At 68.4% G+C, this 44,570-nt stretch carries 45 protein-coding genes and 1 pseudogene; 16 read left to right on the top strand and 30 right to left on the bottom strand.

The features are described from left to right. Positions 1-1,198 (bottom strand): cbb3-type cytochrome c oxidase subunit I (locus tag MVA01S_RS08170; RefSeq protein WP_060941571.1); only part of this gene is annotated, 1,198 nt, incomplete at its 3' end. 196 nt (positions 1,199-1,394) lie between these two features. Here MVA01S_RS08170 and MVA01S_RS08165 point away from each other — a divergent pair. Continuing rightward, complete coding sequence (locus MVA01S_RS08165; RefSeq protein ID WP_003928731.1) at positions 1,395-2,540, top strand: iron-siderophore ABC transporter substrate-binding protein; 1,146 nt, start codon at positions 1,395-1,397, stop codon at positions 2,538-2,540. Between the two features lie 150 nt (positions 2,541-2,690). Next, entirely contained in the window at positions 2,691-3,737 is a 1,047-nt protein-coding gene (locus tag MVA01S_RS08160) for an NAD(P)-dependent alcohol dehydrogenase (protein WP_003928732.1), read from the top strand. Here the strand turns inward: MVA01S_RS08160 and MVA01S_RS08155 are convergent. Next, complete coding sequence (locus tag MVA01S_RS08155) at positions 3,734-4,075, bottom strand: DUF3349 domain-containing protein (RefSeq protein WP_003928733.1); 342 nt, start codon at positions 4,073-4,075, stop codon at positions 3,734-3,736. The genes MVA01S_RS08160 and MVA01S_RS08155 overlap by 4 nt on opposite strands. 179 nt (positions 4,076-4,254) lie before the next feature. Between MVA01S_RS08155 and MVA01S_RS08150 the strand changes: the two genes are divergently transcribed. Next, a complete protein-coding gene (locus tag MVA01S_RS08150) occupies positions 4,255-5,850 on the top strand; it encodes an APC family permease (RefSeq protein WP_003928734.1) in 1,596 nt (531 codons plus the stop codon). On the opposite strand, the gene MVA01S_RS08145 is transcribed toward MVA01S_RS08150, so the two are convergent. From MVA01S_RS08145 to MVA01S_RS08135, 3 genes are read right to left on the bottom strand one after another with little or no spacing between them, the layout of a single operon-like run. Further along, a complete protein-coding gene (locus MVA01S_RS08145) occupies positions 5,847-6,833 on the bottom strand; it encodes an FAD binding domain-containing protein (RefSeq protein ID WP_003928735.1) in 987 nt (328 codons plus the stop codon). The two genes, MVA01S_RS08150 and MVA01S_RS08145, sit on opposite strands and share 4 nt — an antisense overlap. Further along, positions 6,830-7,366 (bottom strand): (2Fe-2S)-binding protein, encoded by a 537-nt coding sequence (locus MVA01S_RS08140; RefSeq protein ID WP_003928736.1) that lies wholly within the window; start codon positions 7,364-7,366, stop codon positions 6,830-6,832. Before MVA01S_RS08140 ends, MVA01S_RS08145 begins: the two co-directional genes overlap by 4 nt. After that, on the bottom strand, positions 7,363-9,543 hold the full coding sequence (locus MVA01S_RS08135; RefSeq protein ID WP_003928737.1) for a xanthine dehydrogenase family protein molybdopterin-binding subunit: 2,181 nt from the start codon (positions 9,541-9,543) through the stop codon (positions 7,363-7,365). Before MVA01S_RS08135 ends, MVA01S_RS08140 begins: the two co-directional genes overlap by 4 nt. A gap of 151 nt (positions 9,544-9,694) precedes the next feature. On the opposite strand from MVA01S_RS08135, the gene MVA01S_RS08130 reads away from it, so the two are divergent. Beyond that, positions 9,695-10,348, top strand: coding sequence for a response regulator (locus MVA01S_RS08130; RefSeq protein ID WP_003928738.1), 654 nt, complete (start codon positions 9,695-9,697; stop codon positions 10,346-10,348). Here the strand turns inward: MVA01S_RS08130 and MVA01S_RS08125 are convergent. Next, positions 10,326-10,694, bottom strand: coding sequence for a response regulator (locus MVA01S_RS08125; protein WP_003928739.1), 369 nt, complete (start codon positions 10,692-10,694; stop codon positions 10,326-10,328). The genes MVA01S_RS08130 and MVA01S_RS08125 overlap by 23 nt on opposite strands. Before the next feature lie 72 nt (positions 10,695-10,766). Here MVA01S_RS08125 and MVA01S_RS08120 point away from each other — a divergent pair, with 72 nt between their 5' ends. Next, positions 10,767-12,956: a PAS domain S-box protein gene (locus MVA01S_RS08120; protein WP_237024362.1), complete on the top strand. Its 2,190-nt coding sequence runs from the start codon at positions 10,767-10,769 to the stop codon at positions 12,954-12,956. Between the two features lie 6 nt (positions 12,957-12,962). Here MVA01S_RS08120 and nrdF read toward each other — a convergent pair whose 3' ends face one another. From nrdF to MVA01S_RS08095, 5 genes are all read right to left on the bottom strand, one after another. After that, positions 12,963-13,925 (bottom strand): class 1b ribonucleoside-diphosphate reductase subunit beta, encoded by a 963-nt coding sequence (gene nrdF, locus MVA01S_RS08115; protein WP_003928742.1) that lies wholly within the window; start codon positions 13,923-13,925, stop codon positions 12,963-12,965. A gap of 208 nt (positions 13,926-14,133) precedes the next feature. Further along, positions 14,134-15,651: a flavin-containing monooxygenase gene (locus MVA01S_RS08110; protein ID WP_003928743.1), complete on the bottom strand. Its 1,518-nt coding sequence runs from the start codon at positions 15,649-15,651 to the stop codon at positions 14,134-14,136. A gap of 108 nt (positions 15,652-15,759) precedes the next feature. After that, a complete protein-coding gene (locus tag MVA01S_RS08105) occupies positions 15,760-17,325 on the bottom strand; it encodes an HD domain-containing phosphohydrolase (RefSeq protein ID WP_003928744.1) in 1,566 nt (521 codons plus the stop codon). 31 nt (positions 17,326-17,356) lie between these two features. Next, positions 17,357-18,103: a hypothetical protein gene (locus MVA01S_RS08100; protein ID WP_003928745.1), complete on the bottom strand. Its 747-nt coding sequence runs from the start codon at positions 18,101-18,103 to the stop codon at positions 17,357-17,359. 135 nt (positions 18,104-18,238) lie between these two features. Beyond that, complete coding sequence (locus MVA01S_RS08095) at positions 18,239-18,979, bottom strand: TetR/AcrR family transcriptional regulator (protein ID WP_003928746.1); 741 nt, start codon at positions 18,977-18,979, stop codon at positions 18,239-18,241. 107 nt (positions 18,980-19,086) lie between these two features. On the opposite strand from MVA01S_RS08095, the gene MVA01S_RS08090 reads away from it, so the two are divergent. Next, on the top strand, positions 19,087-20,268 hold the full coding sequence (locus MVA01S_RS08090) for an NAD(P)/FAD-dependent oxidoreductase (RefSeq protein ID WP_003928747.1): 1,182 nt from the start codon (positions 19,087-19,089) through the stop codon (positions 20,266-20,268). Positions 20,269-20,281: 13 nt separating this feature from the next. Next, on the top strand, positions 20,282-20,845 hold the full coding sequence (locus MVA01S_RS08085; protein WP_003928748.1) for a hypothetical protein: 564 nt from the start codon (positions 20,282-20,284) through the stop codon (positions 20,843-20,845). Between the two features lie 8 nt (positions 20,846-20,853). On the opposite strand, the gene MVA01S_RS31260 is transcribed toward MVA01S_RS08085, so the two are convergent. Together MVA01S_RS31260 and MVA01S_RS08080 are read right to left on the bottom strand one after the other, a co-directional pair. Then, a complete protein-coding gene (locus MVA01S_RS31260) occupies positions 20,854-21,006 on the bottom strand; it encodes an MFS transporter small subunit (protein ID WP_003928749.1) in 153 nt (50 codons plus the stop codon). Beyond that, positions 21,003-22,373: an OFA family MFS transporter gene (locus MVA01S_RS08080; protein WP_003928750.1), complete on the bottom strand. Its 1,371-nt coding sequence runs from the start codon at positions 22,371-22,373 to the stop codon at positions 21,003-21,005. Before MVA01S_RS08080 ends, MVA01S_RS31260 begins: the two co-directional genes overlap by 4 nt. 161 nt (positions 22,374-22,534) lie before the next feature. Here MVA01S_RS08080 and MVA01S_RS08075 point away from each other — a divergent pair, with 161 nt between their 5' ends. Continuing rightward, positions 22,535-22,951: a VOC family protein gene (locus MVA01S_RS08075; protein WP_003928751.1), complete on the top strand. Its 417-nt coding sequence runs from the start codon at positions 22,535-22,537 to the stop codon at positions 22,949-22,951. A 4-nt stretch (positions 22,952-22,955) separates the two neighbouring features. On the opposite strand, the gene MVA01S_RS08070 is transcribed toward MVA01S_RS08075, so the two are convergent. From MVA01S_RS08070 to MVA01S_RS08040, 7 genes are all read right to left on the bottom strand, one after another. Next, positions 22,956-23,300: a cupin domain-containing protein gene (locus MVA01S_RS08070; RefSeq protein ID WP_003928752.1), complete on the bottom strand. Its 345-nt coding sequence runs from the start codon at positions 23,298-23,300 to the stop codon at positions 22,956-22,958. Between the two features lie 25 nt (positions 23,301-23,325). Then, positions 23,326-24,000, bottom strand: a complete 675-nt coding sequence (locus MVA01S_RS08065) for a helix-turn-helix transcriptional regulator (RefSeq protein WP_040540078.1) — start codon at positions 23,998-24,000, stop codon at positions 23,326-23,328. A gap of 12 nt (positions 24,001-24,012) precedes the next feature. Next, complete coding sequence (locus MVA01S_RS08060; protein WP_003928754.1) at positions 24,013-24,813, bottom strand: class I SAM-dependent methyltransferase; 801 nt, start codon at positions 24,811-24,813, stop codon at positions 24,013-24,015. Continuing rightward, positions 24,806-25,588, bottom strand: coding sequence for an ABC transporter (locus MVA01S_RS08055; RefSeq protein ID WP_040540081.1), 783 nt, complete (start codon positions 25,586-25,588; stop codon positions 24,806-24,808). Before MVA01S_RS08055 ends, MVA01S_RS08060 begins: the two co-directional genes overlap by 8 nt. Beyond that, entirely contained in the window at positions 25,585-26,286 is a 702-nt protein-coding gene (locus tag MVA01S_RS08050) for an ABC transporter ATP-binding protein (protein WP_003928756.1), read from the bottom strand. The genes MVA01S_RS08055 and MVA01S_RS08050 overlap by 4 nt, the downstream gene beginning before the upstream one ends. Then, entirely contained in the window at positions 26,283-26,783 is a 501-nt protein-coding gene (locus tag MVA01S_RS08045; RefSeq protein WP_040540084.1) for an MTB12 C-terminal domain-containing protein, read from the bottom strand. The genes MVA01S_RS08050 and MVA01S_RS08045 overlap by 4 nt, the downstream gene beginning before the upstream one ends. Positions 26,784-26,890: 107 nt before the next feature. Then, on the bottom strand, positions 26,891-27,598 hold the full coding sequence (locus MVA01S_RS08040) for a LysR family substrate-binding domain-containing protein (protein ID WP_003928758.1): 708 nt from the start codon (positions 27,596-27,598) through the stop codon (positions 26,891-26,893). Between the two features lie 40 nt (positions 27,599-27,638). Between MVA01S_RS08040 and MVA01S_RS08035 the strand changes: the two genes are divergently transcribed. Continuing rightward, positions 27,639-28,025, top strand: a complete 387-nt coding sequence (locus MVA01S_RS08035) for a DUF5997 family protein (RefSeq protein WP_003928759.1) — start codon at positions 27,639-27,641, stop codon at positions 28,023-28,025. A gap of 87 nt (positions 28,026-28,112) precedes the next feature. Here the strand turns inward: MVA01S_RS08035 and nrdE are convergent, their stop codons facing one another. From nrdE to MVA01S_RS08015, 4 genes are all read right to left on the bottom strand, one after another. Continuing rightward, positions 28,113-30,281: a class 1b ribonucleoside-diphosphate reductase subunit alpha gene (gene nrdE, locus MVA01S_RS08030; RefSeq protein WP_081528961.1), complete on the bottom strand. Its 2,169-nt coding sequence runs from the start codon at positions 30,279-30,281 to the stop codon at positions 28,113-28,115. Beyond that, the gene (nrdI, locus tag MVA01S_RS08025; RefSeq protein WP_003928761.1) at positions 30,248-30,706 is read right to left on the bottom strand and encodes a class Ib ribonucleoside-diphosphate reductase assembly flavoprotein NrdI; all 459 of its coding nucleotides are present in this window, start codon (positions 30,704-30,706) and stop codon (positions 30,248-30,250) included. The genes nrdE and nrdI overlap by 34 nt, the downstream gene beginning before the upstream one ends. Before the next feature lie 74 nt (positions 30,707-30,780). Then, on the bottom strand, positions 30,781-31,035 hold the full coding sequence (locus MVA01S_RS08020) for a redoxin NrdH (protein ID WP_003928762.1): 255 nt from the start codon (positions 31,033-31,035) through the stop codon (positions 30,781-30,783). Between the two features lie 572 nt (positions 31,036-31,607). After that, the gene (locus MVA01S_RS08015; protein ID WP_060941569.1) at positions 31,608-32,159 is read right to left on the bottom strand and encodes an NAD(P)H-dependent oxidoreductase; all 552 of its coding nucleotides are present in this window, start codon (positions 32,157-32,159) and stop codon (positions 31,608-31,610) included. 88 nt (positions 32,160-32,247) lie between these two features. Between MVA01S_RS08015 and MVA01S_RS08010 the strand changes: the two genes are divergently transcribed. Genes MVA01S_RS08010 through MVA01S_RS07995 form a run of 4 tightly spaced genes read left to right on the top strand, consistent with a single transcriptional unit; the run spans position 32,248 to position 35,874 of the window. Further along, the gene (locus MVA01S_RS08010; protein WP_003928765.1) at positions 32,248-32,859 is read left to right on the top strand and encodes a TetR/AcrR family transcriptional regulator; all 612 of its coding nucleotides are present in this window, start codon (positions 32,248-32,250) and stop codon (positions 32,857-32,859) included. Beyond that, positions 32,856-33,938, top strand: a complete 1,083-nt coding sequence (locus MVA01S_RS08005; RefSeq protein ID WP_003928766.1) for a DNA polymerase IV — start codon at positions 32,856-32,858, stop codon at positions 33,936-33,938. The genes MVA01S_RS08010 and MVA01S_RS08005 overlap by 4 nt, the downstream gene beginning before the upstream one ends. A 10-nt stretch (positions 33,939-33,948) precedes the next feature. Beyond that, positions 33,949-34,671, top strand: a complete 723-nt coding sequence (locus MVA01S_RS08000; protein ID WP_040540192.1) for a GAF domain-containing protein — start codon at positions 33,949-33,951, stop codon at positions 34,669-34,671. A gap of 36 nt (positions 34,672-34,707) precedes the next feature. Beyond that, on the top strand, positions 34,708-35,874 hold the full coding sequence (locus MVA01S_RS07995; protein ID WP_003928768.1) for an AAA family ATPase: 1,167 nt from the start codon (positions 34,708-34,710) through the stop codon (positions 35,872-35,874). 4 nt (positions 35,875-35,878) lie between these two features. Here MVA01S_RS07995 and MVA01S_RS07990 read toward each other — a convergent pair whose 3' ends face one another. Next, positions 35,879-36,751, bottom strand: a complete 873-nt coding sequence (locus tag MVA01S_RS07990) for an SDR family oxidoreductase (RefSeq protein ID WP_003928769.1) — start codon at positions 36,749-36,751, stop codon at positions 35,879-35,881. Between the two features lie 49 nt (positions 36,752-36,800). Beyond that, the gene (locus tag MVA01S_RS07985; protein WP_003928770.1) at positions 36,801-37,439 is read right to left on the bottom strand and encodes a TetR/AcrR family transcriptional regulator; all 639 of its coding nucleotides are present in this window, start codon (positions 37,437-37,439) and stop codon (positions 36,801-36,803) included. Between the two features lie 77 nt (positions 37,440-37,516). On the opposite strand from MVA01S_RS07985, the gene MVA01S_RS07980 reads away from it, so the two are divergent. Beyond that, positions 37,517-39,049, top strand: coding sequence for a cytochrome P450 (locus MVA01S_RS07980; protein ID WP_051015203.1), 1,533 nt, complete (start codon positions 37,517-37,519; stop codon positions 39,047-39,049). A gap of 78 nt (positions 39,050-39,127) precedes the next feature. Here the strand turns inward: MVA01S_RS07980 and MVA01S_RS07975 are convergent, their stop codons facing one another. Next, positions 39,128-39,574 carry a 2-isopropylmalate synthase gene (locus MVA01S_RS07975; RefSeq protein WP_040540194.1) on the bottom strand — a complete coding sequence of 149 codons (447 nt, stop codon included), beginning with the start codon at positions 39,572-39,574 and terminating at the stop codon, positions 39,128-39,130. Between the two features lie 238 nt (positions 39,575-39,812). On the opposite strand from MVA01S_RS07975, the gene MVA01S_RS07970 reads away from it, so the two are divergent. Continuing rightward, positions 39,813-40,577: a sulfite exporter TauE/SafE family protein gene (locus MVA01S_RS07970; protein WP_003928773.1), complete on the top strand. Its 765-nt coding sequence runs from the start codon at positions 39,813-39,815 to the stop codon at positions 40,575-40,577. A 4-nt stretch (positions 40,578-40,581) separates the two neighbouring features. Here MVA01S_RS07970 and MVA01S_RS07965 read toward each other — a convergent pair whose 3' ends face one another. From MVA01S_RS07965 to MVA01S_RS07955, 3 genes are all read right to left on the bottom strand, one after another. Next, the gene (locus MVA01S_RS07965) at positions 40,582-41,634 is read right to left on the bottom strand and encodes a phosphotransferase family protein (RefSeq protein ID WP_003928774.1); all 1,053 of its coding nucleotides are present in this window, start codon (positions 41,632-41,634) and stop codon (positions 40,582-40,584) included. A 30-nt stretch (positions 41,635-41,664) separates the two neighbouring features. After that, positions 41,665-43,401 (bottom strand): ubiquinone-dependent pyruvate dehydrogenase, encoded by a 1,737-nt coding sequence (gene poxB / locus MVA01S_RS07960; protein WP_040540090.1) that lies wholly within the window; start codon positions 43,399-43,401, stop codon positions 41,665-41,667. Positions 43,402-43,484: 83 nt separating this feature from the next. Then, positions 43,485-44,252, bottom strand: coding sequence for an SDR family NAD(P)-dependent oxidoreductase (locus MVA01S_RS07955; RefSeq protein ID WP_003928776.1), 768 nt, complete (start codon positions 44,250-44,252; stop codon positions 43,485-43,487). Between the two features lie 114 nt (positions 44,253-44,366). Here MVA01S_RS07955 and MVA01S_RS07950 point away from each other — a divergent pair. Continuing rightward, a pseudogene (locus MVA01S_RS07950) lies at positions 44,367-44,570 on the top strand (molybdopterin-dependent oxidoreductase); the annotation flags it as partial.

Genomic DNA, 44,570 nt, shown 5'->3' with positions numbered 1-44,570 from the left:
AGTGGAAGTGCGCGATGACGAAGTAGCTGTCGGTGACGTGGAAGTCCAGCGGCGGGCTGGCCAGCAGGACGCCGGACAGGCCACCGAGCAGGAACGTCGCGATGAAGCCGATGGAGAACAGCATCGGTGTCTCGAACGTCAACTGGCCCTTCCACATCGTGCCGATCCAGTTGAAGAACTTGATACCGGTCGGCACCGCGATCAGGAACGTCATGAACGAGAAGAACGGCAGCAGGACCGCGCCGGTGGCGTACATGTGGTGTGCCCACACCGCGACCGACAGGGCCGCGATGCCCAGCGTGGCGTAGATCAGCGTGGTGTAACCGAAGATCGGCTTGCGGCTGAACACCGGGAAGATCTCACTGACGATGCCGAAGAACGGCAGCGCGATGATGTACACCTCGGGATGGCCGAAGAACCAGAACAGGTGCTGCCACAGCAGCACACCGCCGTTGGCCGGGTCGTAGACGTGCGCGCCGAGGTGGCGGTCGGCGGCCAGGCCGAGCAGCGCCGCGGTCAGCAGCGGGAAGGCCAGCAGCACCAGGATCGAGGTCACCAGGATGTTCCAGGTGAAGATCGGCATCCGGAACATGGTCATGCCCGGGGCGCGCATGCAGACCACGGTGGTGATCATGTTGACGCCACCGAGGATGGTGCCCAGACCACCGACGGCCAGCCCCATGATCCACAGGTCACCGCCCGCACCGGGTGAGTGGATGGCGTCGGTCAGCGGCGAGTACGCGGTCCAGCCGAAGTCGGCGGCGCCGCCGGGGGTGATGAAGCCACCCATGGCGATCAGCGCGCCGAACAGGAACAGCCAGAACGAGAACGCGTTCAGCCGCGGGAACGCGACGTCCGGGGCGCCGATCTGCAGCGGCAGCACCAGGTTGGCGAACCCGAACACGATGGGCGTCGCGTAGAACAGCAGCATCACCGTGCCGTGCATGGTGAACAGCTGGTTGAACTGCTCGTTGGACAGGAACTGCAGCCCGGGGGCGGCGAGCTCGGTCCGCATGAACAGCGCCATCAGGCCGCCGATCAGGAAGAACGCGAAGCACGCGACGCAGTACATGATGCCGATCAGCTTGTGATCGGTGGTGGTGATCAGTTTGTAGAGCAGGTTGCCCTTGGGTCCCAGTCGCGCCGGGAACGGCCGCCGTGCCTCGAGTTCGCCGATTGGGGGCGCTTCCGCTACCAACTGGTCCTCCAACCTTCCGTATTGCTGACCGGTAACACCGGATCGGACAGTCGGCGAGGCCGACGATCGGTATGAATCCTAGCTGCCCGAACTGACAGGGGTCGGGGTGGTCCTACAAACCGTCGTATTTGACCCCGCACCTATCTGGGGACAGACCCTGACCAGCTCGGTAACCGTTGGATGTTAACGTCGCCCCGTGCTGATCACGGGAGTGCGGGCAGGCCGCTGGGTCTCCCGGTCGGCGGGACTGACCGCCCTCGCCACCGCGGTCGTGGTGTTCACGCTCAACGGCTGCGGATCCTCCGGCGACGGGCCTGCCGCCGACGGCTCCGGCCCGGCGACGCCCACCACCAGCGTGACCCGGATCGCCAGCGCCGGCGTGCTCGGCAACGACCGCAGGCCCGACGAGTCCTGCGCGCCTGAACCGGCGCGCCTGGACGAGGGTCCGCCGGAGCGCGAGGTCCGCAACGCGACCGGCCACGGTGTCACTCCCCCGATTCCGGAGACCACACTGGTCCGGGCCGATCCCCAGCGCATCGTCGTGCTCTCGGGCGACCAGCTCGACGCTTTGTGCGCGCTGGGTCTGCAGTCGCGGATCGTGGCCGCCGCCCTCCCCGAGGGCTCCGACACGCAACCGGCCTACCTCGGCACCGTCATCCACGACCTGCCCGGCGCCGGAAGCCGCAGCGATCCCGACATCGACGCGATCCGGGCGGCCGAACCGGATCTGATCCTCGGTTCGGTGGCACTGACCCCGCAGGACCACCCCGAGCTCGCCGAGATCGCGCCCACCGTGTTCACCGGTCCCGGAGGAGCGGCGTGGAAGGACACGCTGCGCGCAGTCGGGGCCGCCACCGGCCGCGCGACTGCGGCCGACGAGGTGGTCGAGGAGTTCGACCGCGCCGCCGACCGGACCGGGCAGGACAACGACGCGACCCACTTCCAGGCGTCGGTGGTGCAGTTCACCGACACCACCATGCGGGTGTTCGGCCCCGACAGCTTCCCCGGCAGCGTGCTCGCCGACGTCGGAGTGGATCGGCCGGCCGCGCAGCGGTTCACCGACAAGCCCTTCGTGGAAGTGGGCATCTCCGACGAGGATCTCGGCGACGCACCGGACTTCTCGATCGCCGACGGCGACGTCCTCTATGTGTCGTTCGCCACGGCCGAGGCGCGTGAACGCGCCCCCGAGGTGCTCGGCAGCGACGCGTGGCGGCGACTGTCGGCCAACCGCGACGGCCGGGTGTTCGCGGTGAACAACGAGGTGTGGCAGACAGGCGGTAACGTCGTCGCCGCCCGCGGGATCCTCGCCGATCTGCGGTGGGTCAACGCCCCCATCAACTGACCGCACCGCCTCGGAGTCGGGACTAACCCGCCGGCAGAGGTCGTTGAACCCGATCAGGCGCATCGTCGCGACCTGTTCTCGGCGCGTCCGAACCCGCCGACATTTGCGAGACGCACTTTTATGCAGAAATCGAAGAGACAAGAGGTACAAATGACCACCGTTACCGCGTATGCGGCCACTTCCGCCGATGCCCCACTGACCCGGACGACCATCACGCGCCGTGATGTCGGACCGCACGACGTCGCGTTCGACATCCATTTCGCCGGCATCTGCCACTCCGACATCCACACCGTGCGCGGCGAGTGGGGTCAGGCCAACTATCCGGTGGTGCCCGGACATGAGATCGCCGGCATCGTCACCGAGATCGGTTCGCAGGTAACCAAGTTCACGGTCGGCGACCGCGTCGGCATCGGCTGTTTCGTCGATTCCTGCCGTGAGTGCGACGAATGCCGCGCCGGAAACGAGCAGTACTGCACCGGCAGCGGGATGGTCGGCACCTACAACGCCGTCGACCGTGACGGGCAGCCGACGCAGGGCGGCTACAGCGGCGCGATCGTCGTCGACGAGAACTATGTGCTGCGCATTCCCGACGCCATCGCACTGGACAAAGCCGCGCCGCTGCTGTGCGCGGGAATCACCACCTATTCGCCCCTGCGCCACTGGAATGCCGGTCCCGGCAAGAAGGTGGCGGTGATCGGTCTCGGTGGTCTCGGTCACCTCGGGGTCAAGATCGCGGCGGCGATGGGCGCCGAGGTGACCGTCCTCAGCCAGTCGCTGAAGAAGATGGAGGACGGTCTGCGACTCGGCGCCACCGCCTACCACGCCACCAGCGACCGCGACACCTTCAAGCAGCTGCGCGGCACGTTCGACCTGATCATCAACACCGTGTCGGCGAACCTGGACCTCGGGGACTACCTCAAGCTGCTCAAAGTGGACGGCACGCTCGTCGAACTCGGCATGCCCGAGCATCCGATGTCGGTGCCGGCCCCCGCGTTGATCGGAGGGCGGCGCAGCATCGCGGGCTCGATGATCGGTGGCATCGCCGAGACGCAGGAGATGCTGGACTTCTGCGCCGAGCACGACGTGACCCCCGAAATCGAGATCATTGCACCGGACTACATCAACGAGGCCTATGAGCGCGTGGTGGCCAGCGACGTCCGGTACCGGTTCGTCATCGACACCGCCGGACTGCGCTAGCCGTCCGTCCCGGGATCGCCGTCGCGGTGCTCGCCGGGCGACTGCCAGCCCGCGGCGGCGAGCTTGGCCGCCACCCGTGCGACATTCTCCGGTCCGGCGTCGTGATGGGTGACGTCTTTGATGAAGGCCGCGATCTCGTCGGCCTCGATCTGCTCTCCCCCGGCGTTCGGTGACCGTTCGTCGGTCAGCCGCGCGATCACCTCTCTGACCTGTTCCTCGGTCAGCGGGGTGGCGCGCAACAACGCCAGCAGCGGAACCCGATCGGGCCCTGGGACACCGCCCGGATAGCCGGCGCGCAGCCATTCCAGAACGGCGTGGAACAGGGATTTGCTCGTCACCGTTCCAGTGTCCTCCCCCACTCCCGGGGTCCGTCGCTGGGAGCGCGCTGAAGGCCGGCTGGGAGGCCTGTTAAGACTGCGTGACCCCGGTTGCCGGAGGGCCCCTCACAGTGCCACGCTCACCTCGGTTTGCACTGGCGCAGATCGCATCTGGGTGAGATCTGACGCAGGAGAACGCGATGGCCACTGAGTCCACTCCGTCGGCGCACGCCGTCGAACCCGTCGCGCCGGCGGGGCTGAAAAAGGGCGCGATCGGGATGGCCGCCGTGATCTTCATGGCGGTGGCCAACGCCGCGCCGATCACCGCGATGACCGGCAATGTCCCCATCGCAGTCGGATTCGGCAACGGTCTCGGCGCCCCTGCAGGGTTTCTCTTCGCGACGATCGCGCTGACCCTGTTCGCGCTCGGCTACGTGGCGATGGCCAGACACATCACCACCACCGGCGCCTTCTACGGTTTCATCTCCCACGGCCTTGGTCAGGTCTGGGGAATGGCCAGCGGTTTCCTGGCCACCTTCGCGTACGTGGTGTTCGAGGGTTCATTGATCGGCGGCTGCGCGTACTTCGCCAACGATGCCATGAAAACCATTGTGGGCGTGGATGTTCCGTGGCCACTGTTCGCCGTCGCGGCGATCGCGCTGATCGCCGCGTTGTGCCACTTCCACATCAGCCTGACCGCGGCGATCCTGGGTGTCACGCTGGTCTCGGAGGTGCTGATCCTGTTCGCGCTGGCGTTCACGGTGATCCTCGACGGAGGCGGGCCCGACGGTTTCATGCTGGACAAGACGGTATTGCTGCACAACGCTTTCACGAACCTGCCCGAGGGCGCGTTCGGCACCGCCGCGGCCACCGGTTCGATGGCGATCGGGCTGTTCTTCGCGTTCTGGTCGTGGGTCGGCTTCGAGACCACCGCGGTCTACGGCGAGGAGTCACGCAACCCCAAGAAGATCATCCCGCGGGCGACGCTGATCGCGGTGGTCGGACTCGGCCTGTTCTACACGTTCGTCTCGGCGATGGTGTTGGCGGGCAACGGCGCCAAGGTCTCGGTGGAGGCGTCGATCAGCGCGGCGCCACTGGACCTGTTCTTCAACCTGGTGCAGGCCAACCTCGGCGGTGTGTTGCTCGACGTCTACAAGATCCTGTTGGTCATCGGCTCGTTCGCGTGCGCGCTGGCCTTCCACAACGCCGCCTCGCGGTACCTGTTCGCGCTCAGCCGGGAGATCCCGTCGGCGGCCGTCAAATCCACGCTGGGCGCGGCGCATCCCCGGCACGGGTCGCCCTATCTCGCGTCTGCGGTGCAGAGCGTGATCACGTTGGTGATCGTGTTGCTGTTCTTCGGGTTCACCGCGGTGCAGGTGCCCGACGCCGACGGGGTGCCGGTGGACACCCCGGCGCTGGTCCCCTATACGAACATCTACGGTCTGCTCGCGCTGGTCGGCACCGCGGCGATCATGCTCGTCCAGGCGATCTGCTCGGTGGCCGTGGTGTGGTACTTCTGGGTGCGGAAAGCCCACCGCGGCAACGTGTTCACCACGCTGGTCTGCCCGCTGCTCGGCGCCGCCTCGATGGGGGCCGTGGTGTGGCTGCTGTGGGACAACCGGGCCTTCGCCGCCGGCTACGCCTCGAACTCGCTGGTGTTCAAGAGCGCGCCGTTGTTCATCGCCGGGGTGTTCCTCGCCGGCCTGCTCTACGCGCTCTGGCTTCGGCGGGCGCGTCCGCAGGTCTACGCCGAGATCGGACGCACCGTGATGGAGGACAGCCACGAGCGGGGCTAGCCCCGGCCGGCCGCCAGCGTGAGCGCACGCACGATTGCGTTCTTGGCCAACGGGACCTTGAACGCGTTGTGGCGCAGCGGCGAAGCACCGGCCAGCATCAGGTCGGCCACATGGCCGAAACTCTCCTCGGTGGGCCGGCGGCCGGCGAGCCGGGCTTCCGCGTCGGGCACCCGCCAGGGCCGGGCGGCCAGCCCGCCGAGCGCCACGGCGGCCGAGGCGATGACGTCACCGTCGAAGCGCAGGACCGCAGCCACCGACACCAGCGCGAACGCGTAGCTCTGCCGGTCGCGGACTTTCAGGTACCAAGAATGCGACGGTCCGGCCGTCGGCGGAAGTTCCACCGCGGTGATCAGTTCCGTCGGCCCGACGGTGTTGTCGACCTCAGGATTCGGGTCGGGAAGCACGAAGAATTCTGCGATCGGAATCGTCCGGGGACCCTGCGGGCCGGTCACGTGCACCACGGCATCCAGCGCCGCCAGCGCGACCGCCATGTCCGACGGATGGACCGCGACACAGGCCAGCTCGGTGCCGAACACCGCGTGCTCACGGTTGAGACCGTCCCGGGCGGCGCAGCCGGAACCGGGAATACGCTTGTTGCAGTGCTCGAACCCCGGGTCCATGAAGTACGGACACCTGGTGCGTTGCATCAGGTTTCCACCGACGGTCGCCATGTTGCGGATCTGGGCGGTCGCACCCGACAGGATCGCCTGGGACAGGACCGGATGGTCGACCCGCACCAGCCGATGATTGGCCGCGGCGGTGTTGGTCACCCCCGAGCCCAGCATCACGGCTCCACCCGGGGTGCGCCACACCGTGTCCAGGCCCAGCCTGCCGACGTCGACCAGTGAGGCCGGATTCTCCACCCCCGACTTCATCAGGTCGAGCAGGTTGGTTCCACCGGCATAGAAGCGGGCGCCGGGGGCCGAAGCCTGTTCCACCGCGTCCGCAACGGTGCCGGCCCTTCGGTAGCCGAACGTTCTCATGAGGCACCGTGCACAGCGGCGATCGCCGAGGCGATGTTCGCGTACGCCCCGCACCGGCAGATGTTGCCGGCCATCCGCTCGCGGATCTCGCCGTCGGACAGACGTTTCGGACCGTCGGCGACGTCGCCGATCTCGCCGGTGAACGACGCCGCGGACAGATCACCCCGCGCGTACTCGTTGAGCATCGCCCGTGCCGAGCAGAGCTGGCCCGAAGTGCAGTAGCCGCACTGGAATCCGTCGTGGTCGAGGAACGCCTGCTGCAGCGGGTCGAGTCGGTCGCCGTCGGCGAGTCCCTCCACCGTGCGCACCTCGGCGCCGTCGGCGGTCACCGCGAGGGTCAGGCAACTGAGCACACGCTCGCCGCCGACCTCGACGGTGCACGCCCCGCACAGTCCGTGGTCGCAGCCCTTTTTTGTGCCGGTCAGCTCCAGACGCTCCCGCAGCAGATCCAGTAGCGTCGAGCGCACGTCGGTCCGAACGCGCCGCGTCACCCCGTTGACGGTCAGTTCGATGTCATGCGTAGCCGGTGTCATGTCGGTCCTCCCATGCCGGTACCCCACGGTTGCAGTAGTGCCTCCAGCGTTATCGGCAGCTGGCGCAATCGTTTTCCGGTGGCGTGGAATATCGCGTTGGCGACGGCAGCGGCGGCGCCGCAAACGCCGATCTCACCGATGCCGCGCACCCCGATCGGATCGAGACCGTAGTCCGGGCTGTCGACGAAGCTGATGTCGAACACCGGCAGATCGGCGTGGGTCGGCACGTAGTACTCGCCGAGCGGCCGAGCGGTGTCCGGGTCGACCGGCACCTGCTCCATCAGCGCCATCCCGACGCCGAACAGGATGCCGCCCATCACCTGGTTGGTGGCCAGCTTCGGGTTGAGCACCCGGCCGCAGTCCATCACCGCCACCCACCGGATCACACTCGCCCGCCCGAGCTGTTCGTCGACCTCGACCTCACAGAAGTGGGCGCCGAAGGACTGCGAGACCGGCCCGGAATCCGGCGGTCCACCGCTGGAGGTGGTGAACGACAGCGCCGCGCTCCGCAGCGCGGCGTCGCCGGCCACCACCGGTGGCAGCGCGTCCGCCCGGCGTTTCCATTCCTGCGCCGCCTCGAACACCGCGGATCCGACGCTTGCGGTGGTCTGGGACGCCCCGCTGTAGGGGGCGTCGGGAAACGACGAATCGCCCGACTCGAACGTGATCCGGGACAGCGGCAGGCCGGTGGTGTCCGCGGCGAGCTGCGTCATGACCGTCCGCACTCCGGTGCCGATCTCATGGGTGGCCGCGCTGAACCGGACGCGGCCGTCGAGGCCGGTCTCCACCCGGCACGAGGCGGCCATCCTGCGGCCCGGGTAGGCGGCGGTGGCCATCCCCATTCCGACACGAGAGCCGTTGCGCTGCAATGACCGGGGTTGCGCCGGGCGACGGTTCCAGCCGAAGCGCCGGGCACCTTCGCCGTAGCAGTCGGCCAGGTGCGCGCCCGACCACGGGCGCCCGGTTGTCTGGTCCCGGTCGGTGGTGTTGTCCAGCCGCAGCGCCACCGGATCACGACCGAGCGAGTACGCGAGTTCGTCCATCGCCACCTCGAGGGCGAACAGCCCCGGCGACTCCCCCGGTCCCCGCATGAAGCATGGGGTGGGCTCGTGGATCCGGGCGACGGTGTGGCTCACCGCCAACCGTGGTGAGCGGTACAGGAATCGGGTGGACAGGCCGGCCGGTTCGCAGAAGTGCGCCACGGTGGAGGTCTCTGTCACGGTGTGGTGCTCGGTACTGGCGATGAGGCCGGCCGGATCGGCGATCAACGCGATCCGCTGCTCGGTGCGCGGACGGTGTCCGGTGGAGGTGTACATCTGGGCGCGCGTCAGAACGAGTTTGACCGGTCGGCTCACCGACCGGGCCGCCACCGCACAGAGCACCACATGCATCCACAGGAAGTTCTTGGCCCCGAACGCGCCGCCCACCAGGGGTGAGACGATGCGGACGCGGTCTTCGGGGATGCCCAGATACGCGGCCAGGACCTGTCGTTCGCCGGTGATCCAGCGGGTGCTGTCGTGCACGGTGAGATGGTCTCCGTCCCACTGCGCGACGGTGGCCGACAGTTCGATCGGGTAGTGGGTGTTCACGTTCGTGCGGTAGGTCTGGTCGACCTTGGTGCCGGCGGGTTCCTCGGTGGGGCCACGGAAGTCCTGCAGCTTCTCGTCGGCGAGCTTGACGAAATGATCAGGACGGTAAGAGCCGTGACGGATCCGGCCGTCGGCGTCCTCCGGCGCGCCCGGGTCGGCGAGCACGTCGGCGGCGCAGCGGCGAGCCCGTGAGGGCAGGTGGTCGAAGTGCATCAGTGAGGCGGCGTGCACCGCGTTCTCCGGCGAGTCGGCGACCACCAACGCCATGTGCTGGCCGACGTGTTGGACCGTGAGATCAGACAGCGGCGGGCGTCGTTCCATCGGCAGATCCCAGGTCAGGTCTTTCGGAAGTTCCTGTAGCGGTGGGCAGTTCAACGGTGTCAGCACATAGAGCACACCGGGGGCCGCATGAGCCCGCGCTGCGGCCGCGCGCACCGATTCCGCGGTGACCCGACCGTGCGGTATCTGGGCCTGCACCAGCGCTGCGTAGGTCACTGCTGAGCCGGTGTCGGCGGTGTAGCGGGCCTGGCCGGTGACCTTGGCCCTGCCCTCGACGCGATTGACGGGCTGACCGACGGAGGTGACCATGCCACCGAGCTTGGTCGAGGACGGTGGCGGAGTCGTCGACGCTGGCCGGACTCCTCGGGTACCGCTAGCACCCAATCCCGTCGTCCCGGTGGCAGATCACGGTCCCGGTGCGACAATGAGGCGCCATGTTCACGCGGGGGCCGGAGGACACATGAGCGCGCTGAAGGTTGTCGTCGCCGACGACGATGTGTTGTTGCGCGAAGGACTGGCCAGCCTTTTGGAGCGTTCCGGCTTCGAGATCGTCGGACAGGCCGGTGACGGCGTCACGCTGCTGGACATGGTCAGGGCGCAGAAACCGGAGCTGGTGCTCACCGACATCCGGATGCCGCCCACCCACACCAGCGAGGGTCTGGACGCCGCCCGGGTGATCCGCGAGGAGTCCCCTGAGGTCGGAATCGTGGTGCTCTCGGCCCACGTCGACGTCGACCATGCGATGGAACTGCTGGCCGGCGGCCAGTCCATCGGTTATCTGCTCAAGACCAGGGTCACCGATGTCTCCGATTTCATCGACACCTTGCAGCGGATCGCCAACGGCGCGTCCGTGGTCGACCCCGCCCTGGTGGCCGAGTTGGTGTCGGCCCGCAAGCGCGACGACCCGCTGGCCGCGCTCAGTACGCGCGAGCACGAGGTGCTGACCCTGATGGCCGAAGGCCTGTCGAACGCCGGGATCGGACGCAGGCTCTGGGTGACCGAGGGCACCGTGGAAAAGCACGTCCGCAGCATCCTGACCAAGCTGAACCTGCCCGAAACCGGCGACAACCACCGCCGGGTCCGCGCGGTGATCATGTACTTGGAGACCCGCTGACACGGTCGAGCAGCTCGCGGACCGCTCCTGGTGACAGGGTCAGTTTGGGCAGGAAGCCCAGCGCCGGGCTGGCGGCGATGAGGTCGGCGAAGTCCAGCTCGTCGTGGGTGGAGGTCAGGATCACGGGCACGCCGGACAGCTGTTCGGCGACGTCGAATCCGCTTTCGGCGCCGAGGTCGACGTCGACCAGGGCCACGTCCGGGTGCAGCTCGCGGGCCCGGCGCAGCGCCTCGGCGACGTCGCTGGCAGTGCCGACGACCGCGATGCCGCCGCGCTCGAGGATGGCGCGGGCGGCGTCCCGGAAATCGGCGCTGTCGTCGACGATCAAGCAGCGCGGACCGGTCATCACTCGAGGGTGTCAGGATCGGAGGCGCTCGGCATTCCTGTTAACCGGAAAAATCGGGATTACCATCGGCCGGTGACCTGGCAATCGGTGCCGACCAGCTTCTTCGAGCGTGTCGTGCGGTCACCGGCGCGCCCGCTCGGGGTCGGAGTCGCGGTGGCGGCCGGGTTCCTGGCTGCCGAGGTGCTCGCGGTGTTCGCGCTGAAGAAGATCGCCCCGGAGAATGCGTTCGGGGCCCTGCTGCTGCTGGGTGTGCTGGTGGTCTCGGCCGGGTGGGGCTTCGGGTTGTCGATCGCCACCTCCCTGGCCAGCGCCGCCGTCTACGCCTATCTGCATCTCGAAGGCCGCGACAGCCTGGCTCCCGCGCTGGTCATCTTCCTGACGCTGGCGTTTCTCACCAACGCCCTGGTCGGCCAGGCCCGATTGCGTGCCGCCGAAGCGGAGCAGCGTCGCCAGGAGGCCGACCTGGCCGCGGATCTGGCCCGGGTGATGCTGCGGGCCCCGGCGCTCGGGCCGGCGCTGCAGGATGCCGGCCGCCGCTTCGCCGACGTCCTCGGACTACCGCGCGCGACGTTGACGGTCGAGGCCACCCCCGCAGCTGCGGACGAGCTGGCCATCGCGCTGCTCGACGGTTCGGATCGGACCGGCACCCTGCTGATCCCGCGAGATCTGTCCGCGGCGACGGTGCGGCGGGTGCATCGCATGGTGCCGTCGCTGCAGGCCCTGTTGGCCTCCGCATGCGATCGCGAGGTCATCACCGCGGAGCTGGAGGTCAGCCGCCGCGAGCTGGAACGCTTCTTCACGGTGGCCTCGGATCTGTTGTTCATCGGCACAGGTGACGACGGGCAGGCACGCCTGACCCGGGTCAATCCCGCCTTCGAACGGGCGCTGGGTCATTCGGCCGCGGAGCTGACCGCGCGGCCGCTGTCCGAGTTCATCTTCCAGGACGACCGGGAAGCCACCGAGGCCGCGCTGGCCGCTGTGCCGCAGTCCGCGGGCGCCACGCAGTTCGAGAGCCGCAGTCTGCGCCGGGACGGCACCGTGCGCTGGCTGGACTGGAACGTGGTGTTCGATCACGGGGTCCTCGTCGGCGGGGCCCGTGACACCACCGAACGCAAGCAGGAGCAGGAACGCCTGCGGGTGGCCAGGACTCAGCAGGCGGCGCTGCGCAGGGTCGCGACGCTGGTCGCGCGCGGCGCCGCGCTGGCCGACGTCTACGACGTGGCCGTGACGGAGCTCGCGCACAGCCTCGGCGTCGACCACGTCACCCTGCTGTCCTTCGACGGCGAGGACCACGTCGTGGTGAAGGCCGCACTCAAGGCCGAGAACCAGCCGGGATTCAGTGCGGGCGAACGCCTCTCACTTGACGGCGACAGCCTGTGCGAGCGGGTGCGCAGGACCGGCCGGCCGGCCCACGTCGACGACTACGGCGCGCTGTCGGGGGAGATCGCGGTCCGGCTGCGCGGGCTCGGTGTTCGCGCCGGGGCCGGCGCTCCGCTGATCGTGGAAGGCCGTACCCGCGGCGCGCTGGTCGTGGGTTCTTCTGCCCCGCAGGGGATTCCGGAGGGCACCGGAGCCCACGTCGGCGACTTCGCCGATCTGATCTCGACCGCGATCGCCAACGCCGAGACCCGTGCCGAGCTCACCGCGTCGCGGGCCAGGATCGTGGCGGCCGCCGATGAGGCCCGCCGGGGTTTCGAACGCGATCTGCACGACGGCGCCCAGCAGCGCATCGTGTCGCTGAGCCTGCAGCTGCGTGAGGCCGAGGCGGCGACCGAGGACGACGCGCTGCGCACCCAGCTGTCCCACGTGGTGAACGGATTGGCCGGGTTGCACTCGGATCTGCAGGAGCTGTCGCGCGGCCTGCACCCGGCGGTGTTGTCGCGCGGCGGGCTGAAACCGGCGATGCGCAACCTGGCGCGGCGCTCGACGGTTCCGGTCGAGCTGACGGTCGACGTCGCGCGACGCCTGCCCGAACCCGTCGAGGTGGCCGCGTATTACGTTGTCGCAGAAGCGCTGACGAACGTCGCCAAGCACGCCGAGGCCGGTTCGGTGGCGGTCGAGGTCGGACTTGACGAGAGACCGGACGGCGGCACGCTGCTGCGCCTGTCGGTGACCGACGACGGCGCCGGCGGCGCCACCGACGGCGGCGGCTCCGGACTGGTCGGCCTGCGCGACCGGGTGGAGGCGCTGTCAGGCCGGCTGACGGTGACCAGTCACCCCGGCGACGGCACGACGATCAGCGCGACCATCCCGGTCGACTGAGCCGGGCTAGAAGTCCCAGTCCTCGTCCTCGGTGTTGACGGCCTTGCCGATCACGTAGCTCGACCCCGAGCCGGAGAAGAAGTCGTGGTTCTCGTCGGCGTTGGGGCTCAGCGCGGACAGGATCGCCGGGTTCACGTCGGTCTCGTCACGCGGGAACAGCGCCTCATAGCCGAGGTTCATCAGCGCCTTGTTGGCGTTGTAGCGCAGGAACTTCTTGACGTCCTCGGTCAGGCCGACCTCGTCGTAGAGGTCCTGGGTGTACTCCACCTCGTTGTCGTAGAGCTCGAACAGCAGCTCGTAGGTGTAGTCCTTGAGTTCCTGGCGGGTCGACTCGTCGGTCAGGGCCAGACCGCGCTGGTACTTGTAGCCGATGTAGTAGCCGTGCACGGCCTCGTCGCGGATGATCAGCCGGATCATGTCGGCGGTGTTGGTGAGCTTGGCCCGGCTGCTCCAGTACATCGGCAGGTAGAAGCCGGAGTAGAACAGGAAGCTCTCCAGCAGGGTCGAGGCCACCTTGCGCTTGAGCGGCTCGTCACCCTTGTAGTACTGCATGACGATCTCGGCCTTGCGCTGCAGGTTCGGGTTCTCCTCCGACCAGCGGAACGCGTCGTCGATCTCGTTGGTCGAGCACAGCGTCGAGAAGATGTTGGAGTAGCTGCGCGCGTGCACCGACTCCATGAACGCGATGTTGGTGTACACCGCCTCCTCGTGCGGGGTCAGCGCGTCGGGGATCAGGCTGACCGCGCCGACGGTGCCCTGGATGGTGTCGAGCAGCGTGAGCCCGGTGAACACCCGCATCGTGAGCTGCTTCTCATGCGCGTTCAGGGTGTTCCACGACGGGATGTCGTTGGACACCGGCACCTTCTCCGGCAGCCAGAAGTTGCCGGTGAGGCGATCCCACACCTCGGCATCCTTGTCGTCCTGCACGCGGTTCCAGTTGATGGCCGAGACCCGGTCGATCAGTTTCATGCCATCGCTCACGAGGACCCCATTTCACCTGGCTTTTAAAAAAGTAACGTCGCCGCGGAAACGCCCGCGACGCCCACAACACTACAACTGGTGTGCGACATCCCGGCGCTGCACGAGATGTTGTGCCAGGCGTGTCGCAGCGAGGGTGCACACAGATCGCTTTCCGGCGCCATTTCGCGCTCTCAGCGCACTCTCGAACCGGCCCGGGTCAGCGGAACGTGTACTCGGAGGCTTTGAACCGCCGGGTCGCCAACCAGTACTGCCAGGTCATCCCGCTCCACAGGGTGCGGTTGACGCCGTGCTCGTCGAGATACCAGCTGCGGCACCCGCCGGTGCTCCACACGGTGCCGCCGAGCTCGTCCTGCAGCTCGTCGTTGTAGCGGTCCTGCGCGGAGCGGGTGGGCGCCAGCGCCTGCGCGCCGGCCTTGTCGACGGCCGCGATGGCCTTGGCTGCGTACCGGATCTGGGACTCGATCATGAACACCACCGAGTTGTGGCCCAGCGCGGTGTTCGGGCCGAGCAGGAAGAACAGGTTGGGCATGTCGGCGACGGTGATGCCGCGCAGCGCGGCGATCCCCTCGCGGTTCCACCGGTCGACGAGGTCTTCGCCGTTGGGGCCTTTGATGTCCACGTAGGTGTAGGAGTCCGTGACGTGGAACCCGGTGGCGAACACCACCACGTCGGCTTCCCTCTCGACACCGTCGGCGGTGACGATGCCGCGGGAGGTGAACCCGGCGATGCGGTCGGTGATGACCTGGGTCCGCGGGTCGGCGATGCCGCGGTAGTAGCTGTCGGAGTTCAGGATTCGCTTACATCCGGCCCGGTAGTCCGGGGTGAGCTTGCGCCGCAGCTCCTTGTCCTTGATCGACCGGCGGATGTTCCACTTGCCGAGCAGTTCGCCGATCTTGAGCAGCCGGGGCTGCCGGGTCATCGCGAACCCGACGGCCTCGTGCAGCCAGTAGATGCCGGCGCGCATCGCCGCCCTGGCGCCCGGCACGTTGGCGAACACCCGCTGCGCCCCTTCGGGGATCGGGTTGTTGGGTCGGGGCATCACCCAGGCCGGGGTCCGCTGATAGAGGTGCAGCTCGGCGACGTCCTTGACGATCTCGGGCACGATCTGGATGGCGCTGGCACCGGTGCCGATCACCGCGACCTTCTTGCCGGTGATGTCGACGTCGTGGTCCCATTCCGCGGAGTGGAAGGCCGCCCGGCCGGCCGCCAGGTACTCGTCGTATCCCTCGAACTCCGGGATCAGCGGGATGTGCAGCCCGCCGGCGCCGGAGATCACGAACTGGGCGATGAACTCGCGCCCGTCCTTGGTGAACACATGCCAGCGCATCTCGTCGTCGTCCCAGATGGCGCGGTCGACGTGGGCGCCGAACTCGATGTAGCGGCGCAGCCCGTACTTGGCGGTCACCCCGAGCAGGTAGTCCTGGATCTCGGGCTGGAACGACCACATGTGCGTCCAGTCGGCCTTCGGCTCGAACGAGAACGAGTACATGTGCGACGGGATGTCGCAGGCGCAGCCGGGGTAGGTGTTGTCCCGCCACGTGCCGCCGATCTCGTCGGCCTTCTCCAGGATCAGGAAGTCGACGCCGCGTTCCTGCAGCGCGATGGCCATGCCCAGCCCGGAGAAGCCCGAGCCGATGATCAGGGCACGGGTGCGCACCGGCGCCTGGGCGTCAGCGGTGGTGTCGGCCTGGTCAGCCTGTTCAGCCAGCGTCATGGCCCCGATAGTACCTGGGAACGCCGGTACCGATTCCGCCGAAACCGCATTCCACGCGCTCGTTCGACCGATTCGGGCGCACGGGGTGCAATCTCGGCGCCGGCCCGCCTACCCGGGGTGGACCAGGCCGTGGGTGAGCGCGAACATACTCGCCCCGATGCGGTTGGTCACCCCGATCTTGGCGTAGGTCCGTTCGACGTGGTTGCGCGCGGTCTTGCCGGAGATGCCGAGAGCGGTCGCGATCTCGTTGTTCGACGCACCGCGCGCGACCAGGCACAGCACCTCGACCTCGCGGGGGGTGAGGCCGGCGGGGCGGGGGCTGGGCCGCCGGCCGCGGTGGCCGCCGGCTTGGAGCACCGCGTCGACGGCCATCTCGTCGAGTTGTCCGTCGCGCACCCGTTCCCGCAGCCGGGCCGCCGCCCCCGCCGCCGGTAGCGGCTCCCGGTACGGACGCGGCTCCAGCGCCGACTGATAGGCCACCGCGGCTGCCAGCACCCGGTCGGGAAGGTCTAGAGCCGACGCGGTCAGACCTCTGGGATAGCCTGAGCCGTCGAGGTTTTCGTGATGATTGCCCGCCACCTGCGCGACCCCGTCGAGCCCGCCGACCTGACTCAGGATGCGCACGGTCAGATACGGGTGCAACCGCACCCGCTCCATCTCCCCCGCGGTCAGCGACGACGGTTTCGACCAGATCTGGTTGGAGACGCCGATGCGGCCCAGGTCGTGCAGGTGCCCGGCCCGGCGCACCAGGGTGACAGTGTCGGGAGCCATGCCCAGCACTGTCGCGGCATCGGCCGCCAGCTCGGCCACCGCACGTGAATGGCCCAGTGTGAAAGGACATTTGAGGTCGACGAAGTCACCGAGCGCGACAAGCAGGGCATCGAGTTCGGCGACGCCGAGGCGATCGCCGTAGTCCGGCGCCGCACGCAGCGCGAGCGCCCAGGCCTCCCCCGGCGCCGGACCGGACAGCACCGCCTCGGGGTCCGCGGTGAACGCGTCGACGACCTCCGGGTCGAACTGTCCGCCCCGGCGGCTGCGGGCCATCGCGACCGCTCCGTCCACGCCGTAGGTGCGGTGGTGCACCTCCACCATGTCGGCGAGCTGGGCCACCCGCATCGGCATCGGGATGGCGTCGCCGGCGACCCCGCCCGGCAGTCCCCCGCCGTCGTATCGCTCGAAGGTGTAGCCCAGCACCGATTGGACCTCTGCGCTCAGGCCCAGCTGGTCTGCGAGCACGCCGGCCGAGGAGCAGTGCGAGTGGATGAGCCGGGAGATCTGTCCCCGGGCATCCGCGAGAAGTGTGGCCAGCAAGCTCAATCGGTGCAGCAGCGGTTGCCCGCGTCCGGTGTTGGACATCAGGAATCGCAGATACGGCAGGCCCGACCAGTCCACCAGATAGGAGTCGTGGCGCACGGCGATGTCGTCTCCGAACCAGCGGGCGTACTCGTGGGAGTCGGCGTGACATCCGATCCACATGATCAGTGCCGTGTAGTAGCAGCAGTCGCGCTGCGCCCGGTCCAGCCCCAGCCGGTCCGCAACGCGGGTGGCGATGACGGCCGAGCGCAACATGTGCTCGGCCGGCTGCCCGAGCCCGAGGTCGATGGCAATCGACAGCGCCGCCAGCAGTTCGGCCCTGCTGGGCGTTCGAGCCGCGCGTGGGGCCGACGGCGCCATCCGATGATTCTGCCTGGGCACGGGGGCCGGGTCAGCCGAATGCGACGGTGCGGTCGGCCGCCGAATGCCGCGCGGCGTCGTAGGTCTCGAAATGACCGGATCCGATGACGCCGATGCCGCGCTGCGGCAGCCGGAAGTCGCCGAGGCGGGCCTGGCGCATCAGCGGCCCGATCGGGCCCAGATCGTTGCCGCGCACCGTGGCGGTGGAGTCGCTGACCGCCCAGACGGTCTTCGGCGCGACCATGTAGCGCTGACCGTTGGCCGCCGTGCCGGTGAGCCGGATGTCGCCGACCCCGAGCGCGGGCCCGGCGATCCGGCTGATCGTCGACAACGCAGCCGGACTCGTCCACGCCGCTTCGGGCAGCCGGCCCCCGATCGACGTCATCAGCCTTGTGGCCCAGGTGTTCTGCATCCCGACGGTCCACCGGAGAAGTCCCGGGATCTCTACGCGCACCGACCATTCCGACTCCCAGGCCAGGTCGATGCCGCACTGGACCGGATCGTTCGGGGTCGCCGAGCTGAAGTAGCGCGCACAGCTCTGCGCGCCCGGGGTGGTGGCGTAGAACGTCCAGGTGCACGCCGGGTCGCGGTGCCAGACCGAGACGTAGGCCGGCGCGAACGTCGTTGCGGGGAACTGACGCAGCGCCAGATAGTGGCCGCTCGTGAACGGCAGGCCCATGATGCCGAATCCGACGAACCGTTCGTCGTCGCCGGGCGGCAGGACAGGATGTGCGGTGACGGCCGCAGCGGCGGCGCGGGGGGTGAGGTGAGTGTTCATGCACTGATCGTCGGCGTGCGACGCAGCCGGGTCATGAGGCATCTGCCTCAACTTCCCCGCCGAAATCGCATTCCACGCGGTGATCGGGCGGTTTTTCCCGACGGGGACGCAATCTCGGCAGCGAAAGGGTGAAACTCAGGCGACCTGTTCGCGGCGCTTGACGCCCTTGTGCAGCGGCACGTCGGGGTCGATCTTGATCCCGAGCACCTCGCAGGTGCCGTTGATCGACCCGACCATGATCGTGGTCAGGTACTCGACGAACTTCTCCGACGGCAGCCGCCGGGGGCTGTCCTGCTCGGCGCCCAGCCACCAGTCGGTCGCCGAGGCCGCCGCACCGAACGTCGCGAAGCCGGCCAGCTCGAATGCCGCGTAGTCCAGCTCCATCTCGCTCAACTCGTCGTTGAACATGTCGGCGATCGCCAGCGTGATGTCGCGGCCCTCGTTGAGTGCCCGCATCGCCGACTCGCTCTGTTCGGCGAACCTGCCCTGCATCAGGAAACGGACCACGTTCGGGTGTTCGTCGACCAGCCGGACGTACTGTTCGACGGCGCGATGGACCACGGTGCGCGCGGCGTCGGTGGAGATGTTGATCGACGGGAAGATCGCCGACCACAACATGTCCCGCATCCGCTGGCCGATCGCCTGGAACAGGTCGGACTTGTCGGTGAAGTGGCGGTAGATCTTGGGTTTGGCGGTGCCGGCCTCCTCGGCGATCTCGCGCAGAGACACCTCGGGGCCCAGCCGGTCGATGGCCCGGAACGCCGCGTCGACGATCTCCGAGCGCACCTTCTTGCGGTGCTCTCGCCACCGTTCGCTGCGGGCGTCCACCTTGACACCCGCCTGCTCGGCAGAACGCGCCCTCGACCCTCGTCGCACCCGATCACTGTACCCGCTCAGACGTCGCTGACCTGCTCAGACCTGGTCGGCCGAATGGTGCGTCTTTCGGTACTATCGCTGCGACAGCCGCTCGACGAGAGAGATCAATGACGCAGCGATACGACCTGGTCATCGCAGGTGGAGGACCGTCCGGTTCGGCCGCCGCATGGCAGGCCGCTCAAACCGGCGCGAAGGTCCTGGTGTGCGACAAGGCACAGTTCCCCAGAGCCAAGCCCTGTGGTGACGGGCTGACCGCGCGCGCGGTCAGCTACCTGCAGAAGATGGGCCTGGCCGACGAGGTCGCCACCTACCACCGGGTCAACCGGGTCACGGTGTTCAGCCCGAGCCGCTGGGAGCTGTCGTTCCCCAAGCGTCCCGGCATGCCCGACCACGGCCACACCGTCAGCCGTGAACACCTCGACACCGTGCTGCTCAAGCACGCCGAGTCCGTCGGCGCCGAGATCCGCCAGGGCGCCGAGGTGTCGGGCCCGGAGCTGGACGCCAACGGCCGAGTGATCGGCGTGGTGCTCAAAGGCGGCGAGAAGGTGTATGCCGACGCGGTGATCGCCGCGGACGGGGCCTACTCCCCCATCAAGCGCGCGCTCAAGATCGACTCCGAGTACAACGGCTACTCGGCGATCGCGATCCGGTCGGAGATGCCGGCCAACCGTCCGGACTCCGATTCGCTCGACATCTACCTCAAGCTGCTGTTCCAGGGCGATCAGCTGCCCGGGTACGGCTGGGTGTTCCCGATGGGCGACGGCATCTTCAACATCGGCCTCGGCTATGTGAACAGTTACAAGAACTGGCAGTCGATCAACGCCACCCAGTTCCTCGGCGATTTCCTGCGCACGCTGCCGCGCGAGTGGGAGCTGCCGCCGATCGAAGAGCTCAAGAAGAACAAGAGCGTGCGCGCGTGGCGGCTGCCGATGGGCTTCACCGCGTGGCCGCCGTGGCGCCCCGGCGTGCTGTTCACCGGCGACTCACTGGGCGCCGGCAAGCCGGCCTCGGGTGCGGGTATCTCCAAGGCACTCGAATCCGGTTTGGCCGCAGGCGAATGCGCGATCGCGGCACTGACCAACGGTGGCCCCGACGACTTCACCAACTATGCGCAGCGGATGGAAGCCGCGTGGGGCCGGGAGTATCGGCGCGGTCGCATCATGCACAAGCTGATCGGTCAGCCCAGGCTGGCGGGCGCCGGCGTGAAGCTGATCGACAACGCCGCGTTCCGCGACCGGATGCTCAAGGCGCTCTACAAGAAGGCCCAGGGTCCGCAGCACAGCTTCTGATCGCGGCGCGCACATGGACTCCACCGGTGAACGCCTCGGTATCGAAGCCGCCGCCCGGCTGGCCGCCCTCGGCACGGTCACGATCGACACCGGCCTGTCCGATGACGAGTTGGCAGGTGTCGAAACGGGTTTCGGCTTCGAGTTCGCCGACGACCACCGGGCGTTCCTGGCCGCCGGGCTGCCGGTGGGTCCCGGATGGCCCGACTGGCGCAGCGAGGGCCGCAGAAGCCTGACCAAGCGGCTGCAACTGCCGGTCGAGGGTGTCCTGTTCGCGGTGGAGTGGGGTCAGTTCTGGGCGCCCGGGTGGGGGCAGCGACCCGCCAGGATGCGCGACGCCCTGCGCACCGCGCGGTACCAGCTGGCCCGTGTCCCGCAACTGGTCCCGGTGTGTGCGCACCGGTACCTGCCCGCCGGTCGCGGAACGTCCGGCCATCCGGTGCTGTCGGTGGTGCGGACCGACGTCCACACCTGTGGTGCGGACCTGGCCGACTACGTCGACGAGGAATTCGGATCCGGCGGGAGCCGCACCGCAGCGGCGACCGCCACCATGCCATTCTGGTCAGACCTGTTGACCTGACGCATGATTCATGCGCCGAACAACCGGCCGGCCTTGATCAGCAGTTCGTAGAGGCCGTAGCCGAACGGGACGGCCACCCACAACCAGGCCAACACGATGTAGGCCTTGGGCACCGTCGGGGTGTACTCACGCAACTCGGTGTCGGCGGGCTGGTCGGTCATCGGACCGCGTCCTCTCTGTCGGTCGCTCGCGGCGTGTCGGATTCGTGCCACTTGGAGTTCACCGGGCGGATCAGTTCGTTCGCGACGAACGCGACGACCAGCAGCGCGATCATGATGGAGAACGACAGGGTGTAGAGGGCCGGTCCCTCCTTGCCTGCGTCGGCCTGCCGGTCCGCCACGAAGTTCACGATGATCGGGCCCAGCACCCCGGCAGCCGACCACGCCGTCAGCAACCGGCCGTGGATCGCGCCGACCTGGAAGGTGCCGAACAGGTCGCGCAGGTAGGCCGGCACCGTCGCGAAGCCCGCGCCGTAGAAGGACAGGATCAGAATCGTCGCGACGAGGAACACGAGCTTGTTGGAGTTCTCCATCACCGTGATCGTCAGGTACAGCAGTGCACCCGCACCGAGGTAGAGCCGGTAGGCGTTCTTGCGGCCGATTTTGTCCGACAGACTCGACCAGCCGATGCGGCCGAGCATGTTGCCCAGCGAGAGCATCGCGACGTAACCCGCGGCCGCAGCGGCCAGCCCGGCGGCGGCCGCCCCCGCCGCCGGGAAGTAGTCCTGGTAGATCGGCGACGCCTTCTCCAGGATGCCGATGCCGGCTGTCACGTTGAAACACAACACGATCCACAACAGCCAGAACTGTGGGGTCTTGACCGCATTGCCGGCCGAGACCTGCCCGCCGGTGACGATCGAATCGCTCTGCACCGGCGGCGGCGTCCAGTTCGACGGCTTCCAGTCCGCGCGGGGCACCCGGATCAGCATCCAACCCAGCGACATGAAGACCGCGTAGACGGCGCCGTGTACCGCGAAGGTCTTCGCGATGCCGACCGTGTCGGTGCCGAACATGTCGAGCATGGCCGTCGACCACGGCGAGGCGATCAGCGCGCCGCCGCCGAACCCCATGATGGCCAGCCCGGTCGCCATGCCGGGCCGGTCGGGGAACCATTTGATCAGCGTGCCGACCGGCGAGATGTAGCCGATGCCCCAGCCGATGCCGCCCAGCAGGCCGTAACCGAGCAGCACCAACCAGAATTGGCCGATCAGCAGACCGGCGGAGCCGACGAACCATCCGCCGCAGAAGCAGCAGGTCGCGGCGAACATCGCCGCGCGGGGTCCGGCGCGGTCCACCCAGGTGCCGAAGATCGCCGCCGACAGGCCGAGCACGACGATGCCGACGGTGAACGGCAGGGCGCTCAGCGTGCCGGAGATCCCGAGGGACTCCTGCATCGGCAGCTTGAACACGCTCCACGAATACGCGGCGCCGACGGACAGGTGGATGGACAGCGCCGCGGGCGGGACCAGCCACCGGCTCCATCCGGGCGAAGCGACGATTCGTTCTCGGCTGAAAAACGGGGCGCTCATGGTCGGTCTCATACCCACTTGAACGAGAAGTGTGACCTACGCCATCCAAATCGGGCGATCCCGCGCGGCCCACCGGGTGGGGTAGCTTCCGAACCGGGCTGCTCGACCCTGCAGGACCAGCGGTCGACCCCCTACCCACGAAGTCAGAGGGAGTGACACCCATGGAGCAACGCATCAGCCTGATCACCCTCGGCGTCGACGATCTCGACCGGGCCCGCCGGTTCTACGAGCAGGGCCTGGGCTGGGCGCCCGCCGCGGCCCCGGAGGGTGTGGTGTTCTACCAGCTGCCCGGGATCGCGTTGGCGTTGTTCGGCCGCACGGACCTCGCCGAGGACGCCCACCATCCGGTCGACGGACGCTTCAGCGGCATCACGATCGCGATCAATCAGCGCACCGAAGCCGACGTCGACGCCGTGCTCGCCCAGGCCGAGGCGGCCGGAGCGACACTCCTGAAGCCGGCCGAGAGGGTGTTCTGGGGCGGCTACTCGGGGTACTTCGCCGACCCCGACGGCCACGTCTGGGAGGTCGCACGCAACCCCGAGTGGACGATCAACGACGACGGCACGCTGACGATCTGAGCCGTCAGCGGCGCGGCACCACGGTCAGCAGCACGACGGAGTCCTCCAGCGCCACCAGGTTGTGCCGCTCCTCGGGTATCACCAGGTAGTCGCCTTCCCCGCCCTCGATCGTGCTCGTCGCGGAGCCGATCTGGACGCGGCCACGCAGCACCAGAAGCGTTGCTTCGCCGGGGCTTTCGTGATCGTCGAGCCGGTTGCCCGCGGTGAGCGCGAGCACCGTCTGGCGCAGGGTGCGTTCCTGGCCGCCGTACACCGAGTGCGCGGCGCGTCCCGCGCGGGCTTCGCGCGCTGCGCCGAGTTGCTCCTCGCCGAGCCCTCGCAAGGAGATCACGTCCTGATTGGTGTTCACCCGTTCCGTCCTTCCCGATCTGTCGTCAGTTCTGGGCCGGGCGAAGTACCAAACCGACTTCGCACGACCCGGCGTGCGGATCCGGTGTCACCGCGACGCTGTAGTTTCCTCCGATTGACCCGGCGTTCAGGTCGACCACCTCCTGAATCAGGCCCTGCTGGATGCCGCGGACCACCTCGGGCGCTGTCCTGGCCACTTCGGCGAGCGGACACGTGCACAACTGGATTGTCACCTCGCCGAACGACGACAGCACCGAGCGCACCTGAAAACCCAACTCGCTCAAGGTGGTCACGACGAGGTCGCCGATCGAGGTCTCCTCGCGCGGCCGGGCCAGCCGCACCCGGTGCGCCAGATCGGCGCCGATGCGCCGCGCCCGCGCTTCGCGTTCCTCGGGCGTGCCGCCCAGATGGGTGGCGAACAGCGACACGATGTCGGCGTAGTCGAGCCTCGGCGCGAGTTCGTAGGTCAGCTTGGGCCGGCCCGCCCCTGCACGCAGACTGCCGCCCCGGCGCACGTACCCCTGGGCCTCCAGGGCCGCCAGATGGAAGCGTGCGGTGGTGACATGGATGCGCAAGGTGTCGGCGACGCAGTGGGCGTCGACCGGTTGCTTCGCCTCGCGTAAGAGACCCAGCACCCTCTGGCGCTGCCGGCCGGCTCCGCGGTCTGACGTCTCGTCGGCGTCGTGGCCCACTCCTGCCATGGGTCAAGTGTGTCACTGACCCGGAACGACACCGACCACCGCGACCGCGGTCAGCGAGCGCCGGTACCGCTGGAAGGTTCCGCGCATGCCCAGCACCCGGCGCCGGGCCGCGGGACGCCGGACCAGGTTGCCGACGATGCGCAGCGCACCGAGGACGCCTTCGTCGGCCAGCACCCGGGCGGGATTGAGAAGCGCCATCGGGGCGTGGTCGACGGTCTCGATCTCGAAACCCGCCTCGGTCAGCAGCTGCGTCCACTCGGCGGTGGTCAGCGGACGGGCGTTGACCTTGATCGCCCGGGACATCTCACGCCGGATGTCGTCCTTGATGTCCTGGGACAGATCGTCGGGGGTGAGTCCCAGTTCGTGGATCGCGTAGCGGCCGCCGGGGCGGAGCACCCGGAACGCCTCGGCGATGATCGCGCGCTTGGCCTTGTCGCCCTGCATGGTCAACATCGCCTCGCCGACGACCACGTCGGCGCTACCGTCGGGCAGGCCGGTGGTCGCCGCGTCGGCCACCACCACCGTGCCGCCGACCGGTGCGACGATGGCGCGGACGTTCTCGGTGGCCGCGGCGGTGTCGTCGACGCCGACGTAGGAGCCGGGCCGCGCAGCGACGATGTCGGTCGCGGTGCGCCCCAGTCCGGGACCCAGCTCGACGACGTCGCTGCCGCCGATGCGGGCCGCCGCGAGCAGCCGGGTGGTCAGCTCCAGTCCGCCGGGGCGCAACACGCGCTTGCCGAGCCGGGCCAGGAGCCAGTGGCCCGGCAGATCGGCATCGGAGCGCTCGGCGAGCGGCAGGGGTGAATCAGCCATGACGGACAGTCCTTTCGACAGCGGCGACCACGAAGATCGCCGTGAACAGTGAACACACATAGAGCAGCGCGGGGTTCTGTCCCCACGGAGGGGTCAGCACGGCGTCCTGGCCGGTGGCGAACACGCCGTTGAGCACGGGCATGAAGCGTTGCAGGAACGCGCCGTTGGGCAGGTACCCGGCCGCGGACTCGAAGGCGTAGACCCACAGCAGGATCACCGCGGGGGCGCCCAGGGGTGAGCGGATCAGCGCGCCGATGCCGATTCCGGCGCCTGCGGCGAAGAAGCTCAGCAGCGGGACCGTCCACAGCAACCGCACCGCGACCGGGTCGGTCACCGAGACCGCGCCGTACACCAGCGGTGCGAGTGCGGGCAGGCCCACCAGCACGACGACCAGCGTGGCAACCGACACCGCGGCGCCCAGCACCCCGTAGAACAGCCACCGGCCCGCCAGCACGGCCCACTGCCGCGGCGCGGCGAGGCGCACATGTTCGCCTGTGCGGTAACGGTTCTCCGAGGTCTGCCCATCTGCGGCGGCGAGTGCGACGACGACGGTGGTAACGGTGATGACCCAGTACGCCGCGTTGGACGTGGGCACCTGCAGCACCGAGATCTGCCCGGGGATGCGCGCGAAGGTCTCGGCGGCGATCGCGATCGCGAGGGTGATCGCCGCAGGCAGGGCCACCGCGGCAGGCACCAGAACGGTCCACAGCCGGCTGCGCCCCGCGGTCCGCACGGTCTCGGCCCGCACGCTGCGCAGGACCAGGGCGGCGCTCATCTGCATGCCACGCAGTCGAGCAGGGTGTCCTCCAGCCAGTCGCGCGGTTCGGCGGCGGCCGGGACCACCTCGCTCAGCGGGCCGTCCGCGCGGGGCCGGCCGCCCTGCAGCAGCACGACCCGGTCGGCGGACAGCACGACCTCGGAGAGCAGGTGGGTGGCCAGCACGACAGCGCACCCGGTGTCGGCCAGCTGCCGGAGAAGTCCGCGGAACCAGACGATCCCGGGTACGTCGAGCCCGTTGAGCGGCTCGTCGAAGAGCAGGGCCTGCGGCCGGCACAGCAGCGCGCCGGCGATGGACAGGCGCTGCCGGGCGCCCAGCGACAGCGTCCCGACGCGGTCGCGACCGTGTGGGGTCAGCCCGGCTTCCTCGACGACCTCCCCGACGCGGCTCCGCTCGGCCCCGGCCAGCGCGGCCAGCCAGCGCAGGTGCCGGGTGACGGTGTGGTTGGGGTCCAGTGCACCCGGCCCCAGATGCACCCCCACCAGACGGGGGTCACCGCACGGCGCGCGGCCGCTGACGGTGACGGTGCCGGCGTCCGGGCGGTCCAGACCGGCGACCAGCCGCAGAAGTGTGGTCTTGCCGGCGCCGTTGAGACCGAGCAGTGCGGTCACCGCACCGGCGGGGAAACCGACCGTGACGTCGTCGACGGCCCGTTTGGACCCGAAAGACTTTGTCAGGTGCTGGGTTTCGATCATTCGAAGTTGCAGGGAATCGGCAGGCCGATGGTCTTGATGCCGTTGCACAGCGACTTGCTCGCCAGCACCCAGCGGCCGTCGATACGGCGCCACTCCGCGACCACCTGAACGGTCGGCGCACCCTGGCGGCTCGCGTTGATCACCGCCGTGTGCCGGTCGACGTCGTGGGTCTCCGGGCCCGTCACCATGCTGGACCCCTTCGGCGACCGGAAGAAACCGACGCGGTAGATCATCTTCGGCACCACCACCGCACGGGATCCACCTTCGAGCTGCGCGGCCTTCACCCAGTCCGGCGCGGGCGTGGCGACCAGCAGCCGGATCTGGGCGTCGAGCTCGGCCAGCGTCGGCACCTCGGAGGTGATCGCGAACTCGTCCAGGCTCTGCGGGTCGGCGTGGATTTCCGGATCGGCAGCCGCCGTCGGGGCCGGCACGGAGGTCAGCAGCACCATCGCCGAGGCGAACACTGCTACCGCCGGGCCGCGAAACCGTCGCACCATCACGCTCCTCATTTACCGGAAACTATTCCGGTTAATGTAGGAGGGTAGCCTTCAATAGGCAAGCCTTACCTTCTGTGGCGGGCCGCCGACGGAACCGCCCGGGCGCGTCAGCGGCGGCCGCGGGGACGGCCCGGTTTGCGCGCGGTCTTCCCCGCGGCGGCACGGGCGGCCTGCTTGGCCAGGGTTTTCTCCCGTGCGGTGCGTTTGGGTGCCGACTCGCTCTGGCCGCGCGACGAGCCCGGTTTGCGACCCCGGACGATCCCGACGAACTCCTCGACCAGCGGCGTCTGCGGTCCCTCCGGGAAGGCGAGCGCGACGGGGCAGGTGGGCGCGTCGACGATCGGGCGGTACGCGAGGTCCTTGCGGTGATACAGCCGCGCCAGAGACTGGGGAACGATGAGCACACCCATCCCTGCGGCAACGAGTTCCATTGCGTCGCCGGTGGTTTCGGGTCGGTGATCGACGGGCACGCCTGGGGCGTCCGGCCAGGGCACGACCGTGTCGAGCGGGCGCAGGACCGGCTCGTCGACGAGGTCGGCGGCGGTGATCTCGTCGCCGGCGCTGAGCAGGTGATCGGTCGGCACCACGGCGACCGTCGTCTCCTCGTAGAGGGGGATGACGGCCAGCCCGGACGTGTCGGCGGGCAGCCGCAGCACCGCCACGTCGAGATCGCCGGCGCGCACGGCGGCGGCCGCGTCCGCCGCGGCCACGGTGCGCAATTCCAACGGGGTTTCGGGATGGCGTTGTGCCCAGATCCGGGCCCACTTCGCGGGCGTCCCACCGGGGACATAGCCGAGGACCAGCGAGAGCGTCACCGCATCAGGCTATCGTCGGGCGCCTCGATAAGCTGAGGCCATGAGCAGGCCGAACGCCCAGTCCATGAAACCCGCCACGGCGGCCAAGAAGTTGGACGTGTACTTACCCGCGACGCCTGCGGAGTTTCAGCAGAACGCGATCACCCGCGCCGAGCTGGCCGCGCTGCAGGAGGACCCGCCGCAATGGCTCAAGGACCTCCGCAAGAACGGACCGCACCCGAAGAACCTGGTGGCAGCCAAGCTCGGTATCTCGATCGCCGCGCTGGCGCGCAACGACGTCGACAATGCGCTCACCACCGAGCAGATCGATGCGCTGCTCGAGGAGAAGCCGGAGTGGCTGGTCGCCGAACGCGAGAGCTACCAGGAGGTACTGCGTGAGCAGCGCCGCCTCAAATCCGTGCGGGCCGAGCAGGCTCGCGAGAACTGAGCCGAGCCGGCCGGAAACCGAGTGTGGGGGTTATGCCCGCAGAATCGTCGATTCGCGTGCATAACCCCCACACTCGTCAGTCTGCTGTCACAGCATGCAGGACACGCAGCCCTCGACTTCGGTGCCCTCCAAGGCCATCTGACGCAACCGGATGTAGTACAGCGTCTTGATGCCCTTGCGCCACGCGTAGATCTGCGCCTTGTTCACGTCGCGGGTGCTGGCGGTGTCCTTGAAGAACAGCGTCAGGCTCAGTCCCTGGTCGACATGCTGAGTGGCCGCGGCGTAGGTGTCGATGACCTTCTCGTAGCCGATCTCGTACGCGTCCTGGTAGTACTCCAGGTTGTCATTCGTCATGTAAGGCGCCGGGTAGTAGACACGCCCGATCTTGCCTTCCTTGCGGATCTCCACCTTGCTGGCGATCGGGTGGATCGAGCTCGTCGAGTGGTTGATGTAGGAGATCGACCCGGTCGGCGGCACGGCCTGCAGGTTCTGGTTGTAGATGCCGTACTCGCGCACCGACTCCTTGAGCCGCTTCCAGTCCTCCTGGTCGGGGATCCGAATGCCGGCATCCGAGAAGAGCTGGCGCACCTTGTCGGTCTTGGGTTCCCACACCTGATCGGTGTACTTGTCGAAGAACTCCCCCGACGCGTACTTGGACTTCTCGAAGCCCTTGAACGCCCGACCCCGTTCCTTGGCAATCTGATTCGACGCACTCAGGGCGTGGTAGAGCACCGTGTAGAAGTAGATGTTGGTGAAGTCCACACCCTCATCGGAGCCGTAGAAGATCCGCTCGCGCGCGAGATAGCCGTGCAGGTTCATCTGCCCGAGGCCGATCGCGTGGGAGTCGTTGTTGCCCTGCTCGATCGACGGCACCGACGTGATGTGGGTCTGGTCGCTCACCGCGGTCAGCGCCCGGATCGCCACCTCGATGGTCTGGGCGAAATCCGGTGAATCCATCGCCTTGGCGATGTTCAGCGAACCGAGGTTGCAGGAGATGTCCTTGCCGATCTTCTTGTAGGACAGATCGTCGTTGAACTCCGACGGTGTCGAGACCTGCAAGATCTCCGAGCACAGGTTGGAGTGGGTGATCTTGCCGTCAATAGGATTGGCCCTGTTGACCGTATCCTCGTACATGATGTACGGGTAGCCCGACTCGAACTGCAGCTCGGCCAGCGTCTGGAAGAACTCGCGCGCCTTGATCTTGGTCTTGCGGATCCGCGCGTCGTCGACCATCTCGAAGTACTTCTCGGTCACCGAGATGTCGGCGAACGGCACGCCGTAGACGCGCTCGACGTCGTACGGCGAGAACAGGTACATGTCCTCGTTCTTCTTGGCCAGCTCGAAGGTGATGTCGGGGATCACCACACCCAGTGAGAGCGTCTTGATCCGGATCTTCTCGTCGGCGTTCTCCCGCTTGGTGTCCAGGAAGCGGTAGATGTCGGGATGGTGCGCGTGCAGGTACACCGCACCGGCGCCCTGGCGGGCACCCAACTGGTTGGCGTAGGAGAAGGAATCCTCCAGCAGCTTCATGATCGGGATGACCCCGGAGCTCTGGTTCTCGATGTTCTTGATCGGCGCGCCGTGCTCACGAATGTTGGTCAGCAGCAACGCGACTCCGCCACCACGCTTGGACAGCTGCAGCGCGGAGTTGATGGAGCGCCCGATGGACTCCATGTTGTCCTCGATGCGCAGCAGGAAGCAGCTCACCGGTTCGCCGCGCTGCTTCTTGCCCGAGTTCAGGAACGTCGGGGTGGCCGGCTGGAACCGGCCGTCGATGATCTCGTCGACAAGCTTCTCGGCCAGTACGGTGTCGCCCGCGGCCAGCGTCAGCGCGACCATCACCACGCGGTCCTCGAAGCGCTCCAGATAACGCTTCCCGTCGAAGGTCTTGAGCGTGTAGGAGGTGTAGTACTTGAACGCCCCCACGAACGTCGGGAACCGGAACTTCTTCGCGTACGCGCGGTCCAGCAGGCTCTTGACGAAGTTGCGGGAGTACTGGTCGAGCACCTCGCGCTCGTAGTACTCCTTCTCGATCAGGTAGTCGAGCTTTTCGTCCTGGCTGTGGAAGAACACCGTGTTCTGGTTGACGTGCTGCAGGAAGTACTCCCGCGTCGCCTGCACGTCCTTCTCGAACTGAATCTTTCCTTCGGCGTCGTACAGATTCAGCATCGCGTTGAGCGCGTGGTAATCCGTCTCCCCCGGAAGCGCGTGAGCGCCGGTGGTTACAGGTTCTGCAGCTGTGACGGTTGGTGACACGTCTGGTCCTTCCGGGCCTGAGCCCAAAAATCAGTGAGGCCCTGGCGGACGGCGAACACGTCGTCCGTGGTGCCCATCAATTCGAATCGGTACAGGAACGGGACGCCACACTTGCGGGAGACGACAACCCCCGCGTATCCGAACTCGGCGCCGAAGTTGGTGTTGCCCGCGGCGATGACGCCGCGGATCAACGACCGGTTGTGTTCGTTGTTCAGGAAGGCGATCACCTGCTTGGGCACATAGCCCCCGCGATCGGGATCGGGATCGTTGGCGTGCCCGCCCCCGTAGGTGGGCAGCACCAGCACATAGGGTTCGTCCACCTCGATGCGCCCGTGGATCGGGATCCGGACGGCCGGGATCTCGAGCTTCTCCACGAAGCGGTGGGTGTTCTCGGAGACGCTGGAGAAGTAGACCAGATTGCTCATGCCGATCCCCTCACTCCGGTCCGTCCGCTTCGATTACCCGCGCACTGCTCAGCCGTGGCCTGCGGCCACCCCCGTCACGCAGATGCCGAGACCGCGCCCGCCAGCGTCTTGATCCGGTCCGGGCGGAACCCCGACCAGTGGTCGTTGCCCGCGACCACGACGGGCGCCTGCAGGTATCCCAGCGCCATCACGTAGTCACGCGCCTCGGTGTCCACGCTGATGTCGACGATGTCGTACGCGATGCCCTGCTTGTCGAGAGCCTTGTAGGTGGCGTTGCACTGAACGCATGCCGGCTTGGTGTACACGGTGACGGTGGCTGGCTGAGTCATGTGCGGTACGGCTCCTAACGCCAAGAGGGGCAAAACGGGCGGGCAAGTGCTTCGGTGGTACTTCGGGCTATATGTTCAGCGGTCCGGCGGCCCTCGAAATTCCGGGCCGTCCGGGCCACTCGCCGGCGTGTCGGTGACCCGACGCCGCCGGGACTCGGGGCTCCGGCTGACCTCCACATCTTGGGGGTCCGTCGGTGTTCGAAACACTACACCTAGTGTCCGACATTCAGAAGCACTACAAGATGTTCTGAATGACATTTCTGAAATTCCCAGGTCGTAAGCCTCCAGACGTGTCCTGACGAGCACGGAACCGGCGTGTCGCACATCACATCGGCGTGTCGCGGCCGCGCCGGGCCGGCACGTCGCACAGAACTACCAGAAGCCCCCGACATCCCCGACGTCCCCGGGGGCCGCAGCCCGCCGGACAGGCTGCACACAGCAAACGAAACCGGACGCCCGAGAGCATTCGGAAAAGCCCTGCTCGGCTACCCTGACGCGCTCGTCGCCGCCCGCATCCGCGGGCGGCGACGTCTGGTGCGGCGCGCTTTCGGCAAGCGCACCCGGGAGGAGGATCAGCCGATCTCGGCCACCAGCTTGCCGACGATGTCACGCAGCCGGTCCACCACTTCGGCCTGCTCCCGCGGATGCCGGCCGTCGAGCGTCGCGCTCGGGATCGACAACTCCAGGCCCTCGACGACCCGCGGCCCGGCGATGCCGAACGACTTGCGGGTGTCGTCGTGCGCCCACTGCCCGCCGTACCGTCCCAGCGCCGCACCCACGACCGCCAGCGGCTTGTCCTTGAGCGCCCCGGCGCCGTAGGGACGCGAGAGCCAGTCGATGGCGTTCTTCAGCACCCCCGGGATGGTGCCGTTGTACTCCGGGGTGATCACCAGCGCGGCGTCGGCCCGCGCGGCGGCGGCGCGCAGGGCCGTGACGGGTTCGGCCACGTCGTCGGTGTCGATGTCCTCGTTGTAGTACGGCAGTTCGCCCAGCCGGTCGAACCAGTCGAACACCACACCGTCGGGCGCGGTCTCGAGGGCCAGTTCGGCCAGTTGCCGGTTCACCGAGGCTGCCCGGAGGCTGCCGACCAGAACCAGTACGGTGCTGTTCGCGCTCTGCGTCATCGCGGTCCTTCCCATCGTCGGAGGTAGATCCTCGCACGATCTAACCGGACCGCAGTCCGATCTATTCCGGCTGAGTTAAAGTTGCGAGGTGGACGTGCCGGAGAACCGTAACGGCTCACCGGCACTCCCGGTGGCCGGCCCGGCCGAACGCGGCGACGCCGCACGCAACCGGGCCCTGCTCATCGAGGCGGCGCGCCGCCTCATCGACGAGCGCGGTGCCGACGCCGTCACCACCGACGACATCGCCGCGGCCGCAGGAGTGGGCAAAGGCACGCTGTTCCGCCGGTTCGGCAGCCGCGCCGGGCTGATGGTCGAGTTGCTCGACGAGGACGAGAAAGCCCTGCAGCAGGCCTTCCTGTTCGGGCCGGCCCCGCTCGGACCCGAGGCCCCGCCGCTGCAGCGCCTGCTGGCCTACGGCAGGGAGCGGCTGAAGTTCGTCGACGCCCATTACGCCCTGCTCACCGACATCGGCCGGGATCCGCAGATGCGCTTCAACGCCCCGGCGGGCCTGCACCACAGCCACGTCCGCATTCTCCTCGAAAGCGCCGGGACCACAGGCGATCTCGACGCCCAGACCAGTGCGCTGCTGGCGTTGCTGGACGCCGACTACGTCCATCACGAGATCTACGACCGGCACCGTACCCTCGCCGAACTCGGGGACGGGTGGGAGACGGTGGCGCGCAAGCTCTGCGGCTCATGACCGACACCGGGACCGCAGCCCGGGAGCAGTGGATCCTGCACGTCGACCTCGACCAGTTTCTCGCCTCGGTCGAACTGCGACGCCACCCCGAACTCGTGGGGCTGCCGGTGGTCGTGGGCGGAAGCGGGGACCCCACCGAGCCCCGCAAGGTGGTCACCTGCGCCTCCTACGAAGCCCGCGAGTTCGGCGTGCACGCGGGGATGCCGTTGCGGGCGGCGGCCCGCCGGTGTCCCGAAGCCACCTTCCTGCCGTCGGACCCCGAGGCCTACGACGCCGCCTCCGAACAGGTGATGGGACTGCTGCGCGACCTCGGACACCCGGTCGAGGTGTGGGGCTGGGACGAGGCCTACATCGGTGCGCAGGTGGACGACCCGGTGGCGCTGGCCCGCCGGATTCAGCACGAGGTGCACACGCAGACGGGACTGTCCTGCTCGGTGGGCATCAGCGACAACAAGCAGCGGGCCAAGGTCGCCACCGGCTTCGGCAAACCCGCGGGCGTCCACGCCCTCACCGACGACAACTGGATGTCCACGATGGGCGACCGGGCGGTCGACACGCTGTGGGGCGTGGGCCCCAAAACCGCGAAAAAGCTTGCCGGCATGGACATCACGACAGTCGCGGAGTTGGCGCGCACCGACCCGGCGGTGCTGACGGCGGCGTTCGGCCCGACGACCGGGCTGTGGATCCTGCTGCTGGCCAAGGGCGGCGGGGACACCACGGTCAGCGCCGAACCATGGGTGCCGCGGTCGCGCAGCCATGTCGTGACGTTCGCCCACGACCTGACCGACCGGGCCGAGATGGCCGCGGCCGTGGTCGACCTCGCGCAGCGCACCCTGGCCGAGGTGCTCGCCCAGCAACGGGTGGTCAGCCGCGTCGCGGTCACCCTACGCACCAGCACCTTCTACACCCGCACCAAGATCCGCAAGCTCGCCGCCCCGACCACCGACCGAGATCCGGTGGTCCGCACCGCACTGGGCCTCCTCGACGAGTTCGAGCCGGATCGCCCGGTCCGGCTCCTGGGCGTGCGCCTGGAACTCGTCATGCCCGATTCGGGCAACGACGGGCCCCGCCCGCGTTAGCGTGACGACCATGTCCTCGACGTCCTCGCCCGTGCCCGGTTTCGACGCGTGGATGAGCGACGTGCTGTGTGCCGAGGCCGCCGCGGCGGGAGAGACCGTCGACCAGTTCGTCGGCCGGGCGGTGGCCGCCAGGATGGCCGTGGAGCGTGCCCGCCGCGGAGAACAGGGTCTGCCCGAACTTGTCGACCGTATGCACGCGGCCGGACTGCAGACCCCGGGTCCTGCCACCGCCGGGACGCGCTCGGCCATCAACGACCCGCAGCGGCTGCAGGCGCTCTACGACAGCGGCATGCTCAACACCGAACGCGCCCACAGTCTGGACCGCGTGGTCGAGATGGTGACGGCGGCGGTCGCGGTGCCGGGCGCCGCGGTGACCCTCGTCGACCGGGACACCCAGTATGTGTGCAGCGCAGTGGGCCTCACCGGCGAACTGGAGATCAACAGGAAAGGACCGGTCCGGGGCTCACTCGGGGCCGAGGTCGTGGTGTCGGACGAACCGCTCATCGTCGACGACGCGCGGGGCGAACCACTGCTGCGGGATCACTACACGGTCCGCGACGGCACCGTGGTCGCCTACGCGGGCTTCCCGCTCAAAGACGGCTCGGGCCACACCATCGGCACTTTGAGCGCCTGGGATCCCCACCCCCGGCGGTGGACCTCGGGGCACGTCCAGTTGCTGGAGGATTTCGTGGCGATGATCCGGGCCCGGATCTTCGGCATCTCCCCGCACTGACCCGACTCGTCGGTGCCGGCCAATAGGCTCGCGAACATGCTCGACACGGTTGCGGTCCGCGGATACCGCTCGCTGCGCGAACTCGTGCTGCCGCTGCGCCGGCTCACCGTGGTCACCGGCGCCAACGGCACCGGGAAATCGTCGCTGTACCGGGCATTACGACTGCTCGCCGACTGTGGCCGCGGCGAGGTGATCGGGTCGTTCGCCCGGGAAGGCGGGGTGGAGTCGGCGATGTGGGCGGGCCCGGAACACCTGGGCGGCGCGCGGCGCACCGGCACCGCGCAGGGTGGTCCCCGCACCCGGGCGGTGTCCATCGACATGGGCTATGCCGCAGACGATTTCGGATATCTCATCGACCTCGGCCTGCCTCAGGCCGGCGACACGGCGTTCACGCGCGATCCCGAGGTCAAACGCGAACTGGTCTTCGCCGGACCCGTAGCCCGCCCCGCGGCGACGCTGGTGCGGCGGGTGCGCGGGATGGTCGAGGTGGCCGCCGAGAGCGGCCGCGGTTTCGACGAGCTGACCCGCAACCTTCCCGCCCACCGCAGTGTCCTGGCGGACTGGGCCGGCGCGGTGCCCGAGCTGGTGATGGTCCGGGAACGGTTGCGCGACTGGCGGTTCTACGACGGATTCCGCGCCGACAGCCAGGCACCGGCCCGGCGACCGCAGGTGGGCACCCGCACACCGGTGCTCGCCGATGACGGTGCCGATCTTGCCGCCGCGGTGCAGACCATCCTCGAGACGGGCACCGGCGATCTCGCCCGCGCGGTGGCCGGCGCGTTCGACGGCGCCACGGTGTCGGTGGCGGTCACCGACGGACTGTTCGACCTGCGCCTGCACCAGCGTGGCATGCTGCGTCCGCTGCGCAGCGCCGAGATCTCCGACGGCACACTGCGTTTCCTGCTGTGGGCGGCGGCTCTGCTGAGCCCGCAACCGCCGTCGCTGATGGTGCTCAACGAGCCCGAGACGTCGCTGCACCCCGACCTGGTGCACCCGCTGGCCGAGTTGATCGCGGCGGCCGCGACCCGCACTCAGGTCGTGGTGGTGACGCACTCGGAGGCGCTGCGCGCTCACCTCGGCGCCGAACCGATCGGCGCGGACGGCGACGCCTGGGAGCTCGAGCTCTACAAGGACTGGGGCGAGACCAAGATCGCAGGCCAGGACCTGTCCACCACTCCGCCGTGGGACTGGGGCGGGCGCTGAAACCTCAGCGGCGCTTGGTCTTCGGCTTCAGCGCGCGGGTGAACAGCACGTTCACCTGCTTCATCGTGATGCTGTAGGGCAGCCACATGGTCCGCTTGAACAGGTACAGCGCCCGGATGTCGTTGGAGGTGTAGACGAGATAGCGGTTGGCCAGCACCCCCTGCAGGATCTTGTCGGCCGCGAACTCAGGGGACACCGCGTGGCCCGAGAACCGGCCCGTCCACTTCTGCACGTTCGGGTCGTCGCGGTCCACGCCGGCGATGTGCACGGTGTCCACCAGCGGGGTGCGCACCGCGCCGGGCACCACCACCGACACCCCGATGCGATGGCGCGCGAGGTCGAACCGCAACACCTCGGACAGCCCCCGCAACCCGTACTTGCTCGCGCTGTAGGCCGCGTGCCACGGCAGGGCGACGATCCCGGCGGCCGAGGACACGTTGACCAGATGACCGCCGCGGTGCGCCTTGACCATCGGCGGCACGAACGTCTCGATGATGTGGATCGGGCCCATCAGGTTCACGTCGACCAGCGACTTCCAGTCACGGTGGGTCAGTTTGTCCACGGTGCCCCACGCCGAGATCCCGGCGATGTTCATCACCACGTCCATCGCGGGGTGTGTGGCGTGGATGTCAGCGCCGAAGCCGGCGACTGCGTCATGGTCGGAGACGTCCAGCGCGCGGTGGGCGGCGACCGCACCGCCGAGTGCGTGGGCGTCGGCGACGGTGAGCGCGAGTTTGTCCGCGTCGCGGTCGGTGAGAAAGAGTTCTGCGCCCTGCGCGGCCAGCTTCAGCGCGGTCGCCCGGCCGATCCCGCTGGCGGCACCGGTGATCAGACACCGCTTGCCGGCGAACCCGTCGATTCCGTTGCCCTTGGCCATGGGAAACGACACTACCGGCGCGGGCCGGGCCGCCCGCGCGGCCGCGGAACTAGCTGTGGTCTCCGGGAAGGCTGCCTGCGCCCCACAGCCCGCTGAGCCACAACCGCTGCACGATGTCGATGGCCCGGGCCGGATCCTCGCCGCGGCCGACGAACGCGCTGTCGTGCGCCAGTGTCATGGAGGTCACCGCGATCAGCGTGCGCACCAGGGAGGTCAGGTCATCGGAGATCGGGCGGGCGCCGGTGTCGTGTGCGACGAGGCCGACGATCTTGTCCACCACGGTGTCCTGGAAGTCGTCCATGATCTCGCGGATCTGGGCATCGGTGTTGCGGGCCAGATTGCACGCGCTCATGATCGGGTCGTTCCTGGCGTACACGGTGGCGGCGTAGCCGACCATGCGGGTGGCGAACTCCGACGGCGACTCCCCCGGCTTACGCGGCGCGAAATCGTGGGTGAGCTGGTCGAGCTCGGCCATCGCGTCGGCGACGATCACCGCGAGCACCGCGTATTTGGAGTCGAAGTAGAAGTAGAAACCCGACCGGGCCACCCCGGCCCGTTCGCTGATCGTGCTGACCGACAGGTCGGCGAACGGACGTTCCTGGAGCAGTTCGCGGACGGCGACCACGATCGCGTCCCGCTGACGATCGCCTCTGCTGCGGCGAAGGTCGGGGGCAGGTTCAGCCGTCATGCCTGTAAACCTTGGCACCACCGCACCCCGGACACAAACCTCGAAGAACTTGACAGCCGTCAAGAGAGTCGGTCAGGATGACGTTCAGAGTGACATCGACCACAACCTTCGACTCCAGGAGCGTTCAGGTGCCGACAGTCTCGACCACTGACTATTTGCTCGACCAGGCAAAACGGCGGCTGAAGCCGACGCCGGTCACCATTCCTGGCATGGGGGTGGTGGAGAAGCGCCTCAAAGACAGGCAATGGGACCAGTTCGTGCTGGCCGATCCGCCCGCAGGCAGTGACCTGAAGCCGATCCGCGGCGATGCGGGCCTGCCGATCCTCGGCCACATGATCGAGATCTTCCGCGGCGGCCCCGACTTCATCCTGGAGATCTACCGCAAGCACGGCCCGGTGTACTTCGCCGAGTCGCCGGCGCTGTCGTCGGTGATGGCGCTGGGTCCCGACGCGACCCAGGCGGTGTTCACCAACCGCAACAAGGACTTCTCCCAGCGTGCCTGGGACCCGGTGATCGGCCCGTTCTTCGAGGGCGGCCTGATGCTGCTCGACTTCGACGAGCACCTGTTCCACCGCCGGATCATGCAGGAGGCGTTCACCCGCACCCGGCTGACCGGGTATGTGTCCCACATCGACTCGGTGGCCTCGGCGGTGCTCGCCGACGACTGGGTGGCCAATGACCCGCGGTTCCTGTTCCACCCGGCGATCAAGGAGCTCACGCTCGACATCGCCTCCGAGGTGTTCATGGGCGTGCCCGCGGGCACCGACCGCGCTCTGGTCACGACGGTGAACCAGGCGTTCACCACCACCACCCGCGCGGGCAACGCGATCGTGCGCAAGCCGGTGCCGCCGCTGACGTGGTGGCGCGGGATCAAGGCGCGCAAGACGCTGGAGGACTACTTCTCCAGCCGGATCGGCGAGAAGCGGCGCTCGGAGAGCACCGACATGTTCAGCGTGCTCTGTCATTCCGCCGACGAGGACGGTCAGACCTTCACCGACGACCAGATCGTCAGCCACATGATCTTCCTGATGATGGCCGCGCACGACACGTCGACGTCGACCATGACGACGATGGCCTACCACCTGGCCGCCAACCCCGAGTGGCAGGACCGGTTGCGCGAGGAGTCGGCGCGCATCGGCGACGGCCCGCTCGACATCGAGGCGCTGGACAAGCTCGAGACCTACGACCTGGTGATCAACGAGTCGCTGCGGATGATGACCCCGCTGCCGTTCAACTTCCGCCAGGCCGTCCGCGACACCGACCTGCTCGGGTACTACATCCCGGCCGGAACGAGTGTGGTGACCTGGCCGTCGATCAACCACCGGCTGCCGGAGCTGTGGACCGAGCCGGACAAGTTCGATCCGGAGCGGTTCACCGAGCCGCGCAACGAGCACAAGAAGCACCGGTACGCCTTCGCCCCGTTCGGCGGCGGCGCCCACAAGTGCATCGGCATGGTGTTCGGCCAGCTGGAGATCAAGACGGTGATGCACCGGCTGCTGCAGAACTACCGGCTGGAGCTGCCGCGTCCGGGCTACGAGCCGCGCTACGACTACGGCGGCATGCCGGTTCCGCTCGACGGTATGCCGATCATGCTGCGCCCGCGGCACTGACTCACCTTCCGCCGAAATCGCATTCCACGCGGCCGGCACGCGAAAAGGCCCGCGTGGAATGCGATTTCGGCGTTGAGGTCAGCGGGTGATCAACCGGTTGGCGCACGCCACGACCGCGCGCAACGCCGACTCGGTCGGATCGTCGGACCATCCCATCGCCCACCGGGAGCTGCCGCCGTCGCTGCCGTGAATGAACGTCGCGGTGTGCGCGCCTGCGGGCAGCTGGTGGAATGCCGTCATCTCGACGGCCACCCCGTGTTCGTAGAGCATCGCGGTCAGCGCGGCGACCGGGCCGCACGCGGCGGCCCTGGAGGTGCCGATGCGCTCCCCCAGCGCCAGCGTGGCCTGGTAGGTCCGGACCTGCGGTCCCAGCCGCCGTTCGTTGTCCACGCAGGACCACTGGCCCAGCCGCACCGGTCCAGATGCAGGCGCGTACTCGTCACAGAATTCGTCGAACGTCTTGGTCTCGGCCGGCCCGCGCAGCGCGCTGGGCAGTCGGCCGTCGACGACGGCGGAGAAGGTCATCGGTGTGCCACCTGACAGAGTGATGGAGGAATGCATGTGCCGGCCTTTTCGATCCGAGAGGAAGCGACCGACGACGTAGCGAACGACCCACAGCGGGGGGTCGGTCAGGATCAGACCCCGCTGCGGGTTTCTACTACGAGTCGCCTCGGCACGTCAGCGATGCTAGACCTCCGCGATCCCTCGGTGCAAACACCTGTCTCGGCCTGTCCCCCTCCGACCGGGCGGGCACAATGTGCCGGTGTCCTGGTCGCAAGCGCTGCTGCTCTTCGCGGCCGGAATCGCCGGTGGACTGACCGGCAGCATCGCGGGCCTGGCGTCGGTCGCCACCTATCCGGCGCTGCTGCTGGCGGGCCTGCCGCCGGTGACCGCCAACGTCACCAACACCGTGGCGCTGGTGTTCAACGGGGTCGGCTCGATCCTGGGGTCGCGGCCCGAACTGGCCGGCCAGGGTCCGTTGTTGAAACGGGTGCTGCCCTTCGCCGCGGTAGGTGGCGTCACCGGCGCGGTCCTGCTGTTGTCCACGCCGGCCGAGGGTTTCGAGAAAATCGTGCCCGCACTGCTCGGATTCGCCTCTCTGGCGATCCTGTTGCCGGTGCGACCCGCCCCGGACAACTCGGGCGCGTCGCGTCGCCGGCAGCGGCTCACGCTCGCGCTGCAGGGTGTCGCGGTGTTCGCGATCTGCATCTACGGCGGCTACTTCGGCGCCGCGGCGGGCGTGCTGCTGCTGGCGCTGTTCCTGCGGCTCGGCGGCGAGACACTGGCCCATGCCAACGCGGGCAAGAACGTCGTCCTCGGACTGGCCAACGGGGTGGCCGCACTGATCTTCGCGGTGGTGGCGCCCGTGCAGTGGCCGGCGGTGCTCGCGCTCGGAACCGGCTGTCTGCTCGGCTCCCGGCTGGGCCCGGTGGTCGTGCGGCACAGCCCGGACAAACCCCTGCGCATTCTCATCGGCCTCGCCGGCGTCGCGCTGGCGGTCAAGCTCGGTTTCGACGCCTACCGCTGAGCGTTCACCCGAACGGGTTGTCGCCCGCCGACACCCGCGTTCCGAGCGCGATGAGGTTCTCCGCCGAGGCGTGCAGCCGCTCCCCCGCCTCGGCGCTGGCCTGCCCGGCCAGGTGGCGCGACCAGGTGCCCTCGATGACGATCGCGAGTTTGAAACACGCCATCGCGATGTACCAGTCCAGTCGCGACGTCCGGCGCCCGCCCGCATCCAGGTAGGCCTCGATCAGTTCGGCCCTGGTCGCCAGCCCGCCGAGGGCAGCCAGTTCCGCTCCGGCGTCGATCGGGTTGGGTCCGTCCGGCCAGCACACCAGCATCCACCCGAGGTCGAGCAACGGGTCCCCGACGGTGCACATCTCCCAGTCGATGAACGCCGCGAGCTCGGGGACGTCGCGGCGCAGCAGCACGTTGTTCAGATGGCAGTCGCCGTGCATGATCCCGGGTTCGGCGTCGTCGGGCCTGCGCGAGTCCAGCCAGTCGGCGAGCACATGCACCGACGGGAACGACTCGGGCGCGTAGTTGTCGTGCCGGTAACTCTCCAGCAGCCGCATGAACTGCGGAACCTGGCGTGCCAGAAAGGATCCCGGACGTTTCAGCGCGGCCAGCGGACTGCCCTGCCAGGCCACCTTGCCGAGCTCGGCCAGGCTCGCCGCGTAGGACGTCCCGACGCGGTGACGCATGCCGGCGTCACGGACGTAGGCCTGGTCGACCTCGGTGCCGGGGTTGAACCCGTCGACCGCCTCCATCAGATAGAACACCACCCCGAGCACGCTGAGGTCCTCGCATCCGGCGATCAGTTCCGGGTGCGGCACCGCGGTGCCCTTCAGTGTCTGCAGCACCGCGATCTCTCGGCGCATGGTGTTGTCGCTCGTCGGCCGCGGGTGTTGCGGCGGTCGGCGCAGCACCATCGGCTCACCGTCCACCCGCAGGCGCACCACGATGTTCTGCGATCCGCCGGTCAGCGGTGCGACGTCGGTGACCGTGGACCCGATCCCGCTCCCCTGCACCCACTTCCGCAGCGCGTCGGTCTCGGCCTCGGTCAGCGTCACATCCACCGGCATGCCGCCATGGTGCCAGGTCGGCTGAGGAGTTCAGTCCAGAATGCGGCGCGCCACGTTGGTGGTCACCAGGTCCAGCAGTTCGTCCCCGCGCCCGGCGAGGATGGTCCGGATCGCATACAGCGAGAAACCCTTGGCCTGTTCGGCGGTGATGGCCGGCGGGATCGACAGTTCCTGGCGGGCGGTGACGACGTCGACGACGGCGGGCCCGCTGACCGCGAACGCGGCCGCCAGCGCCGACTCGAGTTCATCGGGGCGCTCGACGCGACGCCCGAAGACTCCCATCGACTGTGCGACGGCGGCGAAGTCCGGGTTGACCAGGTCGGTGCCGAAGGTCACGATGCCCGCGGCCTTCATCTCCAGTTCGACGAAGTTCAGCGAGGAGTTGTTGAACACCACGACCTTGACCGGTAACCGGTTCTGGATCAACGTGATCAGCTCACCGAACAGCATCGTCAGTCCGCCGTCGCCGGACAGCGCCACCACCTGCCGCTGCGGGAACGCGGTCTGCGCGCCGATCGCGTGCGGCAACGCGTTGGCCATGGTGCCGTGATTGAACGATCCGAGGAGGCGGCGACGCCCGTTCATGGCCAGGTAGCGGGCCGCCCACACCACCGGCGAGCCGACGTCGGCGGTGAACACCGCGTCGTCAGAGGCCAGCGTGTTCACCAGGGCGGCAACGTATTCCGGCCTGATCGGGGTGCGGTCACGGTCGTTGACGGCGAGGTCGTCGAGGGTCTTGCGGGTTCTGCGGTAGTGCTTCAGTGAGCGGTCCAGGTGCGTGCGGTCGGTCTTCTGCCGCAGCATCGGTTGCAGCGCCGACAGCGTGTCGCCGACCGAACCGACCAGGCCGAGGTCGATCGGTGTGCGCCGGCCGAGGTGGCGACCGCGGATGTCGACCTGGATCACCTTGGCGTGGTCGGGATAGAACTGCTGGTACGGGAAGTCGGTGCCGAGCATGAGCAGCAGGTCGGATTCCTTGATCGCCTTGTAGCCCGACGCGAAGCCCAGCAACCCGGTCATGCCGACGTCGTACGGGTTGTCGTACTCGATGAATTCCTTGCCGCGCAACGCATGTACCACCGGGGCGTGCAGCGTGGCGGCGAGCTGGACGAGCTCGTCGTGCGCGCCCTCGACACCCGCGCCGCCGAGGATGGTCACCGCCTGCGCCTCGTTGAGCATCGCCGCGGCGTCGCGCAGCGCGGCGTCGTCGGGGCGCACCACCGACCGCGACGGCAACACCGGCCGGCTCTGCCACGCGGTCGCATCGGCCTTCTGCAGGAAGATCTCTCCGGGGATCACGACCACGGCCACGCCCCGCTCCTCGACCGCGGCCCGCATCGCCATGTGCAGAATGCGCGGCAGCATCTCGGGGGTGCTGACCATCTCGCGGTAGACGCTGCACTCACGGAACAGTTCCTGCGGGTGGGTCTCCTGGAAGTACTCGGAGCCGATCTCCGACCGCGGGATGTGCGCGGCGATCGCCAGCACCGGGACCCGGCTGCGCTGGGCGTCGAACAGCCCGTTGATCAGGTGCAGGTTGCCCGGCCCGCAGCTGCCCGCGCACACCGCGAGCTGTCCGGTCAGGCCGGCGTCCGCGGCCGCGGCGAACGCGGCCGTCTCCTCGTGGCGCACGTGTTCCCAGCTGATCTCACCGGATCGGCGCAGCGCGTCGGTGAACCCGTTGAGGCTGTCGCCGGACAGGCCGTACACCCGCTGGACGCCGCTGGCGCGAAGGGTCGCGATGACGTGATCGGCCACTGTGGGCATGCCCGCCACCCTAGTGGCGAAAAGAGCGGATCGGGCGCGCCGAGCGACACTCGGTGTCGTTCAGCGCGCCCGATTCCCCCGGTTTACTTGGGGGCGAAGCGCTGTCCGGCGTCCAGGCGCAGGCACTGGCCGTTGAGCATCGGGTTCTCGACGATCGCGACGGCGAGCTTGGCGTATTCCTCAGGCTTGCCGAGGCGCTTCGGGAACGCGGCGTCCTTGGTCAGCACCGAGGCGAACTCGTCGGGAATGCCCTCGGTCAGGCCGGTCGCGAACAGGCTCGGCGCGATCGCGAGCGCGCGGATCCCCAGGCTGCCCAGGTCGCGCGCCATCGTCAGGCACATGCCCGCGATCGCGGCCTTGGAGGCCGTGTAGGCGACCTGCCCGATCTGTCCCTCGAACGCCGCGATGGAGGCGGTGTTGATGATGACGCCGCGCTCTTCGGCCTCGTCGTCGACCGGATCGTTCTTCGACATGTGCCAGGCGGCGAGCCTGCTGATGTTGAACGTGCCGATGAGGTTGAGGTCGATGCTCTTGCGGAACGAGTCAAGGCTGTGTGGTCCGTCCTTCTTGACCGTGCGCTCGGCGATGCCGCCCCCGGCGGTGGTGACCGCGATGTGCAGGCCGCCCAGCGCCTCCACGGCCTGGTTCAGCACGGCCTCGGTGCCGTCGAAGTCGGTGATGTCGACCTCATGGAAGGTGCCACCGATCTGGTCGGCGACTTCCTTGCCCTTGGACTGCGGCCGGTCCAGTACCGCCACGCTCGCACCCCGCTTGGCCAGCGCTTCCGCGGTGGCTCGCCCGAAGCCCGACGCGCCGCCGACGACCACGGCCTTCTTGCCCTCGATCTCCATCTGCTCCCTTTCGCACTTTCCAGAACATGGACGATGTGTAAAGCCCATCTGCAACCTAGCCGATGACACGATTCGGTAAGGGTTTCGGGTTCTGAGCGGCGGTACGTTGGCGGCATGAGCACGCGCGGCGCCAGGGCGCTGGCCGGGGTGGCCGCGGCCGCGGTCGGCGTCGGGGTGGCCCAACTCGTGGCCGCCGTGTTCGGGCCGGAGGCCGACGTGCGCACCGCCGTCGGCTCCGCGGTGATCGATCTGACGCCGGGACCCGTCAAGGAATGGGCGATCAGCACCTTCGGCACCGCCGACAAGCTGGCGCTGGGC

The organism is Mycolicibacterium vaccae NBRC 14118 = CIP 105934, from assembly GCF_001552715.1.
GTDB classification, from domain to species: domain Bacteria; phylum Actinomycetota; class Actinomycetes; order Mycobacteriales; family Mycobacteriaceae; genus Mycobacterium; species Mycobacterium vaccae.
This window is presented reverse-complemented; position numbering and strand designations above follow the sequence as displayed.

What these genes read in the sequence shown, in the direction of transcription:
- nrdI (WP_003928761.1), bottom strand. Translation starts at nt 30,706, where the DNA reads ATGAGCAATCTGGTCTACTTCTCCAGCGTCTCCGAGAACACCCACCGC.
- MVA01S_RS07995 (WP_003928768.1), top strand. Translation starts at nt 34,708, where the DNA reads ATGCTCGACACGGTTGCGGTCCGCGGATACCGCTCGCTGCGCGAACTC.
- MVA01S_RS08055 (WP_040540081.1), bottom strand. Translation starts at nt 25,588, where the DNA reads ATGAGCGCCGCCCTGGTCCTGCGCAGCGTGCGGGCCGAGACCGTGCGG.
- MVA01S_RS08045 (WP_040540084.1), bottom strand. Translation starts at nt 26,783, where the DNA reads ATGGTGCGACGGTTTCGCGGCCCGGCGGTAGCAGTGTTCGCCTCGGCG.
- MVA01S_RS08080 (WP_003928750.1), bottom strand. Translation starts at nt 22,373, where the DNA reads ATGAGCGCCCCGTTTTTCAGCCGAGAACGAATCGTCGCTTCGCCCGGA.
- MVA01S_RS07985 (WP_003928770.1), bottom strand. Translation starts at nt 37,439, where the DNA reads ATGACGGCTGAACCTGCCCCCGACCTTCGCCGCAGCAGAGGCGATCGT.
- MVA01S_RS08065 (WP_040540078.1), bottom strand. Translation starts at nt 24,000, where the DNA reads ATGGCAGGAGTGGGCCACGACGCCGACGAGACGTCAGACCGCGGAGCC.
- MVA01S_RS07955 (WP_003928776.1), bottom strand. Translation starts at nt 44,252, where the DNA reads ATGGAGATCGAGGGCAAGAAGGCCGTGGTCGTCGGCGGCGCGTCGGGC.
- MVA01S_RS07980 (WP_051015203.1), top strand. Translation starts at nt 37,517, where the DNA reads ATGACGTTCAGAGTGACATCGACCACAACCTTCGACTCCAGGAGCGTT.
- MVA01S_RS08100 (WP_003928745.1), bottom strand. Translation starts at nt 18,103, where the DNA reads ATGAACACTCACCTCACCCCCCGCGCCGCCGCTGCGGCCGTCACCGCA.
- MVA01S_RS08075 (WP_003928751.1), top strand. Translation starts at nt 22,535, where the DNA reads ATGGAGCAACGCATCAGCCTGATCACCCTCGGCGTCGACGATCTCGAC.
- MVA01S_RS07965 (WP_003928774.1), bottom strand. Translation starts at nt 41,634, where the DNA reads ATGCCGGTGGATGTGACGCTGACCGAGGCCGAGACCGACGCGCTGCGG.
- MVA01S_RS07990 (WP_003928769.1), bottom strand. Translation starts at nt 36,751, where the DNA reads ATGGCCAAGGGCAACGGAATCGACGGGTTCGCCGGCAAGCGGTGTCTG.
- MVA01S_RS08150 (WP_003928734.1), top strand. Translation starts at nt 4,255, where the DNA reads ATGGCCACTGAGTCCACTCCGTCGGCGCACGCCGTCGAACCCGTCGCG.
- MVA01S_RS08060 (WP_003928754.1), bottom strand. Translation starts at nt 24,813, where the DNA reads ATGGCTGATTCACCCCTGCCGCTCGCCGAGCGCTCCGATGCCGATCTG.
- MVA01S_RS07975 (WP_040540194.1), bottom strand. Translation starts at nt 39,574, where the DNA reads ATGACCTTCTCCGCCGTCGTCGACGGCCGACTGCCCAGCGCGCTGCGC.
- MVA01S_RS08005 (WP_003928766.1), top strand. Translation starts at nt 32,856, where the DNA reads ATGACCGACACCGGGACCGCAGCCCGGGAGCAGTGGATCCTGCACGTC.
- MVA01S_RS08135 (WP_003928737.1), bottom strand. Translation starts at nt 9,543, where the DNA reads ATGGTCACCTCCGTCGGTCAGCCCGTCAATCGCGTCGAGGGCAGGGCC.
- MVA01S_RS08110 (WP_003928743.1), bottom strand. Translation starts at nt 15,651, where the DNA reads ATGACGCTGGCTGAACAGGCTGACCAGGCCGACACCACCGCTGACGCC.
- MVA01S_RS08050 (WP_003928756.1), bottom strand. Translation starts at nt 26,286, where the DNA reads ATGATCGAAACCCAGCACCTGACAAAGTCTTTCGGGTCCAAACGGGCC.
- MVA01S_RS08000 (WP_040540192.1), top strand. Translation starts at nt 33,949, where the DNA reads ATGTCCTCGACGTCCTCGCCCGTGCCCGGTTTCGACGCGTGGATGAGC.
- MVA01S_RS08105 (WP_003928744.1), bottom strand. Translation starts at nt 17,325, where the DNA reads ATGGCGCCGTCGGCCCCACGCGCGGCTCGAACGCCCAGCAGGGCCGAA.
- MVA01S_RS08020 (WP_003928762.1), bottom strand. Translation starts at nt 31,035, where the DNA reads ATGACTCAGCCAGCCACCGTCACCGTGTACACCAAGCCGGCATGCGTT.
- MVA01S_RS08140 (WP_003928736.1), bottom strand. Translation starts at nt 7,366, where the DNA reads ATGACACCGGCTACGCATGACATCGAACTGACCGTCAACGGGGTGACG.
- MVA01S_RS08085 (WP_003928748.1), top strand. Translation starts at nt 20,282, where the DNA reads ATGGACTCCACCGGTGAACGCCTCGGTATCGAAGCCGCCGCCCGGCTG.
- MVA01S_RS08145 (WP_003928735.1), bottom strand. Translation starts at nt 6,833, where the DNA reads ATGAGAACGTTCGGCTACCGAAGGGCCGGCACCGTTGCGGACGCGGTG.
- MVA01S_RS08160 (WP_003928732.1), top strand. Translation starts at nt 2,691, where the DNA reads ATGACCACCGTTACCGCGTATGCGGCCACTTCCGCCGATGCCCCACTG.
- MVA01S_RS08090 (WP_003928747.1), top strand. Translation starts at nt 19,087, where the DNA reads ATGACGCAGCGATACGACCTGGTCATCGCAGGTGGAGGACCGTCCGGT.
- MVA01S_RS08125 (WP_003928739.1), bottom strand. Translation starts at nt 10,694, where the DNA reads ATGACCGGTCCGCGCTGCTTGATCGTCGACGACAGCGCCGATTTCCGG.
- nrdF (WP_003928742.1), bottom strand. Translation starts at nt 13,925, where the DNA reads ATGAAACTGATCGACCGGGTCTCGGCCATCAACTGGAACCGCGTGCAG.
- MVA01S_RS08015 (WP_060941569.1), bottom strand. Translation starts at nt 32,159, where the DNA reads ATGACGCAGAGCGCGAACAGCACCGTACTGGTTCTGGTCGGCAGCCTC.
- poxB (WP_040540090.1), bottom strand. Translation starts at nt 43,401, where the DNA reads ATGCCCACAGTGGCCGATCACGTCATCGCGACCCTTCGCGCCAGCGGC.
- MVA01S_RS08130 (WP_003928738.1), top strand. Translation starts at nt 9,695, where the DNA reads ATGAGCGCGCTGAAGGTTGTCGTCGCCGACGACGATGTGTTGTTGCGC.
- MVA01S_RS08035 (WP_003928759.1), top strand. Translation starts at nt 27,639, where the DNA reads ATGAGCAGGCCGAACGCCCAGTCCATGAAACCCGCCACGGCGGCCAAG.
- MVA01S_RS31260 (WP_003928749.1), bottom strand. Translation starts at nt 21,006, where the DNA reads ATGACCGACCAGCCCGCCGACACCGAGTTGCGTGAGTACACCCCGACG.